Annotated in this window: 36 protein-coding genes (2 of these 36 cut by a window edge); 10 read left to right on the top strand and 26 right to left on the bottom strand. The window is 58.0% G+C overall.

Annotation, left to right across the window (positions count from 1 at the left end):
• Window positions 1-1,372, bottom strand: partial view of an ATP-binding protein gene (locus GT003_RS23650; protein ID WP_161702543.1) — the 5' portion only. 320 nt of this gene lie to the left of the window's left edge; only the first 1,372 of its 1,692 coding nucleotides appear in the window; its start codon is at window positions 1,370-1,372; its stop codon lies off the left edge, out of view.
• A 263-nt stretch (window positions 1,373-1,635) separates the two neighbouring features.
• On the opposite strand from GT003_RS23650, the gene GT003_RS23645 reads away from it, so the two are divergent.
• Complete coding sequence (locus GT003_RS23645; protein WP_161702540.1) at window positions 1,636-2,895, top strand: BaiN/RdsA family NAD(P)/FAD-dependent oxidoreductase; 1,260 nt, start codon at window positions 1,636-1,638, stop codon at window positions 2,893-2,895.
• 52 nt (window positions 2,896-2,947) lie between these two features.
• Here GT003_RS23645 and GT003_RS23640 read toward each other — a convergent pair whose 3' ends face one another.
• Window positions 2,948-3,349: a hypothetical protein gene (locus GT003_RS23640; protein ID WP_161702538.1), complete on the bottom strand. Its 402-nt coding sequence runs from the start codon at window positions 3,347-3,349 to the stop codon at window positions 2,948-2,950.
• 199 nt (window positions 3,350-3,548) lie between these two features.
• Between GT003_RS23640 and GT003_RS23635 the strand changes: the two genes are divergently transcribed.
• The gene (locus tag GT003_RS23635; protein WP_161702536.1) at window positions 3,549-4,508 is read left to right on the top strand and encodes a helix-turn-helix domain-containing protein; all 960 of its coding nucleotides are present in this window, start codon (window positions 3,549-3,551) and stop codon (window positions 4,506-4,508) included.
• A 162-nt stretch (window positions 4,509-4,670) separates the two neighbouring features.
• Here GT003_RS23635 and xylB read toward each other — a convergent pair whose 3' ends face one another.
• On the bottom strand, window positions 4,671-6,170 hold the full coding sequence (gene xylB, locus GT003_RS23630; RefSeq protein ID WP_161702534.1) for a xylulokinase: 1,500 nt from the start codon (window positions 6,168-6,170) through the stop codon (window positions 4,671-4,673).
• Between the two features lie 11 nt (window positions 6,171-6,181).
• Entirely contained in the window at window positions 6,182-7,495 is a 1,314-nt protein-coding gene (xylA, locus tag GT003_RS23625; RefSeq protein WP_161702532.1) for a xylose isomerase, read from the bottom strand.
• Window positions 7,496-7,748: 253 nt separating this feature from the next.
• Between xylA and GT003_RS23620 the strand changes: the two genes are divergently transcribed.
• Window positions 7,749-8,912 (top strand): ROK family transcriptional regulator, encoded by a 1,164-nt coding sequence (locus GT003_RS23620; RefSeq protein ID WP_161702530.1) that lies wholly within the window; start codon window positions 7,749-7,751, stop codon window positions 8,910-8,912.
• An 819-nt stretch (window positions 8,913-9,731) separates the two neighbouring features.
• On the opposite strand, the gene GT003_RS23615 is transcribed toward GT003_RS23620, so the two are convergent.
• The 7 genes from GT003_RS23615 to GT003_RS23585 form a co-directional block, all read right to left on the bottom strand.
• Window positions 9,732-10,814: a zinc-dependent alcohol dehydrogenase gene (locus GT003_RS23615; protein WP_161702528.1), complete on the bottom strand. Its 1,083-nt coding sequence runs from the start codon at window positions 10,812-10,814 to the stop codon at window positions 9,732-9,734.
• 52 nt (window positions 10,815-10,866) lie between these two features.
• A complete protein-coding gene (locus tag GT003_RS23610) occupies window positions 10,867-11,622 on the bottom strand; it encodes an SDR family NAD(P)-dependent oxidoreductase (protein ID WP_161702526.1) in 756 nt (251 codons plus the stop codon).
• On the bottom strand, window positions 11,619-12,416 hold the full coding sequence (locus GT003_RS23605) for an N-acyl homoserine lactonase family protein (RefSeq protein WP_161702524.1): 798 nt from the start codon (window positions 12,414-12,416) through the stop codon (window positions 11,619-11,621). Before GT003_RS23605 ends, GT003_RS23610 begins: the two co-directional genes overlap by 4 nt.
• A 12-nt stretch (window positions 12,417-12,428) precedes the next feature.
• Window positions 12,429-13,610 carry an enolase C-terminal domain-like protein gene (locus GT003_RS23600; RefSeq protein ID WP_161702522.1) on the bottom strand — a complete coding sequence of 394 codons (1,182 nt, stop codon included), beginning with the start codon at window positions 13,608-13,610 and terminating at the stop codon, window positions 12,429-12,431.
• Window positions 13,611-13,680: 70 nt separating this feature from the next.
• Window positions 13,681-15,993: an alpha-L-rhamnosidase-related protein gene (locus GT003_RS23595; RefSeq protein WP_161702520.1), complete on the bottom strand. Its 2,313-nt coding sequence runs from the start codon at window positions 15,991-15,993 to the stop codon at window positions 13,681-13,683.
• A 278-nt stretch (window positions 15,994-16,271) separates the two neighbouring features.
• A complete protein-coding gene (locus tag GT003_RS23590; RefSeq protein ID WP_161702518.1) occupies window positions 16,272-17,399 on the bottom strand; it encodes a GntR family transcriptional regulator in 1,128 nt (375 codons plus the stop codon).
• A gap of 169 nt (window positions 17,400-17,568) precedes the next feature.
• Entirely contained in the window at window positions 17,569-19,836 is a 2,268-nt protein-coding gene (locus GT003_RS23585; RefSeq protein WP_161702516.1) for a hypothetical protein, read from the bottom strand.
• A gap of 385 nt (window positions 19,837-20,221) precedes the next feature.
• Between GT003_RS23585 and GT003_RS23580 the strand changes: the two genes are divergently transcribed.
• The 5 genes from GT003_RS23580 to GT003_RS23560 all read left to right on the top strand — a co-directional run bounded on the left by GT003_RS23580 (window position 20,222) and on the right by GT003_RS23560 (window position 27,183).
• Window positions 20,222-22,048, top strand: coding sequence for a sensor histidine kinase (locus tag GT003_RS23580; protein ID WP_161702514.1), 1,827 nt, complete (start codon window positions 20,222-20,224; stop codon window positions 22,046-22,048).
• A complete protein-coding gene (locus tag GT003_RS23575; RefSeq protein ID WP_161702512.1) occupies window positions 22,023-23,627 on the top strand; it encodes a response regulator transcription factor in 1,605 nt (534 codons plus the stop codon). Before GT003_RS23580 ends, GT003_RS23575 begins: the two co-directional genes overlap by 26 nt.
• Window positions 23,628-23,759: 132 nt before the next feature.
• On the top strand, window positions 23,760-25,298 hold the full coding sequence (locus GT003_RS23570; RefSeq protein ID WP_161702509.1) for an ABC transporter substrate-binding protein: 1,539 nt from the start codon (window positions 23,760-23,762) through the stop codon (window positions 25,296-25,298).
• A gap of 157 nt (window positions 25,299-25,455) precedes the next feature.
• Window positions 25,456-26,337 carry a carbohydrate ABC transporter permease gene (locus GT003_RS23565; protein ID WP_204798945.1) on the top strand — a complete coding sequence of 294 codons (882 nt, stop codon included), beginning with the start codon at window positions 25,456-25,458 and terminating at the stop codon, window positions 26,335-26,337.
• Between the two features lie 18 nt (window positions 26,338-26,355).
• Window positions 26,356-27,183, top strand: coding sequence for a carbohydrate ABC transporter permease (locus GT003_RS23560; RefSeq protein ID WP_161702507.1), 828 nt, complete (start codon window positions 26,356-26,358; stop codon window positions 27,181-27,183).
• Between the two features lie 455 nt (window positions 27,184-27,638).
• Here GT003_RS23560 and GT003_RS23555 read toward each other — a convergent pair whose 3' ends face one another.
• Complete coding sequence (locus GT003_RS23555; protein WP_161702505.1) at window positions 27,639-29,618, bottom strand: glycoside hydrolase family 127 protein; 1,980 nt, start codon at window positions 29,616-29,618, stop codon at window positions 27,639-27,641.
• Window positions 29,619-29,763: 145 nt separating this feature from the next.
• Between GT003_RS23555 and GT003_RS23550 the strand changes: the two genes are divergently transcribed.
• Window positions 29,764-30,633, top strand: coding sequence for a helix-turn-helix transcriptional regulator (locus GT003_RS23550; protein ID WP_161702503.1), 870 nt, complete (start codon window positions 29,764-29,766; stop codon window positions 30,631-30,633).
• Window positions 30,634-30,896: 263 nt separating this feature from the next.
• Here GT003_RS23550 and GT003_RS23545 read toward each other — a convergent pair whose 3' ends face one another.
• The 14 genes from GT003_RS23545 to GT003_RS32610 all read right to left on the bottom strand — a co-directional run bounded on the left by GT003_RS23545 (window position 30,897) and on the right by GT003_RS32610 (window position 56,616).
• Window positions 30,897-31,727 carry a phytanoyl-CoA dioxygenase family protein gene (locus tag GT003_RS23545; protein ID WP_161702501.1) on the bottom strand — a complete coding sequence of 277 codons (831 nt, stop codon included), beginning with the start codon at window positions 31,725-31,727 and terminating at the stop codon, window positions 30,897-30,899.
• Window positions 31,728-31,745: 18 nt separating this feature from the next.
• On the bottom strand, window positions 31,746-33,287 hold the full coding sequence (locus tag GT003_RS23540) for an extracellular solute-binding protein (protein ID WP_161702499.1): 1,542 nt from the start codon (window positions 33,285-33,287) through the stop codon (window positions 31,746-31,748).
• A gap of 121 nt (window positions 33,288-33,408) precedes the next feature.
• Window positions 33,409-34,269 carry a carbohydrate ABC transporter permease gene (locus tag GT003_RS23535; RefSeq protein WP_161702497.1) on the bottom strand — a complete coding sequence of 287 codons (861 nt, stop codon included), beginning with the start codon at window positions 34,267-34,269 and terminating at the stop codon, window positions 33,409-33,411.
• Complete coding sequence (locus GT003_RS23530) at window positions 34,263-35,123, bottom strand: ABC transporter permease (RefSeq protein WP_239566022.1); 861 nt, start codon at window positions 35,121-35,123, stop codon at window positions 34,263-34,265. Before GT003_RS23530 ends, GT003_RS23535 begins: the two co-directional genes overlap by 7 nt.
• Before the next feature lie 331 nt (window positions 35,124-35,454).
• The gene (locus GT003_RS23525; RefSeq protein WP_161702493.1) at window positions 35,455-37,212 is read right to left on the bottom strand and encodes a sensor histidine kinase; all 1,758 of its coding nucleotides are present in this window, start codon (window positions 37,210-37,212) and stop codon (window positions 35,455-35,457) included.
• Window positions 37,213-37,218: 6 nt separating this feature from the next.
• Window positions 37,219-38,772 carry a response regulator gene (locus GT003_RS23520; protein WP_161702491.1) on the bottom strand — a complete coding sequence of 518 codons (1,554 nt, stop codon included), beginning with the start codon at window positions 38,770-38,772 and terminating at the stop codon, window positions 37,219-37,221.
• Window positions 38,773-39,081: 309 nt separating this feature from the next.
• Window positions 39,082-45,468, bottom strand: a complete 6,387-nt coding sequence (locus GT003_RS23515; protein ID WP_161702489.1) for an S-layer homology domain-containing protein — start codon at window positions 45,466-45,468, stop codon at window positions 39,082-39,084.
• Between the two features lie 128 nt (window positions 45,469-45,596).
• Window positions 45,597-46,436 (bottom strand): carbohydrate ABC transporter permease, encoded by an 840-nt coding sequence (locus GT003_RS23510; RefSeq protein ID WP_161702487.1) that lies wholly within the window; start codon window positions 46,434-46,436, stop codon window positions 45,597-45,599.
• 11 nt (window positions 46,437-46,447) lie between these two features.
• Window positions 46,448-47,317 (bottom strand): carbohydrate ABC transporter permease, encoded by an 870-nt coding sequence (locus tag GT003_RS23505; RefSeq protein WP_161702485.1) that lies wholly within the window; start codon window positions 47,315-47,317, stop codon window positions 46,448-46,450.
• A gap of 85 nt (window positions 47,318-47,402) precedes the next feature.
• Window positions 47,403-48,746, bottom strand: a complete 1,344-nt coding sequence (locus tag GT003_RS23500; RefSeq protein WP_338045995.1) for an ABC transporter substrate-binding protein — start codon at window positions 48,744-48,746, stop codon at window positions 47,403-47,405.
• 196 nt (window positions 48,747-48,942) lie between these two features.
• Window positions 48,943-50,562, bottom strand: a complete 1,620-nt coding sequence (locus GT003_RS23495) for a response regulator transcription factor (RefSeq protein ID WP_161702483.1) — start codon at window positions 50,560-50,562, stop codon at window positions 48,943-48,945.
• A gap of 18 nt (window positions 50,563-50,580) precedes the next feature.
• On the bottom strand, window positions 50,581-52,302 hold the full coding sequence (locus GT003_RS33065) for a histidine kinase (RefSeq protein WP_161702481.1): 1,722 nt from the start codon (window positions 52,300-52,302) through the stop codon (window positions 50,581-50,583).
• Window positions 52,299-53,825, bottom strand: a complete 1,527-nt coding sequence (locus GT003_RS23485) for an ABC transporter substrate-binding protein (protein ID WP_161702479.1) — start codon at window positions 53,823-53,825, stop codon at window positions 52,299-52,301. Before GT003_RS23485 ends, GT003_RS33065 begins: the two co-directional genes overlap by 4 nt.
• A 4-nt stretch (window positions 53,826-53,829) precedes the next feature.
• Window positions 53,830-56,616 (bottom strand): DUF4832 domain-containing protein, encoded by a 2,787-nt coding sequence (locus GT003_RS32610; RefSeq protein ID WP_161702477.1) that lies wholly within the window; start codon window positions 56,614-56,616, stop codon window positions 53,830-53,832.
• A gap of 271 nt (window positions 56,617-56,887) precedes the next feature.
• Between GT003_RS32610 and GT003_RS23475 the strand changes: the two genes are divergently transcribed.
• On the top strand, window positions 56,888-57,671 hold the 5' portion of the coding sequence (locus GT003_RS23475) for a glycoside hydrolase family 31 protein (RefSeq protein ID WP_161702475.1). It continues 755 nt past the right edge of the window; 784 of the gene's 1,539 nt are visible here — the first part of the coding sequence; the start codon lies at window positions 56,888-56,890; its stop codon lies off the right edge, out of view.

The following is a 57,671-nucleotide window of genomic DNA, read 5'->3' as shown; positions in this document are numbered from 1 at the left end:
CGAGGTTCAGAATGAGCTGCTTCATCTCTTTCTCGTTGAGCATCAGCATCGGAATCTGATCCGTTAGGCGAAGCTCGAGCGATTGGCCCCGCATATTGGCATCCGCCCACAGCAGCGGCAAAATCTCGTTGATAATATCATGCAACGACTGGCTGTTCTTCTCGATGACCCGGTTCTGGGCCAGGGACAGGAAATCGCTGATGATGCTGTTCGCCCGGTCGAGCTCCTCCATGACGATGCGGTAGTATTCCTTCTGATTATCCGGGCTTCGTTCGCGCATAAGCTGTACGAACCCCCGGATGACCGCCATCGGGTTCCGGATCTCATGGGTAATGCTGGCAGCCATCTGTCCGACGAGACTAAGTCTCTCCATGCGGCCGACCTCGTCGCGAAGCCGGTTCAGCTCCGTAATATCGTGAGCGATGATCGCCGCCCCGATGATTTCGTTATTTTGAATATCGCGCACGCAAATGCCGGAGTTCACGAAAATTTTCCCCTGCTCCTGCACGTATTCCGTCGTGATCTTGTGGCCGTTAAGCGCTTGATAGAGCAGACGCCCCATGACATCTTTCTCGATATGGTCGTACAGGATCGTAAACGGCTGACCGATCAGATCCTGCCGCTGCCTGCCGCCAACCTTGTCTTTCAGCAGGAGAATAGCCATCTCGTTAATATGCGTGATCGTGCCTTCCTGATCGACGAAGATGACGCCAAGCGGCGTTTCTTCAATAAATTGCTGCAGCTTCTGCACCTCGATGCGAAAGCTGTTCGAAATTTTGTGCAGCTCGTAATTCACGTGCTGATGCTGCACGAAGTGTTCCGAGAAGAAGATCGCCAGACCCATAATGACGAAGTATCCCAACTGATGAATCGCAATGGCGGCATAGTCGGCAAAGCGCATGTCGGGATGCTGGGCGTAATTGAAATTTATGAGGGCGCAGAATCGGATCAGCAGGACGACTGCCGTTAACCCGAACACGATTAGGTATTTCTTCCTGCGCTCCACGAGATAGAAACGTTGGTTGAACATGGAAATAATCGGAATCACGAACAGCACCGTGCCCGCCATCTCGATCCATCCCCAGCTGCCATCCATCATGAACTGTTCGGCGAAGAGATAAATGGCCGTCAGCGCAAGCGTAACCCATGGTCCTCCGTATAAAGAACCGATAATCAGCTGCGCATACAGGTAATCCAGGTCGAAGCCTTTCACCTCGGCGCAAACCGCGATGCCAAGCGTCACGCAGGCGCCGCAGAAAAGAATGAGCAGGTAAGGAACCCTCTTGAATGGTTTGGAGTAGTCATACCAAAATTGAAATATAAATACCGGAAGCAAAGCTAGAATGAATTGCAATAGAATTAGCTTCCACACAAAATTGAGTCCCACCCTTCAGAAGAAACCCAGTTATTGTATATCCCATTTACCTGTTAATCCGATTAAATCATAGGTCTATCCTTTTTACAATGTATTTCCGATTCAATAACATCCAAACTAACATTGGTATATTCTGCCATATAAATGGAATTGGCGTAAAGGGACAGACGAGCCGCCGAGTAGACGCTCCCCAAACTGGATAGTATGATAGATAACGGTAACCTTTCATTATATGCGTTTGATAATCGAGGAGAAAAAGCATGAATTACGAAGTCATAATTATAGGGGGCGGCTCTGCCGGTCTCATGGCCGCCATCGCGGCCAGCAAGAACGGCGCGAGCACCCTTCTGTTGGACAAAGGGGACAAGCTCGGACGGAAGCTCGGCATCTCCGGCGGCGGGCGCTGCAACGTGACGAACAACAAGGAGCTCGACGAGCTGATCAAGTTTATTCCGGGGAACGGCCGATTCCTCTACAGCGCGTTAACGAGTTTCGGCAACAAGGACATCATCGCCTTCTTCGAAGGCCTCGGCATCGCGCTTAAGGAAGAAGACAACGGCCGGATGTTTCCCGTGAGCGATAAAGCGAAAACGGTCGTCGACGCGCTTATCGGCCAGGTGAGGAAGCAGGGCGTGGACATTCGGATAAATGCGCCCGTTAAGCAGGTCCTATATGAGGACGGACGCGTGCAAGGCGTCTTGCTGCCATCTGGCGAAAGGATTACATGCAGAAGCGTGATCGTTGCAACCGGCGGCAAATCCGTCCCCCATACGGGCTCGACCGGCGACGGCTATCCATGGGCGGAGCGTGCCGGACATTCGATAACCGAGCTGTTCCCGACGGAAGTGCCGATTACGTCGAACGAGCCCTATATTCAGAGCAAGGAGCTGCAGGGGCTGTCGCTTCGGGACGTCAGCCTGTCCGTGTGGAACGCGAAAGGCAAACGCGTGACGGAGCATCGGGGCGACATGATCTTCACCCACTTCGGCGTCTCCGGTCCCATCGCGCTGCGCTGCAGCCAATTCGTCGTCAAAGAGTTGAAGAAGGGCGACGCGCGCAATGCCTTGCTGACCATCGATCTACGGCCGGATCAATCAGCCGCGGAGGTCTACGACGAGACGCTGAAGCTGGCCGGGCACGAGGCGAAGAAGACGATCAAGAACGTGCTGCGAAGCTATCTGCCCGAGCGCATGCTTCCCGTATTATTGAAGGAATCCGGCTTGGACGAGCAGCTGACGTACGATCATATTCCGAAGCAGGCCTGGCTTGCGTTCGCGAAATTGATCAAGGCTTTCCCGATGCGGGCTTACGGGACGTTGAAGCTGGAGGATGCCTTCGTTACCGGCGGCGGCGTCAATCTCAAGGAAATCGATCCCAAGACCATGCAGTCGAAGCTGATGCGGGGCTTGTATTTCTGCGGCGAAGTGCTGGACATTCACGGCTATACCGGCGGGTATAACATAACGGCGGCGTTCTCTACCGGCTACTCGGCCGGCAGCCATGCGGCGCTGGCCGATTGAAACAGGCTGACCGGGCGAGCGAACGCACCGGTCAGCCTGTTTCGTCTTTATCTCAGATGTGGACATCGCCCGAGAAGTAGCCGTACGAGCCGTCATCCGGGAAGAACTCGTCTGCTTCCGGCGCGTCGTCGTCATGATTACGCAGGCTGTCCGGCGTTTCTTCCTGCGCGATCCAATCCTCGTTTACGACATGCGCGGGAATCGTAATATTTTCCATGCGGTAAGCCTCGTTCGTCAGCGAAATTTCGGGAATGGAGGATTCCACGGTCAGCTGCCCCCCATGGGACTGCGCGATTTCAAGCGCCGACGTAATATCGTCCCCGCGCATATGAATATGTACCTCGCTGCCCTGCTGAATAACAGGGTCGTAACCTAGCTCTTGAAACGTGCCGCTTGCGAGCGACGCAGCGTTGGAATCGGCGAATTGAAACAATAAACCGGTATCTTCGTGCATTGCGGACACTCCCCTAATCCTAAATGTTCCATACCCGCATAGCGTGCCCGATTGTTCCGTCCATCATACCGGTCCATCATACCGGTCGCCGGCGGCTCATGTCTTTGCTTCCTCGACGCTCCTTCGTTCTCCATCCTTCGGGGCGATACCGAATACGAATATGCTATACTTGTAGCACAACTTAGCAGAGGTGCTGAAGATGATGCTGGATCTACTCTCTCATTCTCCTAATCCGATCATGGTCGTTCGAATCCATCAAAACCGTCGTCATGTCTATGCTTGCAACGCGGCCTTCTATTCGCTCACCGGCTGCGCCGGCGAAGAGCTGATTGGACTGCCGATCGCTTCGCTGCCCTTGCTTGGCTCGAAGCCGCTGTGGTCGATCGTCGATCTTTTATGCGACTCTATCACTTCCCATAATTTAGAGGCCTACGCGGAATCATACTTCAGCTTGTCGGATTCAGCATCCTCGTTCGGAGAGTTTCATGTCAAGCAGACGATGGACGCCGGAGATACCTACCTCATCGTGACCGTTCATGACCGGTCGGAGGACAAATGGATCGAGGATACGGCGCATGAGCGCCAAGCGCTCGTCTCCATGCGGCTGACGCCGGCCGGGACCGCCCTGTCGCTTCGCGGCTACCGCGGTCCGATTGCGTACGATCATTTGGAGCTTTCCCGCACGGAGCCCGAACAGTTCATCGCCGATCAGGATCGCGAGCGCGTCTTGAACCAGCTTCGGGAATTGCAATTCAGCCGGCAGACCGGCGAGTTTCATTTTACGCTGCGTCTGTTCCATGAGCAGTTCCGCATCCATTCCCTCGTCAAGCCGTTCTTCAACGGCGACGGGACTTTCCGGTGCTACGCTGCCCTCGTGCTTACGATGGAACCCGCCATAGAAGCAGAGGTCATCGAAGGAGCCCCCGTCAACGAACACGAAGTTCCGGCGGCTGGCTCGGATGCCTCGTACAAGCTGCGCCTGCTTATGCTCGAGAAACGCGTCTCCGTCACCCAGTTAGCCGAGAATACGCAAATCTCGCTGACGACCATCTCTAATATTCGCAACGGCAAAATCAAGAGACCGCAGCGGCTCACCGCGCAGCTGATCGCCGACGAGCTCGGCGTCTCTCCGACGGACATATGGGAGCCTTACAAGTAAGAGAGCGTACCTGCACGGGGGTGACCGGAAGTCTTTTAGGATGACGTTCGGATTATTTTCTTTATTTGGCAAATGTTCCTTTTCCTCAGCATGCACAAATAACCGTGCCTCTATCATTCAGAGGAACGGTTATTCCGCTTAAACTCGCAAAGGTACGCTCGCTTAATTGCGGTAAGCTTGCAAACCTTCATTTAACTTCCGCGTCGCCGCGTATACGTCTTGGTAGATGCGGAACAGTCCGCTGTAGGCGTCGACTGCTGCCGGATTCGGTTTGTATGCCGAAGCGCGCTTCACGAACAGCTCCGCGCAAGCCTCGAGGCTCTCGAACCAGCCGCACCCATATGCCGCAAGCATCGCCGCTCCCAGGCCCGGGCCTTGCTCGTTCTCGAGCGAAACGACCTCGGCGTCGAAGATATCCGCCTGCATCTGCAGCCACACCGGGTTGGACGCGCCGCCGCCGATCGAGATGATCGTATCGACCGTCTTGCCGGCTTCGCGGAACATCGCGACCGATTCGTTCAGCGAGAACGTGATGCCTTCCATGACCGCCCGGGCAAAATGAACCCGTTCATGCGAGCCGTCGATGCCGATGAAGCTTCCGCGAATGACGGAATCCGCATGCGGCGTCCGCTCGCCGACGAGATACGGCGTGAAGAGAAGACCTTTCGCGCCGGGCTTCACGTCGCCGACGCCCTGCAGCAGCTCGTCGAACGACTCGCCCTTGGCGAAGGCGCTCTTGAACCAGCTCAGGCTGTAGCCCGCCGCCAGCGTCACGCCCATGGCATAGAACGCGTTCTCCTTGCCGTGGTTGAAGAAATGGACTTTGCCGCGGAAATCGTTCGCGCTCGTCGCCTCATAAGAAAGGATGACGCCGGACGTACCGATGCTGCACATCGTCAGTCCTTCCTGCAGAATGCCCGATCCGATTGCGCCGCACGCATTGTCCGCGCCGCCCGCGAACACTTTCGTGCCCGCGTGCAGCCCGGCCGCTGCTGCCTGCTGCGGAAGCAGCGTGCCTGTCAGCTCATGCGATTCCACGAGCGGCGGAGCAAAGGATGCCGGCAGCGATACGGCGTCCAGCACCTCGCTGCTCCAGCGCTTGTTCGCCACGTCGAGCAGCAGCGTGCCCGCCGCGTCGGAGTAGTCCATGTGCAGCTCGCCCGTCAGGCGGTAGCGGACATAATCTTTCGGCAGCAGGAAAGAGACCGCCTGCGCGAAGATCTCCGGCTCATGCTTGCGCACCCATAGAATCTTCGGCAGCGTAAAACCCTCCAGCGCAGGATTGCGCGTAATCGTGAGCAGCAGCTCTTTGCCCAGCAGCTCCTCGATCTCGCGGCATTCCGCCGTCGTGCGCGTATCGTTCCACAGAATCGCCTTGCGGACGGGATTGCCCTCCGCGTCCAGCAGCACGAGCCCATGCATTTGACCCGAGAAGCTCAGTCCTTCGATCGCATCCGCGGCGATGCCGGCGTTAGCCGTCAGCTCGCGGAGCGCCTCGATCGTGCCGTTCACCCAATCGTCCGGACGCTGCTCGCTCCAGCCCGAATGTTCGTGAAACAGCGGATAATCTCGCGATGCTTCCGCGACGACCGTGCCGCTTCTGTCCAGAAGCAGCACCTTTACCGCGCTCGTGCCTAAGTCGACGCCGATGACGTATGACATTCCGAGTCCTCCTATACGCTGAAAATAATTTCGTTCAGCTGCAGTTTGATGCGTTCCAGGCGGCCGGACTCGTTCTTGATCACGTGGTTTTGCAGCGCGTATTGCTCAAGCGACGCCAGCGTAGCGCGGCCGGCAACGATCTCCGCGCCGATGCCTTCCTTGAAGCTCCGGTAACGGTTGTCGACGAAGCCGTCGATGACGTTCTGCTCGATCAGCTTCGCGGCTGCTTTCAAGCCCCAAGCATAGGTGTCCATGCCTGCGATATGCGCCAGGAACAAATCCTGGTCTTCGAAGGAAGCGCGGCGCACTTTCGCGTCGAAGTTGACGCCGCCCCGGCCGATGCCGCCGGCTTTGAGCACTTCGTACATCGTGAGCGTCGTCGATACGATGTCGGTCGGGAATTCGTCCGTATCCCAGCCGAGAAGCAGGTCGCCTTGGTTCGCGTCCAGCGAGCCCAGCATGCCGTTGATCGCCGCCGTGCGAAGCTCGTGCTCGAACGTATGGCCGGCAAGCGTCGCGTGGTTCGCTTCCAGGTTCAGCTTGAAGTGATCTTTCAAGCCGTACTTCTGCAGGAACGAGATCGTCGTCGCCGCGTCGAAATCGTATTGGTGCTTCGTCGGTTCTTTCGGCTTCGGCTCGATCAGGAATTGCGCGTCGAAGCCGATTTCCTTGGCGTAAGCAACGGCCATATGGAACAGGCGCGCCAAGTTGTCGAGCTCCAGCGCCATGTCGGTGTTAAGCAGCGTGTCGTAGCCTTCGCGGCCGCCCCAGAATACATAGTTCTCGGCGCCGAGACGTTTGCCGACTTCAAGGCTCTTCTTCAGCTGAGCGCCCGCATAAGCGAATACGTCCGCATTGGCCGTCGTGCCCGCGCCATGTACGAAGCGCGGGTTCGTGAACATGTTTGCCGTGTTCCACAGCAGCTTCGCGCCGGTATCCTTCATGCCTTGCTCCAGCAGGTCGGCGATAACGTCGAAGTTCTTGTTCGTCTCGGCCAGCGTGCTGCCTTCAGGCGCGACGTCGCGGTCGTGGAAGCAGTAGAACGGAATGCCGATCTTGCTCAGAAACTCGAAGTTCGCTTCGACGCGCATTTTCGCTTGGTCCATCTCGTTCGCGCTGTCCCAGCCGCGCACCGCCGTGCCTACGCCGAACGGATCGGCGCCGGAAGCCGTGAATGTATGCCAGTAAGCAACCGCGAAACGCAGATGCTCTTCCATCGTTTTGCCGAGCACGATCTCTTGCGGATTATAATGTTTGAATGCAAGCGGATTGTCGGAGCCTTTGCCTTCGAATGCGATTTTGCCGATGTTTTTAAAATAAGTCATGAACTCATATCCCTCCAGAAAGGTATGTCCGCGCCGTGATCCACGCGCTCCGCGATTGCGGAACCGCTTGAACCAGCAGCATCGGCGGTCGTAATGAAAACGTTCTTACGGCTATTCTAGCATCGCGAAACTTTGTTTGTCTAGTAAACAAAGAAAGTTTTTTCGTACGCGGCTAACCTATGGCGGCTCGCACTTTCGCGTGGTACAATCGTACCCATACATTCTTAAGGCATTCGGGGGCAGCAGACGAAATATGAAGCAAACCGGAGATTTGGCGCTCGTGAAGAAAATGAATACGGCCATCGTGCTGGACGCCGTGCTCCGCTACGCCCCGCTCTCTCGGGCTCAAATCTCGGAGCGCACGGGGCTGAACAAGGCGACGGTATCGAGCCTGGTGCTGGACCTGATCGATAACCACCTCGTGGCCGATCTCGGTCCGGGCGCATCCAGCGGCGGGCGCAAACCGAACCTGCTGGAGTTCCGTGCCAGCTCGGGTTACGCCGTCGGCATCGACCTCGGCGTCAATTATATCCGCGGCATTCTGACGGACCTCGAAGGCGGCGTCGTCGCCGAACATCGGCTGACGCTGAAGGCGCAGAACGTAGAGAGCGTCATACCGCGCCTGCTGGAATGCATCGAGACGCTGCGCGCGCGGATCCCCGCCTGCCCGTACGGCATGGTCGGCATCGGCATCGGCGTGCCGGGCCTTGTCAACGAAAGCGGCACGATTCTCTTCGCGCCCAATCTGTCCTGGCCGGAGGTCCCGCTTCGCACCATCGTAGAGGAACGCTTCGGCGTGCCGGTCACGATCGATAACGAAGCGAACGCCGGCGCCCAGGGCGAGCAGCGCTACGGCGCCGGACGGGGCATCGCCAATCAGATCTATGTCAGCGTCGGCATCGGCATCGGAACCGGCATGATTCTGAACAAGGAGCTGTACAAAGGAGCCGGCGGCTTCTCCGGCGAGCTCGGCCATCTGTCCATTCACGCGGACGGAAAACCGTGCCGCTGCGGCAATCAGGGCTGCTGGGAGCTGTATGCGTCGGAGAACGCGCTGCTCGAACAGTCCGCACCGTTAGGCTACCATGATCTCGACGCGCTGCTCGAAGCCGCTGGACGAGGCGAGCCGGAAGTGCTCGCATTGTTCGAACGGATCGGCGAAGCGCTCGGCGTCGGCATCGCGAATATCGTCAACGTCTTCAATCCCGACGTCGTCATCATCGGCAACGAAATGCGGCGCGCCGAAGCGTGGATCGAAGAAGCGGTCCAGCGCACCGTCGCCCGCAGGGCCTTGGCTCATCACCGCGGCAAGCTGCAGGTGCTGTTCGCGGAGCAGGGCGAGAAATCCGCGGTCCGCGGAGCCGCCTATTACGCGATTTCGGCTTTTCTGGGCAAGATGAAAGGAAGCGGCGTCTAACGGGCGCCGCTTCTTTTCATTTTGTTTGCGCCTTTTCATCAAGCGCACAAAGCTGCTGTAGTGCACAATTTCGGCTCAGCTTGCGCTCATCAGGTCCCAATAAGCTGCTGTAGCGCACAATTTCGACTCAGAGTGGGCTCATTCTGCTCCCAAAGATGCTGTAGCGCACGATTTTAGCTCACCTTAGGCACATCAGGCTCCCAAACCTGCTGTAGTGCACAATTTCGGCTCAGCTTGCGCTTATCAGGCTCATAAACCTGCGCTATTGCACAATTCCGGCTCAGCTTCGGCCCATCAAGCTCCCAAAGCTGCTGTAGTGCACAATTTCGGCTCACCTTCGACTCCTTCAGCTCCAAAAGCTGCTGTAGCGCACAATTCTGGCTCAGTTTGGCCTCACCAGGCTCCCAAAGCTGCACATTTGCACAATTTCAGCTTAGCTTGGGCTCATTCAGCTTCCAAAGCTGTTGTAGTGCACAATTTCAGCTCAGTTTGAGCTCACCAGGCACACAAAGCTGCACTAATGCACAATTCCAGCTCAGCATGCGCATTTGGCCGTTCTGCGGCCAATGTAGTGCACGGCTGCATCTCCTAGGCGCATTTAACCATCCGCATGCCGTCGAAATTCGCCATTCTCGAACTGTGCGTTCCCGAACAGGAGGTTGTCCGCCTTAACCTGATTCTCGCCGAAGCGCGGGGACTTCCGCGCGATGCGCGCCGGTTCATACAACGACAAGCACGAGCGGTCGCACCTCCGAAACCTCGGCAAACTGAAAAAAGCCCGCCCAATAATGGGCGAGCGAATGAAAGCACCTAAGAATTTCAGACCTCCAAAATAATCTTTCCGTGCGGCACCTCGCCGCGCACGAGGCTTGCGAAGCAGGCCGGACCGTCGGCAAGCGGACGTATCGTCGTCCAGCCTGCCTCGGTGACCTTGCCCGCAGCGAGCAGCTCCAGCGCATCGGCGAAGTCCTGCGGCGCGTAGCAGAAGGAGCCCAGCACCGTCGTCTCGCTGCGGATCATGTCGTTGACCGGGAGCACCGACTCGCCGCTGCCGAGGCCGATGTTCATGATTGTCCCGCCCGTGTTGACGATCCGCTTGGCCAGGCTGCGCGTGACGCTGAAGCCGGCGGCGTCGATGACGACATCGATGCCTTTCGGCCCGGACGCCTTCAGCATGGCCGCCACCGCATCCGCATCCGAGCTGTCGACGGCGCCGTCGAAGCCCAGCTCCGCGACATGCTTCAGACGCAGCGGGTTATTGTCGAGCACGAAGATTTTGCCGGCGCCGAGCAGCCGAGCCGAGAACGCGCTCAGCAGTCCGATCGCGCCTGCCCCAATGATGGCGACGTTGCCCATCGGTACAGTGGCCATTGCCCGGCGGGCGGCCCGCAGCGAACAGGCAAGCGGCTCCGTCAGCGAGGCGCGAAGATCCGTCAGCCCTTCCGGAATCCGCACGACTTGCGCCGCAGGCACCGCGATATGCTCCGCGTACGCGCCCGGCCGATGAATGCCGATGATTCGGCGGCGGTCGCACAGGTTGAATTGGCCGCGGATGCAGCGCGGGCAAGCGCCGCAGTGAATAAGCGGGTTCACGACCACGCGGTCGCCGAGCGCGAGTGCCGCCGTATTCTCCGACGATGCGCTTCCGCCCTCGCTTGATCCTGCCTCTGCGCTTTCGCCCGACCCCGAACCTCCGCCGAATCCGACGATCGTGCCGGAGAACTCATGCCCCATGAGCAGCGGCGGGTGCCGCAGACTGTTGTGACCCAAGTAGCCTTCCAGATCCGAGCCGCAAATGCCGACATGGCTCACTTTGATCAACACTTCGTTCGCTTCCGGTTCAGGCAGCGGATGGTCGATGACCGACATCCGTTCCGCTCCTGTCCACATGACCGCTTTCATGAACAGCCCCTCTTTCTCCTATTGTTCCTTCGCTTCTGCCGAAATTCCTTCGTTACATCGTCAATGAGCCGCCGTCGACGGCCAGATGCGCCCCCGTCACCCACTCCGCGTCCGGCGAAGCCAGGAAGAGGACGGCCTTGCCGAGGTCCTCCGGCAATCCGGCCCGCCCGAGAGGCAGCCTCGAGGTTATGCCCGCAACCGCGGCCTCCGTACGCTGATGCGCGTTGATATCCGTCCAGACGCCGCCGCACAGAATCGAATTGACGCGGATGCCGTACTTCCCGACTTCGTAAGCCATGGCGTTCGTCAGCGAATTGATGCCGCCTTTGCTGGAGGCGTAATGCACTTGATCGCGGCTTCCGCGGGCCGAAGTAACCGTGCTGATATTGACGATCGCCCCTCCGCCGTTCCTGCGCATGGCGGTCGCCGCGCGCTGCGAGCAGAAGAACGTGCCGCCCAGATTGACGTTGATCGTCCGGTGCCAAGTCTCCTCGTCGATATCGAAGAATCCGTTGAACGGACAGATGCCGGCATTATTGACCAGGATATCGATGCGTCCGTGCCGCTCCTCGATCCCGTCCATCATCCGATCTATGTCCGCTTTGACGCCGACGTCGGCCTGCGCGGCTTCCGCCCGGCCGCCCTTGCCCTGAATCCCCGCCACGACCTCGAGCGCCGCCGCCTCGTTGTTCGTATAATTGACGACTACGAAAGCGCCGGCTTCCGCCAATACGTGACTAATCCCTCTCCCAATGCCTCGGCTTCCGCCGGTAACGATGGCAATGCGGTCCTGCAGCTTGCCGCTCATGCGGGTTCCCCTCCGATTCTTCCATCTGGATACCGCTCCAATACGGCAGCGTCATGTCCCGTAAGCAGGATCGACGCTTCCCGTTTCAGGCGGCGAATCGCGGCCACGCTCTCTTCGGCACTCATGCCGAAGCCGATCGGGTGCTCGCGCTCGAAATTCTCGTACAAGAAAGCAACGTCTCCGCTGATCGCCGCTCTTCCTTGATGCGTGTCGATCAGGACGGCCTGCGAGCAGCGGGTATGCCCGCCGGTTCGGAAGACCGACAACCCCGGCATGATCTCGGCTTCGTCGTCCAGCAGCCGAAGCCGGCCGCCCATCTCCCGTTCCATGTAGCGCAGCAGCGGATGCGGAAACGAATCGAAGATCGGGTATTCCCGCCGAAGCGCGAATTCCCAGCCTCGCCGGTTCACATAGATGTCCGCTTCCGCGAACAGCGGAATATTCGCGACATGGTCGTAGTGCAAATGCGTCAGGATGACCGTATCGATGTCCGCCGGTCGCAAGCCGCATGTCTGCAGCTGCGCGATCGTATCCTCGCCTTCGCCGACGGGAAAGCCGGATTGGCTGCCTTGGTGAAGCGCCAGGAACGCCTCTCCGTAAGATCCGAAGTCCAACTGATGGGAGCCGCCCATGCCGGTATCGACCAGGATATTTCGTCCGTTCCCCTGTACGAGCCAAAAATAACAATTCACGTCCAGCTCTTCGCCGAATCCGTCCATAAACAAGAAGACGGGCTTAGGCGCGCGATGCGAGGCCGTCTTGAAGCATCGAATGCTGTACCTGCAGCGGCTCATTCGGCATCCTCCTTACTTCAGTTCATCGAGTAGGTCCAGCGCGCCTTCGCGCAGCCGGATGCCGGCGCCGATCTCTTCCGGCAGCCCGAACCAGCCATCCTTCGGCAATTGCACGCCCTCGAACACGGGATCGAAGTTCGTCCGGTCGGCGCCGTGAATATAGGCGAATTCGGCATAAGGGATATTCACTTGCGAGAATACCAAATGCAGCGCCCACGGCTGAAGTCCGCCCGCATGCGGGATGACAGGCAGATGGGCCGCGGAAGCCATCGCGCAGATTTTCTTCGCTTCGCTGACGCCGCCGACCCAGCAAATATCAGGCTGCAGGATTTGGGCCGCACCGCAGTCGATCAGCTGCTTATAGCCGTAACGGGTATACTCATGCTCCCCCGTCGCGATCGCGGACGATGTGACCTTGCGGTTGATCTCCGCATAGCCCGCATAATCGTCCGGCGGCAGCGTTTCCTCGATCCATTTCACCCGGTACGGGGCAACCAGCTCTGCCATTCGGATCGTATAGTCCACGTTCCAGGCCATGTAGCAGTCCAGCATGATTTCCATGTCCGGGCCTAGAATTTCCCTCGTCTCCGCCACCAAAGCCGCATTGCGCTTCATGCCCTCCCAGCCGGAGGACGGTCCGTACGGCATCGCCAGCTTCTGGCCCATATACCCGCGGTCCTTGATCAGCTTGGATTCGTTGCCGGTGACGTAAGCCTGCACCTTGTCCTTGGTCGCGCCGCCCAGGCTCATGTAGAGGGGCTCGCTGCGGGCTTTCGACACCAGGTCCCACAGGGCAAGATCCACGGCGGAGACCGCCATGATCGGAATGCCTTTGCGGCCGTAGGGCAGCGTAATCTTGAACATCATGTCCCACAGCTTCTCGATGTCGCGAGGATCCTTGCCGATGAGAATCCGGCGAATATGCTCGTGGATGATGGAAGCCGTCGCCATGCCGCCGGTGCTTTCCCCTAAGCCTTCGATGCCGTTGTCGGCGATGATTTGGACGATGACCCGCCCGCCCATCCCAAGCCAGCTGGACCTGCGGTCCGTGTATTCCGGATAGTTCGACATCGGATTGGCGATAACCGTCTCCGACAGCCATGAGCCGCCCTCCGAAGCAGCGCCCTGTTTTAAGAGCAGGGCGTGCGCCTTACCCCCATTGACGATGAATACGCGAACGTCTTGGATTTTCATGCCGCAACCTCCTCGATGGAATCAAATCGGTCGGCAGGTCATGAGCCTGCGGTCGTCGTCGCGCCTCTCGTTACGCCGAATATTCGGCCTTCGTAACGGAAACGATCTTCAGCGGATAACGGTTTTCGTCCTTTATCTCCACCGTATACCCTTCCGGAATAGCAGCTTCGCCGGCAAGACTGCCGTCTTCGACGCGCCGCCAGGCGAGCTTGATGCTGCCTCCGCCCGCGAGCGGGATCTCGGCTTCCGCCCAGTCCGCTTCCGGTGCCGGAGCGCTCAAGCGAATAACGCCTCGACCTGCGGCGGATACGTCGACGCCGAGCAGCAGGCGGTGCAGCATGTAGCCCGGCGACGCTCCCCACGCGTGGCATAGGCTGTTCGGTATGCCTTCGACCATGTACGTAGGCGTATGTCCTTGATACGTGCTCGGAATCGTGACGAACGGCAGCGTCGCGTCGAACGTCTCCCACCATGTCGTTGCCCCGCGCGCCAGCATCTCGCCCCAGTAGCCGCGAATAAGCGCGATCGCCTGCTCCGCTCGTCCCGCTTGCTCCAGCACCTCCAGCACGATGTGCTGGAAGAATGGACCTCGGACCGGCGGCAGCGCGCCGGCCGCATAGACATCGTCCAAGAAACGGTCCCGCTCCTCGCCGCTCATGAGCCCGCTCCAGATCGCCAGAAAGTTCGTCTGCAGCGAGAAATGCTTCGACCGCTCCGTGCCGACCAGGCAATCGATGTACATGCCGCGCTCCGAATGCCACAGCCATCTCCGAATGTCCGCGCGCAGCTTCTCGGCGCGCGCAAGCGTCTCTTGGACTGCCGCATCGCCGGCTCCGAGCTCGGCTTGAATACGCGCATATAGTTGAAGCGCCTTATAATAGACGAACGAAATGCCCGATACGTGGTCCCGGCGGTCGATATCGTCGCTCCAGTCGATGAAGCACCACCAGCCGCTGCGGTCCGCCCTGGCGAAGAGTCCGGTCTCGTCCTCCTCGCTTTGCGCGCGGAACCAATTCATCAGCCGGTCGATGGCGGGGGCCAGCTCCTCCAAGATGGTACGGTCGCCGCTGTACTGCCAGTAATCGTACACGCCGAGCAGCCAATAGGCGCAGAAGTCGGGCAGCAGCATCCCGTTCGTTTCCGGTCCCGTACCGGGAATGGAGCCGTCGGGCTTTTGAATTCTCGCGCCTTGCACCAGGCATTTGCGCATGAGGGCGGTATCGGCATAGTTGGCGTAAATGATTTTGCCCATCACGACGCCGTCCACGACCCACAACGATTTCTCCCGCCACGGGCAATCTTCCGTATGGTCCTGGCTGTTCATGCGGGTCGTCGTAAGACTGACCTGCCATATATTTTGCAGCAGCTCATCGTCCGTCGAGAAAGCGGCTTCCTCCCGGAACGGATAGCCGACCTGATCGACATGCAGGGACAGCAGCTCCGCAGGCTGCGGCGAGGCGGCAAGCATCAGCTTCATGAACCGGAAGGCGCGCCGGCCGAAGGTCCGCAAGCGCTGCTTGCCCGGCCGAAGCACGAACGTATCCACTTCCTGCAGCTCCAGCGACTCGCCGTAGGCGATCCGAAGCACGCCTCCTTGCGCGGCGTCCAGCTCCAGCACGGGGTAGCCGACGGTCTCGCTGCCGAAGTCGTACACGATCGCCGGCATCGCGCCGGGGGCGGAAGCATCCAGGAAAACCGGATTAGACGCGGCAGGAAACTCCCCCGTCACGCGGCCGAAGTTATCCTCCCTTCGAATGACGCCCGTCGCTTCGCGGCGCTCGATGCCGAGGAACGGAATTTCGCGCGGCAGCAAGCGCGGCCACGGGCTGGCGGGATCAAGCGCGGCCGCGCGCACGATCGCTCGTTCCCAACCGGAATCGTCGTAGCCCTGCCCGCGAAACCCGTCATCGCCGAGCGCCGTGTAAATTTCCTTGAAGCCGCTCCACCTGCTGATCCGTTCGTTGCTCGTGAGGTAACGGGGCGACTTCCGGCAGCGCCAAGACGCATCGGTGGCAGCGATCACTTCGCCGTTATCGAACTCCGCCTGCAGCAGGAAGCCGGCTTCCCCCTGCATCTGGCCCGTGACGATGTCTTTCTCCCCGAAATGGTACGCCACGACGGCAATGACGTTCTCGCCTTCCTCCAGCCGAACTTGCCCTGCGTACGTGTCGTAATATTGATAATCCGGCGAGCAGGGCGACGGACCTCTCCCGATAAACCGGTCATTGACGTACAATTCGTAAGCTTGGCAGGCCGTCACGTGCAAACGGCATGTTCTCCCTGCTTCCGCGGCCCCGGCCTCAAGCACCGTCCGAAATTCGACGTACGTGTTCGGCGTATCCTGCAATCCTTCGGCCCAAATCCAAGCGGCGCTCCATTTCATTCTTGTTTCTCCCTTCTAGTCGTTCGAAAACGGCCGGATCCTATGAAATCGCTGTCATTTGGAGAAAGTACAAATAGCCCGCGTGGACGCATCCCCAATCAATGATGTTCGAAGCAAATTCCCGAACCGATCGATAATTGGCTGTTTCGCATACGTCCAGCAAGCAGGATTTGCAATCTTGCAATTAAGCTGTTTCATGGTCCGTTAATTCAATTTAAGAATACTATTCCTTCCGGCTTCTTTCAATATAGTATGGAAAAATTATTTTTAGTATACGTTTATGCGCGAACATTGACAGCGGCAGTGCTTTTCCGGACGAGCAGCTTCGGAACGATCTCCTCTTTGACGAAATGCTCCTCGATCTCCCGCTCGCTCCATGGCCTCAGCAGCAACTCGACGGCGCGGCGTCCCATCCGTTCCGTGTTCTGATGAACGGTCGTGAGCGCCGGCGAAGAATACCGGCTTTGCACGACGTCATCGTAACCGACGATGCTCAGGTCCGCGGGTATGGACAGTCCGCGTTCCTTGCCCGCACGCATGGCGCCGAAAGCCTTGTAATCGCTCGTCGCGAAGATCGCCGTCGGAGGCTGTGCAAGCGCCAAGAGCTGCATGGCACCGTTATAGCCCATTTCCTCCAGCTCCTCGAGCGCCTCCATAACCGTTACGAGCGACTCGTCGAACGGTATGCCGTGCTGCGACAAGGCCAGCTTATAGCCCTGCAGGCGAAGCATGAATTCTTGGTTGATGTCGAACAGGGACCGTCCGGTGACGATGATGCCGATTCTCTTATGCCCCAGCGATATGAGATGCTCGGTAGCCAAGTACCCGCCCGTCAAATTATCGACGATGACGTATGGGATTTGCAGCTGCGGAAAATAGAAATGCGCCAGCACCATCCGCAGGCCGGCTTCCTTCCAGGCCTTCAGCCTGGCGATCGTCACGCCGTTCTCCTGCTCCACCCCGGGAAGCACGATGGCGCCTACGGAATCATTCACTTCGAGCTCGACGTTATCCGCGATATCGAACAGCTGGAATTCGATGCCGTTCTCCTCGCACACCGCGTGAATGCCCGTGATGAAATTGGAATAGAACGGATGATTGAACAGATGCGGCGGAGCGGAGGGATGGACGAGCAGAATCTGCTTCAGCTTGACCTGCTCGTCCTTCTCCTGATCCGGAAGCGCGTCCCGCAGCTGAATGAACGTCCCCTTCCCCCGGATGCGGACGACCAGCCCCTCTCCCGCCAGCTCGCTCAGCGCCCGGCGCGACGTGATTTCGCTCGTATCGTACAGCCTGGCCAGCTCGATCTGCGTCGGGATCGAGTCCCCCTCTTTAAGCTCGCCATTATGGATCTTCGACTTAATGTCCTCGACGATGGATTTGTACAACGGCATCGTATCTTTCATGCTCGAACCCTCTCCGATCTGATCTACCTGCAGAAACCTATATACTTTGCAATCATTACCTTCATTATAGAGTATACTTAACAAAAAGAAAACAGATCGTACGCGAGCAATAACGCTTCTTGCCCGATCAGCCCCCTCTCGGCGGAAAGGGGGCTTCGGCTTCATGCCTCTATGGCGTATTGCTCAGCAAAATGTAGTCCACGTTCATCGTGCCCGTCGTCGAGATCGGATCGAATCGCAGCTGCTTGATCGTGCCGGTCCAGCCGGCCACGGTACCCATGTCGATCGTATATTCCGTATAGCCGCCCATGGAGGCGCCGGTGGTGAACGTTTTGGACTTCGCCTCGTTGTACGTCCCGTCGGCATTCGTAATGAAGAAGAACTTGCCGCCCGTGTCGGTCGTGTTATTCTTCAGCTTGATCTTGATGTATCGGTACGAGGCCGCGACGTTCAAATTATTCGGGCCGATCGTATACGGATCGCCGCCGGTCGACGTCAATGTCCAGATCCCGCCGCTGACGCTGCTGCCGATCTGATTCGTGTCCGACCAGCCTTCCTTGTTCCCCGCTGTGTTGAAATCCCATTGCGCCGCGATGCTCGAAGCCGTATAGGCGACTGCCGGCGACCAGCTCACGCTGTCGTAGACGTTGTCTCCCGCGGCGCCGCTCGTAATCTCGAAGCGGATCTCGTCGCCCGCGGCGACCGTCACGCCGTCCAGATTCGATTCGTAGCCGAAGCGGTCGTTGTACGCGACCGTGCGGTCGCCGCCCGACGGCCAGATGCGCGTGCCGTTCTTCGTGATGCGGGCGATGACGCCGTCTCCGCCTTGAATGGCCGTCTTGAGGACGCGGCCGCGGATGCTGACCGTGCCTGCGACGGGGGCGGTCCAGGCGCGGGCGATGATTTTGCCGCCGCCCGGTTCGGGATGCATGCCGAATTGCGATACTTGCGGCACGTTAACGGTCGAAGACGGTTGCCAGATGCTGCCCGCCGCGTCGTAATAGCCCAGATTGCTCCACGCCGTCCCGTTATAGGATTTGTACGTCCAATTGCTCGCCCCCTGGGAGGAGCCGAACTGCTTGGCGGAATGGTAAATGCCTGCCGCGTTGGTGATCGGAATATTGTTGGTCAACGTAAACCCGCTGTAATTGGCGCCGTCCTGATACAGGAAGTTGTTCGGCTCCGAATACAAATTGTCGCGGATCGTGCCGCTCGGCGTATCCGAATTGCCCGCCCGGCGGAATGAGCCGCTGCCGTTATTGATGAAAATATTGCCCGCCGCGACGCTGTTGGTCTCGAGTCCGAGCCCCGGATGGATGGCCAGGTAAGAAATGCCCGCTCCGGCATTGCCGGCAATGTAGTTGTTATTGATCTGCAGGTTGTCGGTGCAGCATTCGTAGTCGAACGCCACCATGTCCGGGGAAGACGTGTTCGGCACGTTCTGGAACATGCTGTTCATGATGTAGGAGTCGCTGACGAACGCGATATAGATCGCCGCCGTTCCGGTATCGGAGTGGCAGCCGCCTTCGCCGTCCAGGTTGGAGTTGATGAGCGTCAAATAGCGGACGGACGTCAACCGCATGCCGTCGTCGCAGCCCGTTCCGCCTCCCGCGTTGTCGTTGTGGAAATTAAGATTGTTCATGAGGACGTGCTCGGCCGCTTTATGGCCGCCGCTCACGTTCATGTAGCCCGAGTTATACCAATCGATGGAGATGGTGTCGAGGTTGTGATAGCCTTCGATGGTATCGAACGTGACGTTGTTGACGATATAGGTGCTCGCCGGATTGGAGGAAGTGAACGTCTTGGAGGTAAATTCGATGCCGGCGGAGTTCCAGATCGCGTCGCCCGTGGAATCGTTGCCGCTTCCGGAGCCTTGGTGGATGCCGTAAATATCGTGGAAATACAGGTTGGTAAAACTCAGATCTTCATGGCCTGCGGTGGAGAACGTCACGAGGATGCCCGTTCCGGCGCTGCCGATTTCCAAATTGTTGATTTTCCAGTAGCTGGGGTTCGTAAGCTTGATGGCGCGGTCGGCTTGGCTGCCGGAGCGGATGATCTTCGCTTTGGCCGTGCCGCCGTAAGAGTCGATCGTGATGTAATTCGAGGAATTGCCTTGCCCGGCGACGGTCATCTGCTGGTTGCACGTGACGCCGCTCTTCAGGAGAACGCGGTCGCCCGCGCTGAGCGTTCCGATGCCGTTGATCGCGTTGAAGCTGTTGTACGGGGACACCTGCGTCCCGGATCCGTTCGTTCCCGCGGAGCAGTCCACGTAGTAATCGGCGGCATGTGCCTTTGCCGTCAAGACGAACATGCAGCAGCCAAGGACGAACGCGAATAAAGCGGCTTTGAGCAGAAAGGCTTTCTTTCGATGTACAGGGTTCGTGCGGAACATTGGAGTGCCATCCGGTTGGAAGGCCACGGTCGGTCCGAGCGTCATTCTTCTCCCTCATCTCTTTGAGAATCGTCTCACGCATTTCAGTAAGCGTTTTCAAAAGGTCTGAATACGAAGATGTGCTGTCCTATTCTTCCGTTGTCCAGGACGGAATTACATGACTCGCCTCCTTTCTGCAGCCGGATATTTAAGTATACTAAATTTTCCAAATATCCGCTTATCCATACTTTACCACGTCGGTTTTCAATTTTAAATATACTTTGCTAAATAATCTCGCCGCGCCGCCCTTCCTACTGCGGGACTAATCTGCTTCATAGGAATCCAACCATTCCATAAACTCCCGCTAGCAGATTCCTCTATCATTCATGGCGCTTTTTTGATACTGTTCTTTGTACATAACACCTATCTGACAGGCAGGCGGGGTGAAACCATGAAAGCATTCATCAGCTTCAAGCAGAAACTGATCATTACGTATGTCGTCTTTATCGTGCTTCCCCTGACCGTTCTGGGTTTCGGCGCTTATTATTTGTACAGCCAGGCGATGGAGAACAAGCTGAGCGATTTCGCCGAACAGGTCGCGGTCAGTACCTCTTCCAATATCGAAAGCTACATCCAAGAGCTCGAGAAGTTCACGCTGCAGCCGTATTATAACCGCGATCTTCAGGATCTGCTGACGCTCGAGAAGCCTTCGGACCCTTCCGAGGAACTGGAGAAGAAGGAGACGATCGAGAAGAACTTCAGCCTGTGGCAGTCGCAGCGCGAAAGCGTGCAGGGAATCTATTATTACGACCTGCCGGGCACGACGGCGCATCCGCAGATCTATAACCAGGGTTACCTGCCTCCCAGCTTTACGGTAGAGATGATGCCGTGGTATGCGGACTTCAGCGAGTCAAGCGAGAACTTGACCTTTCTCAGCCTCCACCGGCCTCCCTTCGGCGACGCCAACGAGGCAAAGAGCCGGCAGCCCGTCTTCTCGCTGGTGCGCAAAATCTACAAGTCGACGACGATGCTGGAATATGCCGGCTATTACGAGGTCGATTTCAGGCTCGACGATATCAAACGCATCATGGATTCGGTGAATTTGGGCGAGAACGGCTCCTTCTTCATCATGGACGGCAATCAGCAGATCATCTACGCCAACGATGCGATCGACGAACAGCTGCTGGCCAATCTTCCGGAGATATCGAAGGATCAGCAGGGCAAGCAGCGGCTGACCATCGGCAGCAAGAAGAACATCGTCGTGTACAGCAAGGTGGGGCAATACGGGTGGACCGTCGTCGGGGACGTTCCGGTCGTGCAGATCGTCTCCGGCAACAACGGCGTGCGCAATTCGATGATTCTGCTCGGCTTGGTCTGCATCGCCTTCGCCATCCTGCTCTCCACCTTGAGCTCGATTCAGATCACGAAGCCGATCTACCGGTTGATCGCGCTCATCAAGCGCGTGGAGATGGAAGACTTCCATATCGAATACGCCAATCCGCCGCGCAACGAAATCGGCCATCTGATCCGAAGCATCATCCGCATGAGCCGCAAGCTCGACGAGACGATCCGCAACCTGTACCAAGCGGAGATCTTCCGCAAGGAGAGCGAGCTGCAGGCGCTGAAGTCGCAGATCAATCCGCATTTCCTGTTCAATACGCTCGAGACCATCAAGATGAAGGCCGAGATCGACGAGGCCGATTCGACCGTCGAGATGATCACGTCGCTGGGCAAGCTGGTGAAATCGTCGATATACCGCGGCAGCGACTTCATTACGTTCCGGGAAGAACGCGAATACCTAACGAGCTATTTCCACATTCAGGAAGGCCGTTATGCCACCCGCTTCGATATGTCCGTCAACGTGGAAGATTCGCTGCTCGATCACTACCTGCCCAAGCTCTTGATCCAGCCGCTCATCGAGAACGCGTTCTATCACGGGCTGGAGCTGAAGCAGGGCAAAGGAAAACTGGCCGTCGCGATTCGCCGCGAGCAGGATACCGTCATCGTGCAGGTGACCGACGACGGCCTCGGCATCTCCGCCGAACGTCTGGAGCAGTTGAACGAGCAGTTCAGGAGCGCGATGTCCGGCGTGGCGAGATCCGGCAGCAGCGTCGGCTTGGCCAACGTGCATGCCCGCATGCAGCTCTATTTCGGAAGCGGATACACCATGTCGATCGACAGCGAGCCGGGCGTCGGCACCGAAATCACGCTCGTCCTCCCCACCATTCGCAGCGAAAGCGAGGTTAACATCTATGTATCGCGTCATACTCGTGGATGATGAGGCCATCATTCGGCAAGGCATCAAAAAGATCATTCAACGCTTCGCTCCGGATTGGGAAGTCGTCGGCGAAGCGGAAGACGGCGTCTCCGGCCTGCAGCAGATTTTCCGGTTACAGCCGGATTTGGTTATCCTTGATTTTCGGATGCCCGGCCTGAACGGGCTGGAATGCTGCGAACGGATCGCGGGCCAGTCCCCGCGCATCCATCGGATCATCTTGACCGCCTATCAGGATTTCCAGCTGGCCAAGCAGGCGATCCAGCACGGCGTGATGGGCTTCATCACCAAGCCGCTCGATCGTTCCGAACTGCTGGACACGCTGGCGAAAGCGCAGGCGCTCGTGGACCGCGAACGGGAGGAGCAAGCCCAGATGAGCCTGCTTCGGCATACGGTCCGCAAGGCGGCTCCCTTGGCGCAGCAATTGTACGTGCAGCATTTTCTGATGGGGCACGACATCAACGATCTCGAGCAGTTCATCGTCGATTCGGGCTACAGCCTGCCCTTCAAGCCGGACAGCGACCACGTCATCCTGCTCGCCGTAAGTCCGGATTGGATCGAGAAGGATGCGTTCACCGCCTTCGACATCGAGCTCTTCCTGTACGCGCTGACCAAATTCGTCCAAGAATGGGCGGCCGACCGGCCGCAGAGCTTCGTCCTGCAGGACCATGCCGGGCAAATCGTCGTCATTCTTAACTTCGACCGCGACCGGTCCGCCGGCGCGACCAGCCAAGCTTCCGAGCTTGCGGACAAGCTGCGGGCGGACATCTTCGCCTGCTTCAAACGGACGGTTACGATCGGCATGAGCCGCATCCGCCCCTTCTTGGAAACGCCGAGCGCCTATCAAGAGGCTTCGCTCGCCGTCACGTACCGTTTCGTGCATGGCGGCGATCAAGTGCTCTCGCCCGCCAAGCTCGATGCGACCCGGCAGCTGCCCGTCCGGCTGCTCGAGCAGATGGAGTCGTCGCTCGCGCTGCTGATGCAAGGCAGCGAAGACGCCGCTTACGATGCCCTTGACCAAGCCGTCGCCGCCGAACCGATCGGCCCCGACCAGCTGAAACAGGCCATCGTGCACTATATGCTCCGCCTCGCCGTACAGATGAAGCAGATGGACCTGGACGTGGGCGAGACAAGCGGCAAATCGCTGCAAGCGTGGCTGTCCGAGTTGGAATGCACGACGACCCGCGATTCCCTGATGGGCAAGATCAAGGTCATGATCCACGAGCTTTGCCAATCCATCCTCAAGGAACGCAGCATGCTGGATCTGAGATCGGCGGAGAAAGCGAAGCAGTACGTCAGAGATTACCTCTCCGAAGGGGTCAGCCTGCAGGCGGCCGCCGACCATATGGGCATGAACGCCAGCTATTTCAGCCGCTGGTTCAAATATGCGACCAACCGGAATTTCGTTGATTTCCTCAAGGAATGCCGCATCGGGAAGGCCAAGGAACTGCTCCAGCAAGGATCTTTCACCCTGCAGGAGATCAGCGCCCTGATCGGGTATGCCGACGTGAAGCATTTTCACCGCGTGTTCAAGGAGCTGACCGGCTATACGCCGTCGGAGTACAAGAAGCATTTTCAATAAACGGATCGGCGAAGTAAAAAATACCTACCGATAGTAAAATCTACCCCTCTATAACTACGTTCCCGCCTCATCTACACTTAGAACTAGATCATGAATGCGCTTTCTAAACAAACGATTAGGGGGATTATTCAAATGAAACATCGGTTTGCGTCGAAGGCACTTCCCATCCTGCTGGCCGCCATCGCGATCGTTGCGACGGGCTGCGGCAGCAATGCCTCGAATAACGGCAATAGCGCCTCCAACGGCAGCGGCAATGCGTCTGAGAACAACGCCGCAGCGGCGAACGGCGGCGGCAACACCGCGGCTCCCGCTTGGACAGGCACCATCAATATGTACGCTCAGGCTTACACGCCGGATGCCAAGAACATCACGGGCATCAAGACCGACCAGCACAAGCTTCGCGAGCTGGCGGACGAGTACGAGAAAGCGCATCCCGGCATCAAGATCAAATTCGTGGACGAAGAGTTCAAGGATTATACCCAGACGGTGCGCGTCAAAGCCGCGGCCGGCGAATTGTTCGACGTCTATTGGGCGCAGTGGGCCGAATTGAACGGCACGTTCCCGAAAGGCATCGCCGAGGACCTGACCGAATATTTCGGCAAGCCGAACCCTTATATTCCGGACAAAGCAACGTGGCAGGAAGCCATGAACGGCACCGTCGTCAATGAAACCGCCGCTCCGGGAGGCCAGCATTATAACATCAACGGCGACTATGTCGCGACCGCCTTCTTCTATAACAAAGAGTTGTTCCAGCAGGCCGGCATCGCGGAAGCGCCCAAAACATGGGCCGAGCTGATCGACGCCAGCAAGAAGCTGCAGGCCGCGGGCATCGTGGCCATGTCCCAAGCGCCGGATTTCGGCTGGTTCCAACGGCATTTCATGAGCGACTTCTACTCCAAGGATTTCGATACGATCGCGGCGTTCGACAAGGCGCCGGGCATCTCCAGCCTCGACGAGGCGGTCGGCATCTCGAAGGGGCTGCTGAGCACGAAGGACGAGCGCTTCATGGGCTGGTGGCCGATGTTCAAGCAGCTGACCGATACATGGAAGAAAGACTACCTGACAGGCGACCCCGGCGTCGTGGGCGCCAACGCGCGCAACGACTTCTTGGCCGGCAAGACGGCGATCTTCTATGACGGAAGCTGGCTGCCGAACAACGCGGCCGACGCCGCGGTCAAGTTCGAGATCGGCTCCTTTAACTTCCCGGTGTTGACCGCGGGCGACACGCCGCTCTCGACGGGCATCGACGCTTCCGGCGCCGTGGGCGGACCGAACGGAGCCTTCCAATTCGCCGTGGCGACCAAGGAAGCCGACAAGAGCATGAAGGAACCCGGCAAGAAGGAAGCCGTCATCGATTGGCTGCAATTCGTCGGCACGCCGGAGCATGTGGAGCAGGCCGTCAACGAGAACGGCAACTTCGTTCCGACATGGCCGGGCACGAAGCCGAACGACAGCATGAAGGAGCTGGCCAGCCAAGCGTCCAAGGAGCTCAAAGCGATCGGCGTCGGCAACTCCTCGGCGAACCTTGGCAAGGATCTGCAGCGTACGTTCGGCTTGTACCTGAGCGGCAACATGGATTTGGACAAAGCGACGGCCAACGTGCAGAAGGCGCTCGACGCCGCGAACAAGGATTACGCGACGAAGAACGATACGGATTACAGCAAGTATTAATCGCCGCCCGGCCATGAAGCGACCTGCAGTCGAACGGAGGTCTCCGTTCACTTCGCTTCGCTTCGCGGCCGCGCGATCAAACTTTACCGGGAAAGAGGGAGCTTGCCGCAAGCCGCTCCCTCTTTGCTATTCGCACAAGGAAGGATGGATGGCTTGAATGCACTTCAAAGATAAAACCAAGATGGCGCTGACAGGATACGGCTTCATTCTGCCCACCTTCGTATTCCTGATCTGGTTCATGTACTATCCGGTCTATCAAGCGCTAAGCGGCGCGTTCACCGACTGGGACGGGTTCAATGCCCCGCATTTCATCGGACTGGATAATTTCACCCGCATGATGACCGATGAAGTGCTGGGCCAATCCACGATCAATGCGCTCATCTGGGTGGCGTTTTCCATCGTATTGGCGGTGCTTCCCCCATTCGTGGTGTCGGAGCTCATCTTCAACGTCAAGAAGGCCCGGCTGCAGTACGTGTACCGCACGTTATTCGTCATTCCGATCGTCATTCCCGGCATCGTCACGATTCTGCTCTGGCGGTTCCTCTATCAAGGCGATGGCGCGATCAACCAGCTGCTTGGCATGGTCGGCCTGGATTCCTGGCAGCAGCTGTGGTTGGGCAACCCCCATATCGCCCTGTACTCAATCATGCTCATGGGTTTCCCATGGGTCAGCGCCTTCAACATGCTCATCTTCTATTCGGGCCTGCAAGGCATACCGAAGGAAGTCATCGAAGCGGCGAAGCTCGACGGCGCCACGGGCTGGAAACGGGTGCTCCGCCTCGATATCCCGCTCTCTTTGCCGCAGTTCAGGCTGATCGTCATTCTGACCCTGGTCGGCAGCCTGCAAAATATCATTCCGCCGCTCGTCATGACCAACGGCGGTCCGGGTTACTCCACCTACGTGCCGATTCTTCATATGTATAACGTGTCGACCGTGAACGGCGAATTCGGGTACGGCATGTCGATCGCCTTGATTATGTTCGTCGTGATTCTCGCGTTTACGATTCTGAACATGCGGCTCGTCAAATCGGATACTTAACCAAAGGAGGGCACTATTTTGAAAACCGTTCGCATGCCGTCCCTCGGACAATTGATTCTTATCCTTCTGATCGTATTGACTATGCTGCCGATCTACTTCATTCTGGAAAACTCGGTCAAGACGCCGATCGACTTCGCGGAGAGCACGATAAACATTCCGCTTCACTTCGAATGGAGCAACTATTCGATGGCGTGGAGCAAGATTAACACGCCGATCTTGAACTCCGTCGTCATCGTCGTCATCAGCGTCGTCTTCATCCTGCTGTTCTCGGCGATGAGCGCGTTCGCCTTCGCCAAGCTCAAGTTCCCGTTCAAGAACGCGCTGTTCCTGCTCGTCTTCTGCTTGCTGCTCGTTCCGGGCTTCCTGACGCTGATCCCGCTCTACCTGCAGATCAAGAAGCTCGGCCTGTCGGACAGTTACTGGGCCTTGGTGCTGCCTTATATCGCCGGCGGCCAAGCCTTTACCGTCTTCGTACTGAAGACCTTCTTCGAGCAGCTGTCCAACGAGCTGTTCGAAGCCGCCCGCATCGACGGCGCGGGCAACCGCATCATCTTCGCGTCCATCGTGCTGCCGCTGTCGATCCCGATCTGCACGACGGTCGGCATCATGAACATCAACGGCCTGTGGAACGACTACCTGCTGCCGTCGCTTCTGCTCGACCGGGTCCATCAGACGCTGACCGTCGCGCTTGTCTCCTTCGAGTCTTCCGCCGGCAGTCACGGCCTGAGCGATTACGGCGGCATGATGGCGGCTTATATTCTCGCTTCCGTGCCGCTCCTGATCTTGTTCTCCGTGCTGATGCGCAATTTCGTGGAAGGCATCGCCAGCGGCTCGATCAAGATGTAAACGGACGTCGCTCATCATGATGTTGAAGCTCCCGGCATTCTGGATGCCGGGAGCTTCAGCGTGTCAAGGCGACTCTGAACTTTTTAACAGTCTGAACTTTAACATTCTGGACCTAACGGTTGTACGGAGCGCTAATCACCTCAAAATGCCCCTTTTAGCTCGCTTACGGTTGCCAGGAAACTTATTGCGAGATTTTCCCGCGTAAATCAGCTCATTTATGTCCAATAACGTCTGTCGCAACCGTTAGCGTTTTTTAAGCGGCCTAATTCGTGAAATAGCATCGCTGGCAACCGTTACGTTTCCGTCCGGCAGCGTTCCATTCCATGCAGAGTTCGAATCCAAACTCGCTTAGCTCGCCGCTTCCGGAGTCCATGCCCGGAAAGCCGTCCGCGGGCAGGATCGTCTCCATAACGAACAGCGCGTACCGATGGCTTATCGATGCGCGCTGTTTGGTGTTACCTTATTCGATTCCACACCGCCATCTCGCCAGGAGTCCGATTGCCCCATAAGTAATACGGCACGGCCTTCAGCTTGACCGGTCCGGCTGTCGATTCGGAAGCCGCCGCTTCTAACGGCCGGTAAGGCTGGTCCTCCCGCCAAGAAGCCCGCTCATCGGAATACCCCTCGACTTCGATGACACCCGCGCCGCCGAGCAGATCCGGATCGTATTGGAACGCAAGCGTCGAGCCCTTCGACAGCGACAGCGAGGCGATCGGCCCGCCATTGTCGATTTCCTCCAAGCAGTACACGAGCGGTCCCCGTTCGATGGCCGCTTTGCCCGCGTTGGCCCTTATATTCGGATGGGCGACGATGAAATGCGCGGTCATTGCCGGCTCCCACTCTACCAGATCCCCTTTCTTCCAGACTCGATCCACTTTCGCATAGCCATCCAAGACGTCGTATTCCACCTGAACGCCATTCACCTTCATCCCCGCTTGACCGCCGCACCATGAAGGCATGCGCAGCATCAGCGAGAAAGCCGCACCCGTCACTTCCGACAATTCGAACGTCGATTTGCCATGCCACGGCATCTGCGACCTCTGCTTGAGCGCGACCTGACCGCCGGCGATGCGCAGACGCGCTTCGCTGCCGATGAACAGATGAACGTAAATGCCGTTATCCGCTTCGGACGCCGTATAAATATAGTCGTTCAGCGAGCTGAGCAGACGCGCGACATTCGGCGGGCAGCACGAACAGCCGAACCACTTCTGCCGAACCGCCTTCACATGATGACGCCCTGGATTATGCGCGGAGGCATCCGGCCAGACTTCCAAAGGATTCACGTAAAAGTAGGACATCCCGTCCTGCGACATGCTTCCGAGGACGTTGTTGTAGAGCGCCCGCTCCAGGACATCGGCATACTCGCTCTTCTGTTCCAGCTTCAGCATGCGCTGCGCGAAGAAAATAAGTCCGATGGACGCACAGGTCTCTGCGTAGACCGTATCGTTCGGCAAGTCATAATCGATCGTGAACGCCTCGCCATGATGCGTCGAGCCGATGCCTCCCGTGATATACATCTGCTTCTGCGTCATGTTGTTCCATAGGCGGCGGCAGCTATCCAGCAGTTCTTGATCGCCCGTTAATCCAGCCAGATCGGCCATCGCTGCGTACATGTATACCGCTCTTACGGAGTGTCCGACCGCAGCGTCCTGATCGCGCACCGGCAGATGCGCCTGGTTATACGCCAACTGCTTCATCGTCGGAATCGGCTGTTTCCGTCCCGTCCAGATGCTATAGCCCTCTCTCCGCTCGCACTCTTCGATCAGAAAGCTCGGTTCCTGCCCGCGTTCGTCGATGAAGAACTGCGCCAGTCGCAAATAGCGCTCCTCTGCCGTAGCTTGATAGAGCTTGATCAAGGCAAGCTCGATCTCTTGATGACCGTCGTAACCCCGCAGCCGATCGGCTTCGCGGCCGAACACGGACTCAATATGGTCCGCGAATTTGCGCATCACATCGAGCAGCTTCCGTTTGCCTGTCGCCTGATAGTAGGCCACCGCCGCTTCCATCATATGGCCCGCGCAGTACAGCTCATGCGCCTCGTAGAGATTGGTCCATTGCTTCCCCGGATCCTTGATCGTGAAGTACGTGTTCAAATACCCGTTCTCGTGCTGGGCCAGCGCGATCAAATCGATGACTTCATCCGCGATGCGTTCGAGCTCAGGATCGCGCCGATCGGCCAATGAATACCCGACCGCTTCCAGCCACTTCGCGACGTCGCTGTCTTGAAACACCATGCCGCCGTACTTGCCTTCTTCAAGCCCTGCCGCAATTCGGAAGTTCCGAATGGCATAGCTCGGCTCCGCGCCCGGAATCCGATCGTTCAATGCTTCCCACTGATAAGGAATGACCGTCTTTCGGACGAGCTCGGTAAACCGATTCCAGAACCCATCGCGGACCCGTACCTCCATGCTGCTCGATGGCTTAAGCAGATTCATCCGGTAAGCACCTCTTTGTCGTATGTAATTTTATAAAATTTGATTATTCATAGTCCCTAGTTTATCCTGGTATTGCTGGATGGAATATAGATAAACCACACTTGTTCTTATAAATTTTCACACGAATTGCGGAGAGGGATAACGAATGAGCGAACAGTCTGTCATCACGCTGCATATGCCGCCGATGCCGTATTATATTACGATCGGCTTAACGAACTTCGGGCCAGGGGATCAACACCCGAATCGCCGCAATCTCGGGATCTTCGACCAATTATGGGTCGTGAAAGGCGCCTTGTTCATCGGCGAGGACGACCGGCAGTGGACCGTGACGGAAGGCCAGACGCTCCTGCTGCTGCCCGATCGTTATCATTATTCGGTCCGGCCTTGCGAGAGCGAGACGATCTTCTACTGGATCCATTTCGAGTTCAAGGGAACGTGGTCGTGCGAAAACGCAGCCCATGCCGTTCGCACCGCGCCGGCCGTTCGCCAGGCTTGGCAAAATCCGTATGCCGTCGCGTTCCCCCAGTACTTCGCGCCAACGGACTTCGTGCTTGCCGAGTCGATCCTGCGAAAGCTGTCGGCCTATTCCGGCCAGAGCAAAGCTTCTTCCTACATGAATGAACAGCGGCTCTTCGTGGAGCTGCTCGGTCTGCTTGAAAACAGAGAGGCCGTCAGCGATTCTTCAGCAACGGCGATGAAACTCGCAAACAAGACGGAAACCTTCCTCAGGCTGCATTACCAGGAGGACATTACGAATCGTTCGCTGGCGGAGGCGCTCCATTTTCACCCGAATTATATCGTGCGGTGCATGAAAGAGATCTACCGCTGCTCCCCGATGGATTACCTTCACCGCTACCGCATGGAGCAAGCGAAGCTGCTATTACTCAAGACGGAACAAACGATCACGCAGGTCGCGGAAGCGGTCGGATTTCCGAACGCGCCGTATTTCTCCAACTGCTTCAAACGGTACGCCGGCATCTCGCCGCTGCGGTTTCGCAACCAGTATGCGCAGTAGGCATGTAAGCGAACGCAAAGAACCAGCGGTCCTCTCGAGGAGCCGCTGGTTGAGAATTACGGATATGGAGGCCGCGCTATAACTCGCTCGGAGAGCCATAGGCTGACTCAGGAGACCGAGCACGGAAGGCGCTGGTTGAAAGCCCGGAATACGCTGCTTTCCCGGTCATGCGGTGCATGGGGTACACCTCTTGCTTGGAAATTGCATTGCTGGCCAATGTACTGCACGGGATGCGCCCCCTGCACACAGCGCGCGTCATGTTTCTAGTAAGCGCTCTCGCCGGCGCCCGCTCCAAGCCACATCGACTTGAGCGGCACCATCGATTCATCGGGAACGTAATACTTGAAGCAGTTGCTGCTGATGTCGCCGAGCAGCTGGCGCCGGATCGGCGATGCGTTCGCGAGCAGCGCGTCCGAAGCCCGGTGATAGTCGATCGGCCGCATCCAGATCGGACTGTAGCCGAAGAACAGCTGCCGTCTCGTGAAGCCGGAGCGGTTCGGAGCGCCGGCATGCCAGAGATTTTGCGGGAAGATGAAGACGTCCCCCTGCTTGCCGCATACCTGCAATTCCCCTTCGACGGGCACATCCACGTTCGTCTGTACCGGGGCGAAATCCGCCTTCAGATGACTGCCCGAGATGATCTTGGTATTGCCGCGGTCCGGCTCCGACATGTCGCTCAGAATGTAACAGGCTTTCATGTAATACGTCGACGTCAGTCCATGAATGCGCGGAAACTGCGGGTGCGGTCCATCCTGATGCCAGTTGATGAAGCTTTGGGACTCCGTCTTGCTATCGCCGGGATTGGGCCTTCGCACCGTCAAGTGCGAGATATGCAGCTGGATGTTGAACCCGAGCAAATTGACCATCAGCGGCAGCAGGGCCGGCTCGTCGATCAGATCGGCGAACGCCGGATGCCGCTCGACGCTGTTATACCAATTATAGGACAGCGACTCGGGCTCGCCCGCGATCAGCTCGTCGACGGCCAGATTCAGCCGCGCTACGCGTTCGTCCGGCAGCACGTTCCGCAGAATCAAATACCCGTCCCGATGAAATTGGCTGACAAGCGCCGGAATATCGAATTGCAGCTCAGTCATCGTGAAACGTTCCTCCTCTTATTTGCCGTAGCCGAGCTCCTCCAGCTGTTTAATCGAAGCATCCATGTACGTTTTGAAGTTCATGGTCGACTCCAGCTTCTTGAGAAAAGCGTCATACCCGTCCAGCGGGCTCTTCCCGTAGATGAAATTCACGAATTCTTCTTCGATGAAACGAGCGGCGTCCGCGGGATTATACCCGTCCGGATTGGACAGGAAGCCGTTCAGGATCTGGATTCGGGGCTGGCTGTTCGCGAACTCGATGTACTTGGACTGCGGCGCGAATTTGGTCTGCAGGTAGCTCATCTCCGGCCGGCCGGTAAACTGGTACAGCCACGTGAAACCCGCTTCCTTGCCCATCAGCTCGGTCGGCACGACCTTCTCGCCTTCCAGATTGTAATGCGTTCCTTGGATGCCGAACTGCACCAGCGTCGATCCGTCCTTGCCCGATACGTAGTTCAACAGATCGAACACTTTCTGAAGCTTTTCCTTGTTGTTTTCCAGCGCTTTCGGAATCGCGTACATGCCGGACGTGCCGCCCGCGTCGAACGGGCCGTCGTATTGGCCGCCCGGCCCTTTCGGCGGCGCGAGCTGCATCCAATCGGCGTTCGGGTTGACCTTCTTGATCTGTTCGGTGAACTGATCTTTGCTCAGGTTCGGCCAATCGATCCAGATGATGCCGGCCTGCCCCTTGATCGCCTTCTCCTGGTGCTGGAGGCCGGAGTTCGCCATGATCTCCGGATCGACCCCGCCCGTGGCGATGATCTTGTTAATGAAGCCGAGCGCGTCTTTCATCGCCGGATCGTACAGCGAGTTGACCAGCTTCCCGTCCTTCACGTAGAACGTGTTCGGGTCGGCCACGCCGAATGCGCCGAAGATCGGAGCGAACGTCGAGAGCTTGCTGCCGGTAAGCCCGGTCGTATCCTTCTTGCCGTTGCCGTCCGGATCCTGTTCGGCGAATGCCTTCACCACGTTCAAGAACTCGTCGGTCGTCGCGGGCGGCTGCAGGCCGAGCTTATCGAGCCAGTCCTTGCGGATCCAATACGTGTTGTAAGGGATGTTCGGCGCTTTGGGAATGGCATAGGCCTTGCCGTCCATCGTCGTCTTCTTCATGCTCTCGTCGCCGATGAAATCCTTGACCGGCTGCAGCTTATCCATGTAGGGGGTCAAATCGAGCAGCAGGCCCTGCTCCACGAACTGCTTCAGCGACGCGCGGTCCGGCACTTGGAACAAATCGGGCAAATTGCCGGAGGCAAGCCGCACGTTCAATTGATTCTTATAATCGTCGCCCGAGGCGTAGACCGTCAAATTCAAATCCGAATGAATCGCTTTGTCGATTTCCTTTTTAATAAAATCCTTGTCGGGCGACGGCAAATTGTTGCCGGTTTCGATAATGTCGAGTTTGACCGTACTCGCCGCCGATGCGCCTGACCCCGCATTGCCGCTCGCCGGAGCGTTGTTCGCATCCTTATCGGAGGAATTGCCGGACGAGCAGCCTGCAAGCACGCCGCAGGAAATCATGATGACCGTGAGCATGACGGAAACGGCTTTCATTCGTTTCATAATAATAGGTTCCCCTCTCTTGTGGGGCCGGGCGAACAAGGACGGAGCATCCCGCCGGGCCTTCAAACCTTGTATTGTTTAAACCGGCCATTCCGTTCCTGCAGTAACGGAGCGCCGAGCCTCAACCTTTGACGGAGCCGAGCAGCATGCCTTTCGTGAAGTGCTTTTGCAAGAACGGATAGACGATAATGATGGGCAGACTGGCCATGATGACGGAAGCCATTTGCAGCGTTTCGCTCGGCGTCATATTATCCACGTTCTCGAGCGGACTCTGCGTCTGGATCAGAATCTCCCGGACGACCACCTGAAGCGGGAACAGCGTCCGGTCCGTCACGTACATGATCGCTTGGAAAAACTCGTTCCAGTGGCCCACCATGTAGAACAAGCCGACGGTCAGCGTGACCGGAACCGATAACGGCGCGACGATTTGCAGCAGAATCCGGAACTCCTTGGCCCCGTCGATGCGGGCGGATTCGAACAGCTCCTCGGGCAGCGATTCGTAGAAGCTCTTCATGATGAGGACGTTGAAGCTCCACACGAGGTTCGGCAGGATCATCGCCCAGATCGAGTCCAGCAGTCCGAGCGACTTGACGACCAAGTACGTCGGAATGATGCCGCCGCTGAACAGCAGGGTGAAGACGACCATCATCAGGAATAGATTGCGCCCCGGCAGCTGTTTGCGGCTGAGCGGGTAAGCCATTAACGCCGTAATCACGATATTGAGAATCGTGCCGATGACGGTTACGAGAACGGTAACCCCGAAGGCACTGGGAATATTCGATTCCATAAGCAGCTTGCGGTAGGCGTCGAACGTAATGGATCTCGGAACGAGAATGAAGCCGCCGTTCTTGAGCACCTCGCTGAAAGGCGTGAGCGACACGGATAGGACGTACAGCAGCGGGAATACCGCGACAAGCCCGCAGCCGAACAAGATTACGAAGACAACGGCGTTCGCGATGCGATCGTTCTTGCTCCTTACCATATGCCTTCCCCCCAGCGCTTCGCGAGTTTGTTCGATCCCAGCACCAGAACCAGGCCGATCGCGGCTTTGAATAATCCGACTGCGGAAGCCAGGCTGAAATTCAGCTGCTGCAGGCCGGTACGGAACACCCACGTGTCCAGAATGTCGGCGACGGCGTACACTTGAATGTTGTACATGATATAGATCTGCTCGAAGCCCGCATCCAGGATATGGCCCAGGTTCAAAATGAACAGCATGACGATGACGGTCCGGATACCGGGAAGCGTTACATGCCAGATCATCCGCATCCGTCCCGCGCCATCCACCCGAGCCGCCTCGTACAGCGTAGGGTCGATGCCGGCGATGGCGGCCAAATAGATGATCGCGCCCCAGCCGAGATTTTGCCAGATTTCCGAACCGACCAGGATGGACCGGAAATACGACGTCGAGGTCAAGAAGGGCACCGCCGTTCCGCCCGCATCCTCCAGCCATTGATTCACCAAGCCGGAGCTTTGGGAGAGCAGCGACATCAGGATGCCGTAGATGATTACCCAAGACAGAAAATGCGGCATGTACGTCAGCGTCTGGACGAGCGACTTGAACCACCTCACCCGGCACTCGTTCAGCAGCAGCGCCATGGCAATGGGAGGAACCATGCCGAAGATCAGCTTGTAGATGCTGATCAGGAACGTATTCGTCAGCAGCTGCGAGAAATAAGGGGATTCGAAAAAAGCCAGGAAGTGCTTGTTCCACGGGCTTGCCCACGGACTGGACCAGATGCCGTCCATCATGTTGTAATCCTTGAAGGCGATAATGATGCCGTACATCGGGATATATTTGAAGACGATATAATAAAGGAGTCCTGGCAAAAGCATTAAATAAAACGCTTTGAAGCGCCAAACCCTTCTGCCGAATTCGGAGAGCGCGCTCCGTCTCGGCACGGTTTCTTGAACGGAATGGACTGCAGCCCGCTGATTCATCTGATTCACCTCGCTTTGTTTGTAAACGCATTCATCGAATGGCGTAAACCAAGTATAGCAAGGCCGTCACCGCTTCAACTATGCAGTGATCTTGCGAAATCAGGAACAAAACCGACAATTTTTCGGGATGGTTAGGGAGCGGATGAATGCTGCGTCGACCTGAGGTTTCCGCAAACCAATCATCTTTAGATGAATGCTGCGTCGACCTGAGGTTTCCGCAAACCAATCATCTTTTCTCCACCGGGATCGTAATGCACACCACCGTCCCCGCATTCGGCAGGCTGCCGATTCGCAGTCCGTATGCATCGCCGTAGCGGAGCCGCAGCCGATGATGGACGTTCGCCATCCCGATCCCCGTGAACTGCCCATCGCTCCGTTCCGGCGACCGCTCTTGCAGCGCCTTCAGGAGCTTGGACCTCTCCATCCCCACCCCGTTGTCGCGGATGAAGAACCGCAGCTTCCCCTTGCGAACGGAGCCCCGAACGCGGATGAATCCGTCTCCGCCGCGGCTCGGAACGACGCCATGGAAGACGGCATTTTCCAAAATCGGCTGCAGCGTCAGCTTCAGGATGTCGCACGATAAGGCTTCGGCATCGACTTCCTGGACGTACGTGAATTTATCTCCATACCGTATTTTCTGGATCTGCATATACATGTTCAGTCCTTCCAGCTCTTCCTCGACCGTGATATACTCCGATGTTTTGTCGAAGCTGAGCGACAGGACGCCGACCAGCGACCGGATCGTCTCTTTGACCTCTTCCGTCCGATGCTGCTTGGCCAAGCTTCCGATGCATGCCAGCGTATTGTACAGAAAATGCGGCGCGATCTGGCTCTGCAGCACCTTCAGCTCCAGCAGCTTCTTCCGCTCTTCCATCTGCTTCGTTTCCATCAGCAGGTTGCGGATCCGCTCCATCATGGCGTTGAAGCTTTGGGCGAGCCGGCCGATCTCGTCCTCCCGTTTGACGACAAGGCTCGGAATAACGCCCATATCGTGAACGCGGTCCATCTTGGCGGCCAGCGTCCGGACCGACTTCGTCATGTAGCGGGACATGGCGAACGCCATGAACAGCAGCACCACGAACCAGATGGCCGCGGCCGTCTTGTAGTTATCGAATAAGCGGATGACGTTCTGGTAGAAATAGCGGTCTTTGATCAGCACGAGCAGCGTCCAGCCCAGCCGGTTCTCGCCGGATTTGACGACGACGAGCTTGCCCGTCTGGCCGCCCAATTCGCTTGCCGTTATCGGAAGATCGGCCAACTGTCCGACGAACGATTCCGGGAGGTCCTCATGGTAACTGGCCGGCCGCTGCGGCAGCATGACGCTGTCCCGATCGAAGGTGACCACCTTGTCCTTGTCGGACATGATAACGAATGTCTGATACGTGCCGGAGGTCAATTCGGTGATTTTCTGGTTCAGCTTGTCGATATCGAGTTCCACGACCGCGACGCCGATCATGGCGCCGTTGTCGTCGTTGACCGGACGGGAGATGGCCACCGTCTGACCGGAGAGCGGAGAAACGTAGGGCTGGCTGACGACCGCCGCTCCGTAGGTTTGCTGCGATTTGTCATAGATGGCGCTCAGGTGCGGATTCCCGATAATCTCGTAATTGACCTGGGAGCTCGAGAACACTTTGCCGTCCTTGCGGATGATATACAGCGTCTTCACGAACGTGCTGTTGTTCTCCGCGATGTACCGGAGCGAGTCGGACAGCTTCCTGCCGTCCCCTTCCCGAAGCAGCTTGGTATCCGTCGATAACAGCAGAAGCACGTTCCGGCTGTTGTCCAGATACGTATCGAGAAATTGGTTCGTGCGCGCGATCAGAATCTCGGAGTCCGACACCATCTGGTCTTTGAACAAGTCGGCCGCCTTGTGATAGTTGTTCCAAGCGAGCAAAATAAAAAACGCGAACGTCACGATAAACAAAAAGAGAAACTGCCTCGTCGCAAGGCTCCATCTCCTATACCAGCGATAGAGTCGATTCATTCCGCATCATCCTTTGCCTTCTTTGTCTGCCGTTCTTAGGTCGGTTGGCGCCGCTCCCGTCCATTCGCGAAAAATGGCGGAGAAATAGCGGTAGCTCGGAATGCCTACCTGCTGCGCGATTTCATATACGCGAAGCGACGTATGCTGCAGAAGATCGGTCGCCTTCTCGATTCGTCTCCCCGTCACGAAATCGTTGAACGGAATGCCCGTTTCTTCGCGAAACAGCCGGCTCAAATAATGCGGGCTGAGTCCGACCTCCTTGGAGACGGAGCCCAGCGTGATCGGCTTATCCAGGTTCTCCTCGATAAACGCCTTGGCATCCGTAATTTCCTTGCGGCACTTTTTGACTCGGTCCGGCAGTTCGATCGCTTGAACGAACGCTTCCGCCAGTTCATTCAGAGTAGCGGCATCGTTAATCCGGCTCGATGCCTTTCGCCCCTTAACCCCTTGCGCCGCTTGTTCGCGATGCCAGTCACGCAGCCAATCGGAGACGAATGTCCGCAGCTCCTCAGGCACGATGGCTCTGCTGATGGCCCACTCCGCGAAGCCGCCGCGAATGAGCGCTGCCAGCTGCTCCCGGTTCCACTGAGCCTTGTTCAGCTTGACCGACATATCGGCCGCCGACTGCTCGTCGAGCGAAGACGAATCGGGGAGCGGCATCTCGATTACGCGGGAAGCGCTTTCATAGAATACGGTATCCGGCCTCCTGCAAATAACTCGGTATTGTTCGACGAATGCCGCGCTATTCCCGATCGGTTCGCTCAGCACGCTATACAGCCTGTACGTATCGCTTAGAAAGGCGAATCGGCGGTCGAGCGATTGGTAGAGCTCATTCGTAATCCATTCCATCTCGCTGCGCAATTCGGGCAGATCGCCATTCTCCCCGCGAAATACCAGCACATAGACGCCGCTGTCCGCCGGGATCCAAGAGAAAGACTTCACTTGCTCGAGCGACCGCAGCGAATCTTCCACGGCATGATGCACGAACAGCTTGCCTTCCCTGCTGGCCTCCACGTGAAGCGCGGTAAGCTGCAGCGGCAGCTTGGTCCGGAAAGCGTCTTGCAGCCAAATTGCCAGCTCGTTGTCGTCGGCGGCCTGGCGGGATACTTCCAGCAGACGTTCGGACGTCTTCCAACGCCTGCTCTCCGCCTCTCCGCGCTGCAGCGACTGCTCGCGGTATACGCCTTCCTTGGCCCGGTGCAGCGCCTGCGCAAGATCGCGGTCGTCCATCGTGACTTTCACCAGATATTCTACCGCGCCGAGCTTGATGGCTTCCTTCGCATAAGCGAAATCCGAGTGGCAGGTCAGCAGGATGACCTGGATATGCGGAAACTCCGCCTTCAAGCTCCGGAAAAGCGCAAGCCCATCCATGACCGGCATCGTAATGTCCGTGACGACGATATCCGGCACAAAGCTGCGGCAGAACCGCAGCGCCTCCTCGCCGTTCTCCGCCTCGCCGATCCATTCGAACTGATGCTCCTCCCAAGAAAACAAACGCAGCTCCTGACGGATCGGAAGCTCGTCGTCGACTACCAATACCGTTAATCGATCGTCATTCATTCGGCATCCCTCTCGAAAGAAAGTTTGTGACTCTCATCTTACAGCTTATTTCAAAACCTTGACAACTATTGATGTTATCTCAGTTTCCGTTAAGAATGGCAGCGGATGGAAAGCAAAAACCCCCGGCTTCGCGTATGCGCGATCCCGAAGGTTTTGCATGGACCCGAGTGTAGCGTGCCGCTTCTCCCCCTCCCCACAAAAAACAGAGCCGCGGGTTCCCCGCGGCTCTGACCTGTAACCGGAACGCATGCCTTCGCATCAACTAGAAGTCTTATCCACTTGAAGTCATGCGCTCCCTTTTCCAACCCGTCAGTTCATAAAATGCATAAACTGCAGCATGCGTTTGATGACGACCGCCGCTTCGGCTCGGGTTGCATCCGCTGCGGGAGCGATCATCGCTTCCGTTTTCCCCTGGATGATTCCCGCGGTCAGCATCTCGGCCAACGATGATTTCGCCCAAGAAGCAGCGCTTCCGCTATCCGCGTAGTTTCCGAGAATGTCGTCCCGCCCATCCACGCGGACGGATTGGTTCAAGTACTTCAGCGCTGCGGACAGCATGACCGCCATCTGTTCGCGGGTAATGCGCGCGTTCGGCTGGAAGGAACCGTCTTGGTAGCCTTTCGCGATTCCTGACCGGACCGCTTCATCGACTGCATCCGCGTACCAGTCTTCCTTGGTTACGTCGCTGAATCCGGCAGCTTTTGCCGAGGATTGCAATCCGAGCGCGCGAACGAGCAAGGCCGTGAACTCCGCGCGCGTGATCGAATCGTTTGGCGAGAAGCGGCCAAGCGCGTCCCCGTTTAGGATCCGCTTGGAGGCCAGCAATTCTATGTCGGCTTTGGCCCAATGGCCTTGAACGTCGGCGAACGTCTTGCTGCCCGAAGCCACGGTATAGATGCTGTTCCCGTTCCGCATGATAACGGCCTCCGTCTGGCCGCCATCGGCTTGAAACACGGCCGGAACGAAACGGAACGTCCCCGTGTCCGGGTCGAATACGAGCGCCGTTGCCTTCGCCGGATTCACCGAACCGGATAGGTTCATCGTTCTGTCGACATAGGCGCTGCCGAAATCGGCGATCTCGATCGATTGACCGCCAGCCAGCGCATAGATGCTGTAATCCAGCGAAGGGCTCAGCAAGGTCAAGCCTTCACGGCTTGCCTGCGCTGCAATCTGAGCGGCCGCAGCGCCTGCGACTCTCTCGATCACGATGCTGATCGTCATCTCTCCCGGGCCTGCGCCAAGCTTCTTCGCCGCAGCATCCAAGCCCAACGCGCCGACCGGTATCTTGTAGCTGCCGAAATCCGTCCGAATCATGACGAACGCGCCCGGCGTCCGGCCCGCGACATCCGCGAATGCAGACGACGGAATGTTCACCTTCACGCTGCCGCCGTCGTTCTTCAAGTCGATCGTTACCGTGTTCTTGGTCGGCGTATTGGATAACGCTTGGAAAGCTTCCTTGAGCTTCTTCGAATCGATCGTAGCCGTCGTTTCGGTAATGCCCTTCAAGTTGGTGGTTTGAACGCTCTTGATCGCGTCCTGCCCCAGCTTGACGCCATTATTCGTCGCCTCCGGCGCTGTCGTTGACGGAGACGTTACCGCACCGCCGCCAGCGGAAGAATTCGGATCGGATCCCGTCGAAACGGTGACATGGAAGATCTTCTCGATGTTGCCGTCGGAGGACTTGGCCGTGATGTCGGTTTGGCCAATGCCGACGGCCGTGACCAAGCCAGCAGCGGAGACATAAGCAACTTTGAGATCAGCCGAACTCCATACGATTCTCTTATTGCCGGCTTCCGCCGGAGCTGCGGCGACGTCGATCCGCGCAGCCGCCCCCGGAGCCAGCTGCAGCCGGTCCGCCATCGTCGACGATAAGCCCGTAACCCGAACCGGAGCTTGCGCCGCGCTGCCCGATACGTTTACGCTGCCCAGGTTCAGCCACCCGCCGCTATCCTGCTCGGCATTCGCGAAATGGAACGCCTTGGCATCGCTATTGATTTCCTCCAGCGGATTCACGTAGCGCATCAGGATTTGATAGCTTCCGTTGCTTAATTCCGGATTGACGGTCGACTCGAACAACCGATTGCCGTCGAATCCGTTCGTATTCGGAAGAAGGTCTCGCAGATCCCAGCCCGGCTCCCAGATCTTCGCGATGCCGTCTCCCGATCGGGCGGCAAGCTCGACCTTCCAGTCGTAGTAGAACGGGGCGACGCCTCTATTCTCCAGCTCCACGCCCACCTTCAGATCTCCGCCCTCCGCGTTCAAGTAAGCGGCGGGCACGTAATATTCATAGCCCATGCTTCGCGAGCCTTCGGTCGCTCTCGCCAATGGCTCGGGAGCCAGCGGCGTCTGGAATACGCCCTGCGCGATCAGCCAGGAGGCATGCGTCAACTCCAGGCTCGTGTAGTAATCCTCGCCTTGCGCGCCTTCGATCGGCGTCGACGGTTCGTTGTATCTAGGCGGATCGTTGTTCCACATCTTCACTTGAATTTCCGGTCTCATCTCGCCGCCCATGCTGCTGCGTTTCCAGAACTCGGTGGCCCCCGCGTCTTTCACCCGACCCCAGAAATGCCAGCCTTGGCCGCCCAAGCTCGGCGGGAGCGTCTGAAAAGCGAAGGAATCGTCATGATAGCCGACATCGAAGCTCGTGGTTTGAAGCGTGCCGTTGCTCATCGGATAGCGCAGCACGAGCTGCGTCTTGTCGAACGCGTCATCCATGTCGGTCAGCACCCGCTTCAGATTGGCGTCGGTCGGCATCAGGTTCGGCGATTTCAAATTTCCGTCATACGGATACGTGTGCCATTCGCCCCAGAAACCGATCAATCCGATCATGATCGAGCCGATGCGCGGGTCGCCGTCGTAACGGGAACCCAGTGCGCCGATAAAGTTATCCAGAGCGCCGAGCAATCGTTCGTCATTATAGTCCGGCGCAACGCTCGCGGCGGTCTTGCCATTGTCGTACTCGTCGTAATCGTACGTCTTCAGCCCTTCGTCGAGCAGGAACTGCGGAATTCCCGAAGGCTTGTTCGGGTAGTCCAGATACACCCGGAATACGGCCTGATTGCCTCTTGCCGCCACGGCCGCAAGCCGTTTGTCCAGTTCGGTCCAATCGAAGTCGTTCAGATCGTTCATCAGCTTGTTCAGCGGCAGGTAGAAGAACTCCATGCTGTACGGCAGCTGGGACGGCCGATCCCGCCAATCGTCGCCCGCTTGGAAGTAAGCTTCTTCGGAAGCGTCGTAGAACGGAAGCAGCCCTTTGAGCGGATTATCTACCGGCGCGGGCCGATAGGCCAGCGCATGCGTTCCGTCTTCCGCCGCCCATGCCGGCGGACTCGGATGCTCCGCCGGATCGACCGTCGGTCCGCCCCCGGAACCGCTTGTTCTGCCGGCTAATGCATATAAGCCGAGCTGGTCGATGGTGAGCGCATTGTCCGATTGATTCTTGGGGCCGAAGCCGAATTGAATTTGGAGCACCTTGCTCTTGTCGAAGGGGGCGTCGCAAGCATCGCAGCCTTGCCACGCCGATTGGGCGATCGCGCTCCAAGGAATTCGGACCATGCCTTTGTAGCCTGCGGCGATCGACAGCGAACCCCCGCCAAGCGTGGTGGCTTTCCAGCCGTCGGCGGCGTTATAGAACTGGACGACGCCTCCTGCTTTCAGCGAGAATTCGCCTTTCGCGGCATCCGTCACGATCGCCACGTTCAGATCCATCGCATTGCCGCTTGCCGAAGCATTGTTGACCCAGAACGCAAGTCCGTCATACGCGGACCAATCCGTATCCGCGCCCGTAAACGCCGCGCGTTTGATATTCACCCAGTCGGACGCGGATTTGCCGGGAGGCGGGGATACCGAGAACGTCATGGCTTGACTGCCCTGCGCGACGTTCGTCCGGTCAAGCGTTCGCAGCGTCGACGGATCTCCGGACTCCCAATCGATCCGCCAGACGCTCTGCAGCGCGGCATCGTCCGCATACGATTCGAAGTCATCCAGTATGCGGTCTGCCCGGTAGAGCAGGATGTCGTCGATCGTGACGACGTTATTCGCGTAACCCGCCGGCGGATAGCCGAACTGAAGCCCGTCGACTTCGCTCGGATCCAATGCCGCTGCGCAATCCGCTTGAACGCCGCCGCACTGCCACGCGGATTGTACGAATTGATCCCAAGGGATTCTTACGACGCCTCGGAAGCTTGCAGGAATGGCAAGCGAGCCTCCATTGAACGGCGCGGGGCGCCAGCTTCCGTCGGCGGCGAGCGTCCAGGCCGACCCGCCCTCTCGTAAGCCGAACTCGCCGTTCGACACGGCCGTTTCCAGTGCGACGTTCAAGCTGAAATCCTTATGGTCGTTCGTCGTATTGTCTACCCAGAAGCTTAATCCGTCGTATCGGGACCAGTCTCTCTTGTCGGACGGGATGGCGTGCAGGATATTCGCCCACTCCGAATCGGCGATGGCGGCCGAAAGCTTCAAGCCTTTGCTTCCGCTTGCCTGGCCGAGCGCTCTTGTCACCGATCCCGGCTTGTCGGACCAGGCTTCCGTCCATGCCTGCCCCAGAGCGGCATCGTCGGCATAGGCGTCGAAATTCTCGATGAGTCCCGGCTGCTCCGGTCCCGTTACCGGCGGCGTTCCCGTATCCGGATCGGATTCGACTTTGTCCGTAAAGTAGATCTCGTCGATCAGAATCGTTCCCGTCGTCCCCCACGCCGCTTGCGCGATCGCGAGACTCCAGAGCGTCTGCGACATATCCACGCCTTGCGCGGGCAAGTCGATGACGATGTCCTTGTAGCTGGTCGTGATCGTATCTCCGCTGAATTGGCCGATCGTTTTCGTTACGCCGCCGATCGTGAGGTTAACGAGGCTTTCTTCGCCGCCGGCGGCTCCCTTCACCCGAAGCACCAGCTTGCTCATGTCGGCTAAGTTGCGGCCGATGTTGGTTTCGAGCCGCGCCATATTCTGAACCTGCAGCGTCAACGCGCCGTCTTGGACAACGCCCGCGCCATTGCCGTTGGCGAAATTGGTTGAACCGGTCCATTGATTCAGATCATTCGTCGTGCTGCCGGACCATGCCGGCGTTCCGTCGTAGTCGTCCACGAGCAGGCGCTTCGCCGGCGCCGGCGGAGAATCCGGAGGCGGCGTGCACGGCGAAGCGCACTCCCCGATCCGTACCGCTCCCAGATTGAGCCAGCCTTCCGCGTCCTGATTCGCATTCGCGAACCCGACCTGCTTGGCTTTATTGCTGATGGCCGCTAACGGATTAACGACCTTCATCACGACATAGTAGTAGCCGTCGTTCAGCCCCGGCTCGGCAATCGTCGTATCGAAATAATAAGGCTCGCCGAACGGAACGTACTTGGGATCGCCGGCAACGTTCCACTCCGGATACGTGCGGATCTGCGAAGGCATCACCTTCGTCATGTCCCATGCGGTATCCCACTGCTTCACCAGCTTGCCCGAAGCGTTCTTCACGCCCAGCTCCACCTGCCAAGGATAAGCGAAGGGAGCGACGCCGTTGTTCTGGATGGACACGCCGACCTTGAGCGGCTCGCCGGACGCGACGTTATTATAATAGGCGCTCTTCACGTTCAGATCGTAGCCCATCTTCCTCACGCCTGCTGCCACGGCCGCATCGTCGGCACGGTAATTGCTGATGCCGCCTTGGTTGATCATCCATGTGGCGTGCGTCAGTTCGATATCGTCCATGGCGTCGTCGACGTTAGCGCCGCCGCTGAAGAAGCTGCCCTGAATTTCCGGACGCACTTCCCCGCCGACCGACTGCGCGATCCATCGATTCTCCGAGCCGGCATCCAGCATCTGGGTCATGAACGAATAATAGGCGCCGCCCATGCTCTCCGGCTGCGTCACGCTCTGCAGCGGATCGCCTTCCTTGTAGCCGAACGAGTCGTCATGATAGCCGATGTCGTAAGCGCCCGCGTTCGGAAGGCCGGGATTGCGCACCTCGAGCTTCGTGGCGTCGAAGGCGGTATCGTAAGCGCCGAATATCGCGTTGATCGTGGCGTCGTTCGGCATATAGTTCGGATAATTATCCGAGCTGGTATCCGAGTCGTACGGATACGTATGCCACTCGCCCCACAAACCGACGAGGCCCATGTGGATGAATCCGATGCGCGGATCTCCGTCGTACGCCGCGCCGAAGGCTCGGATGAAATTGGTTAGGTACGTGACCATGAGCGGATCGTCGTAATCCGGCTCGTCTTGGTTGAAGGTATCGTTGTGCCGCATTTCGACGCCGCTTTGGTGAATGAAATCCGGTATGGCGTCCTCTTTGCCCGGATATTCCAGATACACCCGGATGGCGGCCTGATTGCCTCTGGCCGCGATGGCGTTCAACGCCGGCTCCAGGCCCGTATCGAACGTATACGAATCCGGGCCGTTCATGACCGCCTTCAGCGGGATATAATACCACTCCAAGCTGTGGGGGAACGAAGTCTCCGTCTCCCACGGATAGAAGGGCGCGAAGCCCTTCAACGGATTGTCGAGCGGACTCGGCGCGGGCGTCAGGTCATGCTTGGCCAGCGTGCCGTCCGCCGCGGGGCTCGGATACGGAACGGATGGCAGGCGGGTCGGCTCGGAGCTCGCGTGCGCCCTGCCTGCGGGATAAGCATAGAACGTGCTCACTAGCACGCACAGCATGAGAAAAACGCGAAATGAAGCCTTCCTGATGGGGTATGCCGTTAATGGAACCATCAAAATCCTCCTCGTCGGCTCTGTTGATACCGCTTTAATGGCAGCTTAAAAAAAACGCCAAGCCAAAGGTATTGTTAGGCTTAGCGTCTTGAGATGGCTTGCATTGAAGTCTGCTACGAAGCGTGCGCTCATCCTTTATGCGCGCTGAACGCCACGCCTTCGATGAACTTCTTCTGGAAAATAAAGAACAGGACGATCATCGGAATGACGGCCATTAACGCCCCGGCCATCAAGATCGGGTAATTCGTGCTGAACATCGACACGAGCGTCGCCAGCCCGGAAGACAGCGTGAGCTTGTCGGGCGAGCTGTTAATGATCAGCGGCCATTGCAGTTCGTTCCAGGACCACAGCAGTTGAATGATGACGATCGCGACAAGGGCGGATTTCACGAGCGGCAGCATGATATGGCGGAACGTCTGAAACGGATTGCATCCGTCCAGGATCGCGGCTTCCTCCAGCTCTTTGGAGATGCCCAGGAAAAATTGCCGCAGCATGAACGTGGCGAACGGACTGACCAGCGCGCAGATCCAGAGCGCCGTTACCGAGTTGACCAACCCCCACTTGCTCATGAGCAGGTATTGCGGGGTGTAGAAGACCGGATTCGGCACCATCATGACGGAAATGATGACGAAGAACAGAAGCGTTCTGCCCGGGAAGCGGATTCTCGCGAACGCGTACGCGGCCATCGAGCTGAACAGGACGGGGAATACCGTCTTCATCAGGGCCGTGAAGGCCGTGTTCAAGTAGTAATGCTTGAAGTCCGTTTTCTCGAACGCTTTCGCGTAGCTGCTGAAATCCGGATGGGACGGAAAGATTTTGACCGGAATTTGCGTCGCTTCCGTTACGGTTTTGAACGAAGTCAGAATCATCCAGCCGAAGGGGATGATCATGACGATCGATGCCGCGATCAGCACGACGTGGATGATCCAGTTGTAGCTGCGGTCGGCGGCTTGACGGCGATTCTCCATGCTCTTCCCCCTCAGTCGTAGGTGACCCATTTTTTCTGAAACGCGAACTGCAGGCCCGTCAATATCAGATTGATGACGAGCAGCATGTCGACGATTGCCGCGCCGTAATTCTGATCGTAATAGACGAAGGAATTTTGATAATAGGCGTACACGAGGGAACGTACCTCGGGCAGCGCGACGTTCGTCTTGCCGATGAGCAAATAAATCGAATCGAATACTTGCGTGGCGCCGATCATGAGCACGATGGTCGTGAAAAACAACGTCGGCGTCAAGAGCGGCAGGGTGATATAGCGGAACTTGCGGAACCGCACGGCGCCGTCGATCTCGGCCGCCTCGTACAGCGCTTTCGGTATCCCCTGCAAGCCTGCCAGAATCAGCAGCATGTTCAGGCCGATCGCGCCCCATACGCCCACGATAACGAGCGCGAACATCGCGAATCTCGTATCCGAGATCCAGGCCACGTCCGTGCCGAGCACGTAATTGATCAAGCCGTAGTCATGGGCGAACAGCACGACCCAGACCATGGCCGCCGCCGCGGGCATCGTCACCTGCGGCAGGAAGAAGATGACGCGGTAAGCGGATAATCCGCGGATTTTCGCATTGAGCAGCACGGCGAAGAACGTGGAGAACACGAGCGTGAGCGGCACGAACAAGATCATGTAGTACAGCGTGTTGCGCAGGTTCTTCCAAAACTCTTTGTCCTTGAACAGCTTTTCGTAGTTTGCCAATCCGACCCAATGATTGACCATTCCGAAATCCTCGGATTTCAGAAAGCTCAGATAGATCGAATACACGGCCGGCCAACTCCAGAACAAGACCGTGCCGAGCAAGGTAGGTGCAATCATGATATATGCCCATACGTACCTGCTTCTCGAATTCATGGCCTGCCTCCTCCCTTATTCATCGTCGAAGGCATTCCGGCTTCGGAATGCCTTCGACCCCTTCCGATACGCGTCCTCGGCAGCGTTACTTGTTCTCCTCGATCGCTTTATTCATCATTTCCGCTACTTGCTTGGCGCCCTCTTCGATGGAGATTTTGCCGCCCCAAGCTTGAGCCATGATTTCGGATTCTTTCGGGAACCACACCGGATAGGCCTTCGTGCCCGCCGGATAAGGCGTCGCTTCCGCGGCTTGGTCGATGAATACTTGCAGGTTCAGCTGCGGTCTCGATTTGACCCATGCCGCCTGCGTGTCTTTGAAGGCCGGAATGGCCGCTCCCATTTCCGCCGTGATTTCGGCGGCGCGTTTGGAGCCCAGGAATTTCAGGAACAGCCATGCTTCGTCCTTGTGTTTGCCCTTCGCCGACATCACGTTGCCGAGACCGTTGATGATGTCGCCGCGCTTCGCTTTGCCTTTCGGCAGCGGGGCCCAGTTCCATTTGCCCTTGATGATGTCGCTTGCGTCGATGTCGGTCGTTCTCCAGTCGCCTTCGAAGATCATGGCGATCTTGCCGGATTTGAACATCTCCGTGGAATCCGTGTCCGTCATTTGCTGATGGGACGGGGAAGCTTTATCGACGATCATCTGGTACCGCGCTTTCAGCGCTTCGATGGACGCCGGATCGTCGTAGCCGGATTTCGTGCCGTCCGCGGAAAGGATCGAGCCGCCGTTCGCGAGAATGTCGTTCCAGTAGCCGCCTTGCGTATCCATCTTGGCCGCGAAGCCGTAGATGCCTTTGTCCGGCTGGCTCAGCTGCTTGGCCACTTCGGCCAGCTTCGCGTAGTCCCATGTATCGTCCGGGTACGGCACGTTCGCTTGGTCGAACAATTCTTTGTTATAAGCAAGCCCGATCGTATCGAAGTCTTTCGGGATCGCGTAGTTCTCGCCGTCAAGCTGGTAGATGGAGCCCAGGTTCGCCGCATAGTCGTCCAGGTTGATTTCCCCGTTCTTCACCTTGTCCGTAATCGGCTCGAGGAACTTGCCTGACGCGTACTTCACGAATTGGCCGCTGTGCATCCAGAACACGTCCGGCAAGGTGCCGGCCGGCGCCGCCGCGGACATCTTCGTCCAATAATCGCCCCATGGAATGACTTCGACTTTGACTTTGATGTTCGGGTTCTCGGCCGTGAATTCTTTGCCGATCGCCTCCATGGCCGGCTGCTGCAGCTGGTCCCATATCGTGTACGTCAGCGTAACGTTTTCTTTGGAAGCGCCGGCGTTCTTGCTGCCTGCCTCGTTGTCGGTCTTGTTTGCCGTATTGCCGTTGTTCGAATCGCCGCCGTTGTTGTTGCTGCCGCAGCCCGTTAGAGCCAGCGCCGTGACGACGGTTAGGCTTAATGCGGAGATCCAACCTTTTTTGCGAATGGTCACTGTATTTCCCCCTCGTTTATCGTGCGATGACAATGTCCCGAAAAAATTTGCGCCGATTTTTTCTTGGCTTGCCTCACCAGGTTTTCCCTGTGCCTTCATCATAAAGCACGACAATTTGGGGCGAAATGCCTCATTCTTAAGATTGAAGCCCTATTATTAAGATTCGATTTTCCGGACGTTCCTGCCGGTCGCGAACCTATTGCAGGCTGTTTTTATATTCTTGCGGCGTCATGCCGTAGTGGGTTTTGAACAGCTTGATAAAGTACTGCGGCTTCTGGTAGCCGACCTCCTGCGCGATCCAATTGATCTTGACATCCCGCTGTTTCAGCAGCTGCAGCGCGAGGTCCATCCTCACGCGAAGGACGTAATTCGAGAAGTTGTCTCCCGTCTCGAGCTTGAACAGATTCGAGACGTAGACCGGGTGCAGGTGAACGTGATCCGCCGCCGATTGAAGCGTCACGTCCTTGACTTGGTCGTTGACGAACCGGACGACGCGGTTGATCAGCTCGTTGCGAAACCTGTTGGACAAGCTCCCGCTGTAGGTTTTCAGCTGCTGCAGGGTTTGGACCGACCATTCCCGCAGCGGCTCGATGCTCCAGCCGGCATCGAGCTTCAGCATCTTCTCGGCTTCGCGGCCGTAGATGTCGTAGAACCGTTTTCCCTTCTTGTGCACGTAGTAGGAGAAGGCCTGCATGATCGTGATGTACGCTTCGAATACGAACTCCCTCGTCTTGTTTTCCCGCCGCTCGAGCTCCTCGAATACCCGTCTCATCTTCGCCTCCGCGTCGTCCCACTGTTCGACCTCCAGCAGCTGCATGAACGTCGGGCTCGCGTACAGCTCGGACAACGGGCGGATTTCCTCCACGCTCCGCTCCTGCCGGTCATGGAAGAAGCTTTCCGTCTGAAAGCCGATATAGTCCGTGAATAACGAAAGCGAATGATGATACACGGCGGGCACCTCGTGCGGGAACGAGCTCCAATTGCTCATCACGAGCGACACCTTGATTTTCAGGAACCGCTTGATCTGATGCTGCACGAGCCGCGCCAGCCGTTCCGCCTCCTCCATCCCTTCCTTCTCGGAGCTCTCGGAGGGCTGCTTCGGGCGGACCAGGAACACCACGTAATCGTAATCGTCCGTGCAATGCCAGATCTCGTAGCGCGGCGAGAATATCTCGTCCGCGATGTTCGTAAGGGCGTATTCGAGCAGCGACACGCTGTAGAGATCCGTCCCGGCGAAGTCCTCTTCGATGCGCATGAACAGCATGATAAACGGATTCGACTCGTCGAACGGCAGCTCGTACAGCTTCAGCTTGCCGCGAAGCCGGGACATCGGCGGCATCTTGCCCGCGAGCAGCTCTTGGAGCAGCGATTCGCGGAGCTTCGGCAAGCTCTCCCGGAACAAGTAGGCCAGCTTCTGCTGATTGACCAGCAGGTCCCCTTCCCGCTGCAGCTCGCCGATCAACGCGCGAAGCGTGCTCTCCAGCTCTTCGTTCGAGACGGGCTTCAGCAAGTAATTGCAGATGCCTTGACGGATCGCTTCCTGCGCGTAGTGGAACTCGTCATGCCCCGTCAGGATGACCGACTTGATCTTGGCCCATTTCTCCTTCACGACGGATACCAATTCCAGCCCGCTGATGCCGGTCATCTGAATGTCGGTTACGATCAGATCGATGCCGTGATATTGCAGCAGCTCCAGCGCTTCTTCCCCGGAATACGCCTTGTGCACGGCCGAGATGCCCATGTCCTCCCAAGGCAGGGCGTTCGCCAAGCTGTCTACCAGATGCGTATGATCGTCCACGATCAGAATTTCGTACATGGCTCTGCCTCCTCTTCGTCATAGCGGTTCGTTGTCCGGTACTTGCCATACCAATTCCGCGCATAAGCCGCCCTCTTCGGATACGCCGAAGGAGAGCCCCGAGCTCTTGCCGAACAGCAGCATCAGCCGCTGGTGAACGTTCTGCAGGCCGGAATCGATCTGATCGCTGGGCGCATTGCGAATCTTCGCCTGCAGCAGCTCCAACTGCGCCGGCGCGAGGCCCGGTCCGTTGTCCTCGACCGACAGCCGCGCGAGGCCCGACGCCTCCAATCGTCCCCGGATGCGGACGGCCCCGTACTGCACGGGTTTGCGAAAGGCGTGCACGATCACGTTCTCGACGAGCGGCTGCAGCAGCAAGCGGGGAATCATCATGTCCAGCATGACCGGATCGATATCGATCTCGTACTCGAAATCGTCCGTCAGCATCCGGTGAATGTCCAAATAATTCACGATCAGCTCCAGCTCTTCCCGAAGCGTCGCCAGGCTCATGCTGAGCTTGGTCGAATAACGGTAATACTTGCTGAGGTTCATCGTCATCGACACGGCCGCTTCCTTCTCGCCGAGCTCTACCATGCTTTTGATATACGCCAGCGTATTGTAGAGAAAATGCGGATTGATCTGCGACTGCAGCTGCTTGACGTTCGCTTCCTTCGTCCGGATCTGCTCCTTCAGCACGTCCTCGATCAGCTCTTCGATTCTGGCGGCCATGGAGTTGAAGCGTTGATATAAGTAACGGAATTCCCCCTTGGGAGGATCCTTCATCCGGCTCGTGTAGATGCCCTTCTCGATAAAGTTCATGCCCTGCATCAATTTGCGGAACGGAATGCGGACGCTGCGGTAGAGAATAAAGCCGAGGATGCAGGCCATGAACAGCATCATCCCGCTGATCGCGTAGAACATCGTCTGGTTGCGCTCGATCGGCGCCATGATGGTGCCGATCGGCACGTAGTCCACCAAATACCAGCCCAGCGGCTGTACCATGTCCATATGCACTTGATAGGCGCCTTCGCTCGTGCGGATGAGCAGCGGCTCGAAGCTTCCGTCCGCGCCGTCCGGATTCAGCTTGGGCAGCATCTCCCGAATCAACGCCTGGTTCGCCGTATAGTTATAGATCGGCGAATAGCCCGGCTTGTACAGAAACGGGTCCTCCAGTCCGTTGTTCTTCATCTCGGACAGATCGCTCTTGATCTCGCCTTCGTCCACTTTCGCGACGACCGTCAGGTCCGCCTCTTCTTCCTTGGCGTTCTTGGCCGGATTGGAGATCGTCTCGATGAAATACGAATCGCCCTTCGGATTCTTCTCGTAGCTCCAGAACCCGTCCTTGTCCGGAAGCCTGACGGGCATGGCGCCGAGGCTGGAATTGCTCTTGATCACCATGCCCGTCTTGGGGTAGACGACCGCGATGACGCCTTTCCATCCCCCGTAGCCCGCCAACCGAATGATCTCCTCGGACACGGTCTTCAAGGTGCGGTAGTGGAGCAAATCGTCGCTCAGCAAGTCCGGATACGCCAGATTCCGGACCTCCGTGCTCTCGTACAGCATCTTCTGATAGGAATCGAATTGGCCGAACATCCCGGCGAGCTGCCCGACGAACGTCTCGACCTGCGTGCGCTTCGCCTTCACGATCTCCCCCGTCAGGACGCTCGAGCTCGTATGGTTCGAATACGCGTACAGCGAGATGATCGGCGTCAGCAGCAGCAGCAGCGCGATCACCATGTTCGTGAATATGCTGGATTTCACCTAGGTTCCCCCTGATCCGCGCGGGACGTCTGACCGGCCCGAAAGGCCAGGTACTGTCGCTGCAGCTCGTTCCATACGCGATCGTAGCCGGCCTTCTTCAGCGCGCTCATCGCGCCGCCGAACTGTTCGTCGTAGCCGACGATGCCCATGTTGATCGGAACGAACTTCTCGTTGTAGACCGCGAGCACGTTGGCGTACTCGTTCTTCACCGGCTCCTGGTTAAAATGGAAGCCGAATAGGCGGGAGATTCTCGCGTTATCGTCGTTATGCAGCATATCCTGCACGACGGAGTCGTCGACGCTCGTCGTCGCCATAAAATAATTTTTGTTCCGCCACATCCACTCGTACATGAACTGGTCGTTCGTCAGCAGCTTGATTTTGCCGTTCTCGATGCGGTAGTCCTTGCCTTCCACGCCGTAAATAATGAAATTGTAATGCTCCTTGCTTTGCAGGATCCAATTCATGAACTGCATCGCGCGTTCCGGATGCACGGCGTCTACCGGAATCATATAGGCTTCGTTGGAAGGCGCCACGATGTATTTGGGCTTGTCCGGGGACAAGTAATACTCCCGAAGCTTGGCGCCGGCGTCCGCGTTCTGCACCGTCTGCAGGTTCTCCATGGCCCGGGACACGGCTCCGACCCGGAACAGCAGCTTGCCCGCGTCCTCTTGATCGATGTTCGCGGCCAGATTGCCGACGAGCCTCTTGTCGATCAGCCCCATGTCCACCCAGCGTTCCCGGACCTGCACGACCTTCCTGTACAGATCGGATTGCAAATAGTCCACGAGCTGGCCGGTCCGTTCGTTCACGGCGAACATCTGGTTCTCGTCCAGGAACGTGAGCGGTTCCTCCGACTGCTCCCGCCACTGCACGTCCTGCCCGCGGTCGGTTTCCAAATACCCGTAGTAGCTCGGATCCACGGCGTGCATCTTGGAATAAAACGCTTCCAAATCCGCGATCGACCGAATGCTCTTCATGCCGACGGACTCCAGCAGATCCTGGCGAACCATGACCGACGTGAATTTCCCCGCCGACGTGAACGCCTGGGAAGGAATCGCCCACAGCTTGCCGTCCATCTCGTCCTGCTTGAAGTTATCCGCCGGAATGTTGCGCGTCAGATCCTTCCCGTATGTTCGCAGGAGCGCGTCCAGCGGCTGGATGTAGTTCTTCGCCTTGTATTCCGGGACGAACGGCGTTCCGTACCAGAAGAGATCGTAGTTCTCGCCGGTGGACAGCGCGAGTTCGAGCTTGGATTGGTAGTCCGACCAGGGGATATACGTCAGGTCCAGCTTCATGTTCAATTCGTTCTTCAGGCGTTCGTTCAGCTCGTTGTCGACGAACTCCCGCATGCGGGCCGACTCGTCGCCGGGCATGATCATTTTCAACGTCACGTACGGCTGCGGCACGTCCGCGGAGTCCTGGTTCTCGGAGACGTCATCGCCCGTCTCGCCTCTGCACGCCGAGATCAGCGCAACGACCGTCAGCATCAACGCGAACGCGAAAATACGATTGCTTCTATTCATCTCTCTATGCCTCCCCCGATTGCCCATCAACCACTTCAAGATAACACGGCTTTCCGTATAAATGAACCACCGGACCTAAATGCCGAGCGGGCGTCCGGAAAGCCACGATCAGTTTGCTGTACCCGGATATGCTCTGCGTCACGTCGCTGCCCAGCCAGCCGTCGTTGTTGTACTGCAGCTTCACTGCGCCGCTCTCGATGACGCCGGAGCCGTTCACGAATCCGTTGGCGCCCGTCCACTTGCCCAGATCGTTGCTGCTCGGCCAGGCCGGCGCATTATCGAAGTTGTCCAGCAGCAGCGACGTGCCTCCGGATGCGGTCGTCGTACCGGATGCGGAGCCGCTGGCCGCCGATACGTTGCCCGCCGCGTCCTTGGCTCTCACGGTATAGCTGTACGTCGTACCGGCAGCGAGACCGGTATCGGTATAGGCCGCTGCCGCGGTCGTCCCCGCCAAGCTGCCGTTCCGGTACACGTCGTAGCCCGTCACGCCCACGTTATCGGCGGAAGCGCTCCAGCCGAGCGCGATGCTGCTCGACGTCGCGGACGTCACGGCGACGTTCGCCGGCACGGTCGGCGCCTGCGTATCCGCCCCGCCGCCGCTGCCGGTATTCACTTGAATCCGGTCGAAGTCCGGCGCCCAGCCGCTCGCATTCGACCATTTGATCGTATTGTTCCCCGCGGCGAGCTGCACGGATGTCTGCACGGTCCCTACCGTGCTCCAGCTGCCCGTGCTCGGGAAGCTCACGCTGGCAGCGGCGCCGCCGTTGACGCTGAGCTGCGCCGATCTTGCGGCATCGCCGTTCAAGTAGGAGATCGTCAGCGCGTACGTGCCTGCGGCCGGCGCGTTGATGACGTTGAATTGCAGCGTGCCGCTGTTGTTGCCGACGTATCCGACCTTCGAACCGCCGGAGCATGTGCCGCATGCCGCCGCCGCCGCTCCGCCGGCAAGCGTATTCGCAGAGGCTTCCGCTTCGTACGTGACCGTCGTTCCCCCGCCTCCGGCGGCCAAGGTCGTCACGGTCACCGAATTGCTGGCGCCCGACGCGTTGCCTGCCCCGTCTTTGGCCTTTACGGTGTACGTATAAGCCGTCTGCGCTTGCAGCCCCGTGTCCGTATAGGAAGTTCCCGCGGATGAACCCGCGTAGCTGCCGCCGCGATAAATATCGTAGCCGGTAACGCCGACATTGTCCGTCGACGCGGACCAGCCCAGACTGACGCTGCTTGCCGTTTTACCGGTCGAGGCCAGATTGGAAGGCGCCGTCGGCGCCTGCGCATCGCCGCTGCCGCCGCTAGTTCCGCCGTCGTAAGCGCCGCTCTGCAGGCTGTAGCCCAGCGTGTTGTCCGACTTCAAGCTGGCGAACGTGCCCAAGCTCTGATTCGCCGGGTCCGTGCCGATGCCCACCTTGCCGATCGGCGTTCGGCCGCCCGCGTAATAATTCGTATTGGCGAACCGGACGCTCGGCTTCCAGCCCGACGGATCGAGAATCGATAGCGCCAGCGTATAGGTGCCGTTCGGCACGCTCGTCGGGATCGTGAACGCCCCGTTCACAGTATTGATCGCCGGCGCTTGGTTGTACGCGCGGGACGCACTGTTCCAATTCGTGCCGGGCAGCCAATTCCGGATGTCGGTTTGGAACAAGCCTTTCCACGCCACGCTGCCGTCGCTCTTCAGCAAGCTCGCCTCGACGGGCCAATTATAATAGAACGGCGACGAGCCTTTGTTCACGACCTGGAAAGACACGTTCATCGCCCCTCCGGGCGTCACGTTGCCGGTGAACGTAGCCTGATTCAGCACGTAACGGTACCCGAGCACCTTCTGCATCGCGGTCGCTCCCGTTTCGACGGAGGCGTTGCCCGCGTTATAGTCCGAGATCCAGCCCAAGCTGGACGTATGGGTGTTCATGATCCAATCGATCACGTAATTCGTGTGGGAGACGCTGCCAAGCGTGCCGTCGGGACTGCCCCCGAGGTTGGATTGGTCTCCCCAATCGTACGCGACCTCGCCGCTGTTGATCTGCGTCCGCCAGGTGTCGCGGGCGATTTCGCCGTTGCCGCCGACGGCATCGTCAGGCAGCGCGAAGGAATCCCATTGAATGCCGAAGTTGTACGCGGTGAACGTCTCGGGGTAACGCACGAGCACTTTCTTGTTGTGGAACGCCGCCGTGTACGCATCGCCGAGCGCCGTCTGGAAGCTGAGCGGAATGCGGTCCGTGCCGTCGGCGAATTTGTTCGGGTAGATGTGGGTTTCGCCCCAATTTCCGTACAAGCCGAGTTCGACGAACGCTACGCGGGGATCGTTGTCCCAGGCTTGGCCGAGCTTGCCGATGAAGGCGACGAGACGGGATTTCAGCGTCTCCGACAGCCACTGGTTTACCGGATCGCCGTGGGTCACGCCGTTCGGCCAGAACTCCCCGGTTCCCGGATAGACGATGACGACGCGCGGGACGACCTTGATGTTTTTGCTCTCGATGCCCGCCCAGGCGGTATTGCTCCAATCCTTGATCTTCTGGACCGAATCCGACGCGTCCGTCTCGAGATCCGTGTACTTGATGTAATGCTTGTAAATGTCCGCGTATTCGCGGTCGGAAAACGAGCTTTCGTTGATGTACCGGGACGGACGGAAGCCCATCACCGGATTCTTGAACGCTTCCGGCGTTTCCGTCAGACTCACCGTAATCGGCCCGATCGCCGCTTGCGCCTCGCCGCCGCCCGGCCCCGCGCCTCCGCTGAACCACGCGAATGCGGACAGCGCCGCCGCGCACAGCATCGCTCCTGCTTTTCTTCTTCCCATTATTCTCCTCCTCGGCTTTGGATTCTCTCTCATTTTGTCACAGGGAGAAAGAAGCCGCGATGCCGAGAATTTAAGAAAAGCGACAACATTTTAATACATGCAGGACGTGGGGGCTGCGCAATGACCCGAGCGGCAAGGCATCCGATGCCCCATTTTTAAGATTGCGGCCCCATACTTAAGAACGTCTTTGCAGAAGCCGGACGACTCTTCATAATGATTACCAAACGGGGAGCTTCCCCGCAGGCCCAGTATGGATAAGGAGCGCTACGACATGGATGAGATCGAACTGAAGAGATTACCCGGCGAGTATTGGTGGGGCGGCGTTATTAACGATGGCGTCTGCATGCCGTATGGTGACGAGCCGTATGCGCGAGACCTCAGGAACACGGACGACAATCAGGCATCGCCGTTATTGATATCCAATCAAGGACGCTATATCTGGAGCGAAGAACCGTTCGCGTTCCGCATCGACGACGCGGGACTGACGATCTCGCGCGCGGACGGACGCGTAACGGTCGAAGAAGGCCACGAATCGCTGCAGGGCGCTTATCTTCATGCGAGCAGCACGCATTTTCCGCCATCCGGCCTCATGCCCGACCCGCTGGCCTTCCTGGCTCCGCAGTACTGCACGTGGGTCGAGATGTTCTACGAGCCGACGCAGGAGAAGATCCTCCGTTACGCCCAAGCGATTCTCGATAACGGCATGCCGCCCGGAATTCTGATCATCGACGATAACTGGATGAGGGACTACGGGATGTGGGATTTCGATAAGTTCCGGTTTCCCGATCCGAAGGCGATGGTCGATACGCTGCACGGAATGGGATTTAAAGTCATGCTGTGGGTATGCCCCTACGTGAGCGCCGATTGCACGGCATACAAAAAGCTGCTCGCGAACGATATGCTGATGAGAAGCATCGACGGCAGCCCGCTCATTCGGCGCTGGTGGAACGGTTACAGCGCCGTGGTCGATTATACGAAAGCAACGGGGGCAGCTTGGTTTAAAGCGCAATTGGATCGGCTGATCGCCCGTTACGGCGTGGACGGCTTCAAGCTCG

Source organism: Paenibacillus sacheonensis, assembly GCF_009909195.1.
Lineage (GTDB): Bacteria > Bacillota > Bacilli > Paenibacillales > Paenibacillaceae > Paenibacillus_Z > Paenibacillus_Z sacheonensis.
Note: the sequence above shows the minus strand (reverse complement) of the source record. Positions and strands in the feature narration are given on the sequence as shown.

What these genes read in the sequence shown, in the direction of transcription:
- GT003_RS23535 (WP_161702497.1), bottom strand. Translation starts at nt 34,269, where the DNA reads ATGGTAAGGAGCAAGAACGATCGCATCGCGAACGCCGTTGTCTTCGTA.
- GT003_RS23570 (WP_161702509.1), top strand. Translation starts at nt 23,760, where the DNA reads ATGAAACATCGGTTTGCGTCGAAGGCACTTCCCATCCTGCTGGCCGCC.
- GT003_RS23605 (WP_161702524.1), bottom strand. Translation starts at nt 12,416, where the DNA reads ATGAGCCGCTGCAGGTACAGCATTCGATGCTTCAAGACGGCCTCGCAT.
- GT003_RS23615 (WP_161702528.1), bottom strand. Translation starts at nt 10,814, where the DNA reads ATGAAAGCGGTCATGTGGACAGGAGCGGAACGGATGTCGGTCATCGAC.
- GT003_RS23595 (WP_161702520.1), bottom strand. Translation starts at nt 15,993, where the DNA reads ATGAAATGGAGCGCCGCTTGGATTTGGGCCGAAGGATTGCAGGATACG.
- GT003_RS23590 (WP_161702518.1), bottom strand. Translation starts at nt 17,399, where the DNA reads ATGAAAGATACGATGCCGTTGTACAAATCCATCGTCGAGGACATTAAG.
- GT003_RS23520 (WP_161702491.1), bottom strand. Translation starts at nt 38,772, where the DNA reads ATGAATGACGATCGATTAACGGTATTGGTAGTCGACGACGAGCTTCCG.
- GT003_RS23610 (WP_161702526.1), bottom strand. Translation starts at nt 11,622, where the DNA reads ATGAGCGGCAAGCTGCAGGACCGCATTGCCATCGTTACCGGCGGAAGC.
- GT003_RS23545 (WP_161702501.1), bottom strand. Translation starts at nt 31,727, where the DNA reads ATGACTGAGCTGCAATTCGATATTCCGGCGCTTGTCAGCCAATTTCAT.
- xylB (WP_161702534.1), bottom strand. Translation starts at nt 6,170, where the DNA reads ATGTCATACGTCATCGGCGTCGACTTAGGCACGAGCGCGGTAAAGGTG.
- GT003_RS23530 (WP_239566022.1), bottom strand. Translation starts at nt 35,123, where the DNA reads ATGCTTTTGCCAGGACTCCTTTATTATATCGTCTTCAAATATATCCCG.
- GT003_RS23525 (WP_161702493.1), bottom strand. Translation starts at nt 37,212, where the DNA reads ATGAATCGACTCTATCGCTGGTATAGGAGATGGAGCCTTGCGACGAGG.
- GT003_RS23585 (WP_161702516.1), bottom strand. Translation starts at nt 19,836, where the DNA reads ATGACGCTCGGACCGACCGTGGCCTTCCAACCGGATGGCACTCCAATG.
- GT003_RS23515 (WP_161702489.1), bottom strand. Translation starts at nt 45,468, where the DNA reads ATGGTTCCATTAACGGCATACCCCATCAGGAAGGCTTCATTTCGCGTT.
- GT003_RS23510 (WP_161702487.1), bottom strand. Translation starts at nt 46,436, where the DNA reads ATGGAGAATCGCCGTCAAGCCGCCGACCGCAGCTACAACTGGATCATC.
- GT003_RS23505 (WP_161702485.1), bottom strand. Translation starts at nt 47,317, where the DNA reads ATGAATTCGAGAAGCAGGTACGTATGGGCATATATCATGATTGCACCT.
- GT003_RS23485 (WP_161702479.1), bottom strand. Translation starts at nt 53,825, where the DNA reads ATGAATAGAAGCAATCGTATTTTCGCGTTCGCGTTGATGCTGACGGTC.
- GT003_RS23635 (WP_161702536.1), top strand. Translation starts at nt 3,549, where the DNA reads ATGATGCTGGATCTACTCTCTCATTCTCCTAATCCGATCATGGTCGTT.
- GT003_RS23640 (WP_161702538.1), bottom strand. Translation starts at nt 3,349, where the DNA reads ATGCACGAAGATACCGGTTTATTGTTTCAATTCGCCGATTCCAACGCT.
- GT003_RS23550 (WP_161702503.1), top strand. Translation starts at nt 29,764, where the DNA reads ATGAGCGAACAGTCTGTCATCACGCTGCATATGCCGCCGATGCCGTAT.
- GT003_RS32610 (WP_161702477.1), bottom strand. Translation starts at nt 56,616, where the DNA reads ATGGGAAGAAGAAAAGCAGGAGCGATGCTGTGCGCGGCGGCGCTGTCC.
- GT003_RS23540 (WP_161702499.1), bottom strand. Translation starts at nt 33,287, where the DNA reads ATGAAACGAATGAAAGCCGTTTCCGTCATGCTCACGGTCATCATGATT.
- GT003_RS23580 (WP_161702514.1), top strand. Translation starts at nt 20,222, where the DNA reads ATGAAAGCATTCATCAGCTTCAAGCAGAAACTGATCATTACGTATGTC.
- xylA (WP_161702532.1), bottom strand. Translation starts at nt 7,495, where the DNA reads ATGACTTATTTTAAAAACATCGGCAAAATCGCATTCGAAGGCAAAGGC.
- GT003_RS23565 (WP_204798945.1), top strand. Translation starts at nt 25,456, where the DNA reads ATGCACTTCAAAGATAAAACCAAGATGGCGCTGACAGGATACGGCTTC.
- GT003_RS23495 (WP_161702483.1), bottom strand. Translation starts at nt 50,562, where the DNA reads ATGTACGAAATTCTGATCGTGGACGATCATACGCATCTGGTAGACAGC.
- GT003_RS23600 (WP_161702522.1), bottom strand. Translation starts at nt 13,610, where the DNA reads ATGAAAATCCAAGACGTTCGCGTATTCATCGTCAATGGGGGTAAGGCG.
- GT003_RS23620 (WP_161702530.1), top strand. Translation starts at nt 7,749, where the DNA reads ATGAAGCAAACCGGAGATTTGGCGCTCGTGAAGAAAATGAATACGGCC.
- GT003_RS23645 (WP_161702540.1), top strand. Translation starts at nt 1,636, where the DNA reads ATGAATTACGAAGTCATAATTATAGGGGGCGGCTCTGCCGGTCTCATG.
- GT003_RS23575 (WP_161702512.1), top strand. Translation starts at nt 22,023, where the DNA reads ATGTATCGCGTCATACTCGTGGATGATGAGGCCATCATTCGGCAAGGC.
- GT003_RS23555 (WP_161702505.1), bottom strand. Translation starts at nt 29,618, where the DNA reads ATGAATCTGCTTAAGCCATCGAGCAGCATGGAGGTACGGGTCCGCGAT.